The 56,103-nt window shown below is 61.7% G+C and carries 55 protein-coding genes and 1 tRNA gene (1 of these 56 only partly in view); 40 read left to right on the top strand and 16 right to left on the bottom strand.

Features of this window, described 5'->3' with window-relative positions; translation table 11 throughout:
- The 7 genes from DVDV_RS04530 to qrcD form a co-directional block, all read left to right on the top strand.
- Positions 1–177, top strand: the final stretch of a protein-coding gene (locus DVDV_RS04530; RefSeq protein ID WP_075353517.1) for a small ribosomal subunit Rsm22 family protein. Its footprint begins 1,254 nt before the window's first position; only the last 177 of its 1,431 coding nucleotides appear in the window; its start codon lies off the left edge, out of view; the stop codon is at positions 175–177.
- A gap of 213 nt (positions 178–390) precedes the next feature.
- Complete coding sequence (gene rfbC / locus DVDV_RS04525) at positions 391–948, top strand: dTDP-4-dehydrorhamnose 3,5-epimerase (protein WP_075353516.1); 558 nt, start codon at positions 391–393, stop codon at positions 946–948.
- 24 nt (positions 949–972) lie between these two features.
- On the top strand, positions 973–2,433 hold the full coding sequence (locus DVDV_RS04520; protein ID WP_075353515.1) for a mannose-1-phosphate guanylyltransferase/mannose-6-phosphate isomerase: 1,461 nt from the start codon (positions 973–975) through the stop codon (positions 2,431–2,433).
- Positions 2,434–2,641: 208 nt separating this feature from the next.
- Positions 2,642–3,211, top strand: a complete 570-nt coding sequence (gene qrcA, locus DVDV_RS04515) for a menaquinone reductase multiheme cytochrome c subunit QrcA (protein WP_075353514.1) — start codon at positions 2,642–2,644, stop codon at positions 3,209–3,211.
- Positions 3,212–3,221: 10 nt separating this feature from the next.
- Positions 3,222–5,372 (top strand): menaquinone reductase molybdopterin-binding-like subunit QrcB, encoded by a 2,151-nt coding sequence (gene qrcB / locus DVDV_RS04510; protein WP_075353513.1) that lies wholly within the window; start codon positions 3,222–3,224, stop codon positions 5,370–5,372.
- Positions 5,373–5,394: 22 nt separating this feature from the next.
- The gene (gene qrcC / locus DVDV_RS04505; protein WP_075353512.1) at positions 5,395–6,153 is read left to right on the top strand and encodes a menaquinone reductase iron-sulfur cluster-binding subunit QrcC; all 759 of its coding nucleotides are present in this window, start codon (positions 5,395–5,397) and stop codon (positions 6,151–6,153) included.
- A gap of 14 nt (positions 6,154–6,167) precedes the next feature.
- Positions 6,168–7,412 carry a menaquinone reductase integral membrane subunit QrcD gene (qrcD, locus tag DVDV_RS04500; protein ID WP_075353511.1) on the top strand — a complete coding sequence of 415 codons (1,245 nt, stop codon included), beginning with the start codon at positions 6,168–6,170 and terminating at the stop codon, positions 7,410–7,412.
- Between the two features lie 509 nt (positions 7,413–7,921).
- Here qrcD and mgtA read toward each other — a convergent pair.
- From mgtA to DVDV_RS04475, 5 genes are read right to left on the bottom strand one after another with little or no spacing between them, the layout of a single operon-like run.
- Positions 7,922–10,699 carry a magnesium-translocating P-type ATPase gene (mgtA, locus tag DVDV_RS04495; protein ID WP_075353510.1) on the bottom strand — a complete coding sequence of 926 codons (2,778 nt, stop codon included), beginning with the start codon at positions 10,697–10,699 and terminating at the stop codon, positions 7,922–7,924.
- Positions 10,700–10,753: 54 nt separating this feature from the next.
- The gene (locus DVDV_RS04490) at positions 10,754–11,836 is read right to left on the bottom strand and encodes an HprK-related kinase B (RefSeq protein ID WP_075353509.1); all 1,083 of its coding nucleotides are present in this window, start codon (positions 11,834–11,836) and stop codon (positions 10,754–10,756) included.
- Complete coding sequence (locus DVDV_RS04485) at positions 11,833–12,717, bottom strand: GAK system ATP-grasp enzyme (protein ID WP_075353508.1); 885 nt, start codon at positions 12,715–12,717, stop codon at positions 11,833–11,835. Before DVDV_RS04485 ends, DVDV_RS04490 begins: the two co-directional genes overlap by 4 nt.
- Positions 12,718–12,747: 30 nt before the next feature.
- Positions 12,748–14,379: a PhoU domain-containing protein gene (locus DVDV_RS04480; RefSeq protein WP_075353507.1), complete on the bottom strand. Its 1,632-nt coding sequence runs from the start codon at positions 14,377–14,379 to the stop codon at positions 12,748–12,750.
- Positions 14,372–14,647, bottom strand: coding sequence for an amphi-Trp domain-containing protein (locus tag DVDV_RS04475; RefSeq protein WP_075353506.1), 276 nt, complete (start codon positions 14,645–14,647; stop codon positions 14,372–14,374). The genes DVDV_RS04480 and DVDV_RS04475 overlap by 8 nt, the downstream gene beginning before the upstream one ends.
- Before the next feature lie 231 nt (positions 14,648–14,878).
- On the opposite strand from DVDV_RS04475, the gene DVDV_RS04470 reads away from it, so the two are divergent.
- The 3 genes from DVDV_RS04470 to hemW all read left to right on the top strand — a co-directional run bounded on the left by DVDV_RS04470 (position 14,879) and on the right by hemW (position 17,837).
- Entirely contained in the window at positions 14,879–15,061 is a 183-nt protein-coding gene (locus DVDV_RS04470; RefSeq protein ID WP_075353505.1) for a Nif11-like leader peptide family natural product precursor, read from the top strand.
- Between the two features lie 82 nt (positions 15,062–15,143).
- Complete coding sequence (locus DVDV_RS04465; protein WP_075353504.1) at positions 15,144–16,595, top strand: inorganic phosphate transporter; 1,452 nt, start codon at positions 15,144–15,146, stop codon at positions 16,593–16,595.
- Positions 16,596–16,709: 114 nt separating this feature from the next.
- Positions 16,710–17,837, top strand: a complete 1,128-nt coding sequence (gene hemW / locus DVDV_RS04460) for a radical SAM family heme chaperone HemW (RefSeq protein ID WP_075353503.1) — start codon at positions 16,710–16,712, stop codon at positions 17,835–17,837.
- Here the strand turns inward: hemW and DVDV_RS04455 are convergent.
- Positions 17,831–19,243, bottom strand: coding sequence for a peptidoglycan DD-metalloendopeptidase family protein (locus tag DVDV_RS04455; RefSeq protein ID WP_075353502.1), 1,413 nt, complete (start codon positions 19,241–19,243; stop codon positions 17,831–17,833). The genes hemW and DVDV_RS04455 overlap by 7 nt on opposite strands.
- A 739-nt stretch (positions 19,244–19,982) precedes the next feature.
- Between DVDV_RS04455 and DVDV_RS21810 the strand changes: the two genes are divergently transcribed.
- Positions 19,983–20,564, top strand: a complete 582-nt coding sequence (locus DVDV_RS21810) for a hypothetical protein (protein WP_139311526.1) — start codon at positions 19,983–19,985, stop codon at positions 20,562–20,564.
- A gap of 213 nt (positions 20,565–20,777) precedes the next feature.
- Here the strand turns inward: DVDV_RS21810 and DVDV_RS04445 are convergent, their stop codons facing one another.
- Entirely contained in the window at positions 20,778–21,845 is a 1,068-nt protein-coding gene (locus DVDV_RS04445) for a glycerophosphodiester phosphodiesterase (protein WP_075353501.1), read from the bottom strand.
- Between the two features lie 155 nt (positions 21,846–22,000).
- Here DVDV_RS04445 and DVDV_RS04440 point away from each other — a divergent pair, with 155 nt between their 5' ends.
- From DVDV_RS04440 to DVDV_RS04425, 4 genes are all read left to right on the top strand, one after another.
- Positions 22,001–23,191, top strand: a complete 1,191-nt coding sequence (locus DVDV_RS04440) for a putative sensor domain DACNV-containing protein (RefSeq protein WP_075353537.1) — start codon at positions 22,001–22,003, stop codon at positions 23,189–23,191.
- A 114-nt stretch (positions 23,192–23,305) separates the two neighbouring features.
- Entirely contained in the window at positions 23,306–23,683 is a 378-nt protein-coding gene (locus tag DVDV_RS04435) for a PilZ domain-containing protein (RefSeq protein WP_075353500.1), read from the top strand.
- Between the two features lie 2 nt (positions 23,684–23,685).
- Positions 23,686–24,315, top strand: coding sequence for a tetratricopeptide repeat protein (locus DVDV_RS04430; RefSeq protein ID WP_075353499.1), 630 nt, complete (start codon positions 23,686–23,688; stop codon positions 24,313–24,315).
- Between the two features lie 151 nt (positions 24,316–24,466).
- On the top strand, positions 24,467–24,823 hold the full coding sequence (locus DVDV_RS04425; protein WP_075353498.1) for a hypothetical protein: 357 nt from the start codon (positions 24,467–24,469) through the stop codon (positions 24,821–24,823).
- 174 nt (positions 24,824–24,997) lie between these two features.
- Here the strand turns inward: DVDV_RS04425 and nadB are convergent, their stop codons facing one another.
- The 7 genes from nadB to DVDV_RS04390 form a co-directional block, all read right to left on the bottom strand.
- On the bottom strand, positions 24,998–26,578 hold the full coding sequence (nadB, locus tag DVDV_RS04420) for an L-aspartate oxidase (RefSeq protein ID WP_075353497.1): 1,581 nt from the start codon (positions 26,576–26,578) through the stop codon (positions 24,998–25,000).
- A 74-nt stretch (positions 26,579–26,652) separates the two neighbouring features.
- Complete coding sequence (gene nadA / locus DVDV_RS04415; RefSeq protein WP_075353496.1) at positions 26,653–27,684, bottom strand: quinolinate synthase NadA; 1,032 nt, start codon at positions 27,682–27,684, stop codon at positions 26,653–26,655.
- A complete protein-coding gene (gene nadC / locus DVDV_RS04410; RefSeq protein ID WP_075353495.1) occupies positions 27,681–28,577 on the bottom strand; it encodes a carboxylating nicotinate-nucleotide diphosphorylase in 897 nt (298 codons plus the stop codon). The genes nadA and nadC overlap by 4 nt, the downstream gene beginning before the upstream one ends.
- 273 nt (positions 28,578–28,850) lie before the next feature.
- On the bottom strand, positions 28,851–30,077 hold the full coding sequence (locus DVDV_RS04405) for a replication-associated recombination protein A (protein WP_075353494.1): 1,227 nt from the start codon (positions 30,075–30,077) through the stop codon (positions 28,851–28,853).
- A gap of 180 nt (positions 30,078–30,257) precedes the next feature.
- Positions 30,258–30,974, bottom strand: a complete 717-nt coding sequence (locus DVDV_RS04400; protein ID WP_075353493.1) for a 16S rRNA (uracil(1498)-N(3))-methyltransferase — start codon at positions 30,972–30,974, stop codon at positions 30,258–30,260.
- Between the two features lie 103 nt (positions 30,975–31,077).
- Positions 31,078–32,166 carry a glycine cleavage system aminomethyltransferase GcvT gene (gcvT, locus tag DVDV_RS04395; RefSeq protein WP_075353536.1) on the bottom strand — a complete coding sequence of 363 codons (1,089 nt, stop codon included), beginning with the start codon at positions 32,164–32,166 and terminating at the stop codon, positions 31,078–31,080.
- 77 nt (positions 32,167–32,243) lie between these two features.
- Positions 32,244–34,001, bottom strand: a complete 1,758-nt coding sequence (locus DVDV_RS04390; protein ID WP_075353492.1) for a hypothetical protein — start codon at positions 33,999–34,001, stop codon at positions 32,244–32,246.
- Positions 34,002–34,346: 345 nt separating this feature from the next.
- On the opposite strand from DVDV_RS04390, the gene DVDV_RS04385 reads away from it, so the two are divergent.
- From DVDV_RS04385 to DVDV_RS04375, 3 genes are all read left to right on the top strand, one after another.
- The gene (locus DVDV_RS04385) at positions 34,347–35,315 is read left to right on the top strand and encodes a GAF domain-containing protein (protein WP_075353535.1); all 969 of its coding nucleotides are present in this window, start codon (positions 34,347–34,349) and stop codon (positions 35,313–35,315) included.
- Between the two features lie 88 nt (positions 35,316–35,403).
- Positions 35,404–36,429, top strand: a complete 1,026-nt coding sequence (locus tag DVDV_RS04380) for a rod shape-determining protein (RefSeq protein WP_075353491.1) — start codon at positions 35,404–35,406, stop codon at positions 36,427–36,429.
- A 20-nt stretch (positions 36,430–36,449) separates the two neighbouring features.
- Positions 36,450–37,232 (top strand): inositol monophosphatase family protein, encoded by a 783-nt coding sequence (locus DVDV_RS04375; RefSeq protein ID WP_075353490.1) that lies wholly within the window; start codon positions 36,450–36,452, stop codon positions 37,230–37,232.
- A 128-nt stretch (positions 37,233–37,360) separates the two neighbouring features.
- Here the strand turns inward: DVDV_RS04375 and DVDV_RS04370 are convergent, their stop codons facing one another.
- Positions 37,361–37,897 (bottom strand): NUDIX domain-containing protein, encoded by a 537-nt coding sequence (locus DVDV_RS04370; RefSeq protein ID WP_075353489.1) that lies wholly within the window; start codon positions 37,895–37,897, stop codon positions 37,361–37,363.
- Between the two features lie 47 nt (positions 37,898–37,944).
- Between DVDV_RS04370 and rimI the strand changes: the two genes are divergently transcribed.
- From rimI to DVDV_RS22110, 18 genes are all read left to right on the top strand, one after another.
- Positions 37,945–38,433: a ribosomal protein S18-alanine N-acetyltransferase gene (rimI, locus tag DVDV_RS04365; protein ID WP_075353488.1), complete on the top strand. Its 489-nt coding sequence runs from the start codon at positions 37,945–37,947 to the stop codon at positions 38,431–38,433.
- Positions 38,434–38,454: 21 nt separating this feature from the next.
- The gene (gene pgk, locus DVDV_RS04360; protein WP_075353487.1) at positions 38,455–39,657 is read left to right on the top strand and encodes a phosphoglycerate kinase; all 1,203 of its coding nucleotides are present in this window, start codon (positions 38,455–38,457) and stop codon (positions 39,655–39,657) included.
- Positions 39,654–40,409 carry a triose-phosphate isomerase gene (gene tpiA / locus DVDV_RS04355; protein ID WP_075353486.1) on the top strand — a complete coding sequence of 252 codons (756 nt, stop codon included), beginning with the start codon at positions 39,654–39,656 and terminating at the stop codon, positions 40,407–40,409. The genes pgk and tpiA overlap by 4 nt, the downstream gene beginning before the upstream one ends.
- A gap of 42 nt (positions 40,410–40,451) precedes the next feature.
- Complete coding sequence (secG, locus tag DVDV_RS04350; RefSeq protein WP_075353485.1) at positions 40,452–40,844, top strand: preprotein translocase subunit SecG; 393 nt, start codon at positions 40,452–40,454, stop codon at positions 40,842–40,844.
- A gap of 10 nt (positions 40,845–40,854) precedes the next feature.
- A tRNA-Leu gene (locus tag DVDV_RS04345) sits at positions 40,855–40,940 on the top strand.
- 214 nt (positions 40,941–41,154) lie between these two features.
- Positions 41,155–42,408 carry an integrase arm-type DNA-binding domain-containing protein gene (locus tag DVDV_RS04340; RefSeq protein WP_075353484.1) on the top strand — a complete coding sequence of 418 codons (1,254 nt, stop codon included), beginning with the start codon at positions 41,155–41,157 and terminating at the stop codon, positions 42,406–42,408.
- A gap of 114 nt (positions 42,409–42,522) precedes the next feature.
- Positions 42,523–42,732, top strand: coding sequence for a hypothetical protein (locus DVDV_RS04335; RefSeq protein WP_075353483.1), 210 nt, complete (start codon positions 42,523–42,525; stop codon positions 42,730–42,732).
- 4 nt (positions 42,733–42,736) lie between these two features.
- On the top strand, positions 42,737–43,297 hold the full coding sequence (locus DVDV_RS04330; protein WP_075353482.1) for a hypothetical protein: 561 nt from the start codon (positions 42,737–42,739) through the stop codon (positions 43,295–43,297).
- Complete coding sequence (locus DVDV_RS04325) at positions 43,290–43,490, top strand: hypothetical protein (RefSeq protein ID WP_075353481.1); 201 nt, start codon at positions 43,290–43,292, stop codon at positions 43,488–43,490. The genes DVDV_RS04330 and DVDV_RS04325 overlap by 8 nt, the downstream gene beginning before the upstream one ends.
- Positions 43,491–43,600: 110 nt before the next feature.
- Positions 43,601–44,491: a hypothetical protein gene (locus tag DVDV_RS22120; RefSeq protein ID WP_139311525.1), complete on the top strand. Its 891-nt coding sequence runs from the start codon at positions 43,601–43,603 to the stop codon at positions 44,489–44,491.
- A 296-nt stretch (positions 44,492–44,787) separates the two neighbouring features.
- Positions 44,788–44,997, top strand: coding sequence for an AlpA family phage regulatory protein (locus tag DVDV_RS23875; protein ID WP_083634625.1), 210 nt, complete (start codon positions 44,788–44,790; stop codon positions 44,995–44,997).
- Between the two features lie 3 nt (positions 44,998–45,000).
- A complete protein-coding gene (locus DVDV_RS04315; RefSeq protein WP_083634623.1) occupies positions 45,001–45,333 on the top strand; it encodes a helix-turn-helix domain-containing protein in 333 nt (110 codons plus the stop codon).
- Positions 45,334–45,373: 40 nt separating this feature from the next.
- Positions 45,374–47,227, top strand: a complete 1,854-nt coding sequence (locus DVDV_RS04310; protein WP_254845248.1) for an AAA family ATPase — start codon at positions 45,374–45,376, stop codon at positions 47,225–47,227.
- Positions 47,228–47,451: 224 nt separating this feature from the next.
- Positions 47,452–47,946: a hypothetical protein gene (locus DVDV_RS04305; protein ID WP_075353480.1), complete on the top strand. Its 495-nt coding sequence runs from the start codon at positions 47,452–47,454 to the stop codon at positions 47,944–47,946.
- Positions 47,943–48,362 carry a hypothetical protein gene (locus tag DVDV_RS04300; protein ID WP_075353479.1) on the top strand — a complete coding sequence of 140 codons (420 nt, stop codon included), beginning with the start codon at positions 47,943–47,945 and terminating at the stop codon, positions 48,360–48,362. The genes DVDV_RS04305 and DVDV_RS04300 overlap by 4 nt, the downstream gene beginning before the upstream one ends.
- A gap of 9 nt (positions 48,363–48,371) precedes the next feature.
- Positions 48,372–48,692 (top strand): hypothetical protein, encoded by a 321-nt coding sequence (locus tag DVDV_RS22115; RefSeq protein WP_139311524.1) that lies wholly within the window; start codon positions 48,372–48,374, stop codon positions 48,690–48,692.
- The gene (locus tag DVDV_RS04295; protein ID WP_217694119.1) at positions 48,685–49,302 is read left to right on the top strand and encodes a hypothetical protein; all 618 of its coding nucleotides are present in this window, start codon (positions 48,685–48,687) and stop codon (positions 49,300–49,302) included. The genes DVDV_RS22115 and DVDV_RS04295 overlap by 8 nt, the downstream gene beginning before the upstream one ends.
- A 143-nt stretch (positions 49,303–49,445) precedes the next feature.
- Positions 49,446–49,919 carry a hypothetical protein gene (locus DVDV_RS22110; protein ID WP_139311523.1) on the top strand — a complete coding sequence of 158 codons (474 nt, stop codon included), beginning with the start codon at positions 49,446–49,448 and terminating at the stop codon, positions 49,917–49,919.
- A gap of 1,387 nt (positions 49,920–51,306) precedes the next feature.
- On the opposite strand, the gene DVDV_RS04290 is transcribed toward DVDV_RS22110, so the two are convergent.
- A complete protein-coding gene (locus DVDV_RS04290) occupies positions 51,307–51,486 on the bottom strand; it encodes a hypothetical protein (protein WP_139311522.1) in 180 nt (59 codons plus the stop codon).
- A 176-nt stretch (positions 51,487–51,662) separates the two neighbouring features.
- On the opposite strand from DVDV_RS04290, the gene DVDV_RS04285 reads away from it, so the two are divergent.
- From DVDV_RS04285 to DVDV_RS04270, 4 genes are all read left to right on the top strand, one after another.
- Positions 51,663–52,724 carry a helix-turn-helix domain-containing protein gene (locus DVDV_RS04285; RefSeq protein WP_075353477.1) on the top strand — a complete coding sequence of 354 codons (1,062 nt, stop codon included), beginning with the start codon at positions 51,663–51,665 and terminating at the stop codon, positions 52,722–52,724.
- Between the two features lie 4 nt (positions 52,725–52,728).
- Entirely contained in the window at positions 52,729–53,238 is a 510-nt protein-coding gene (locus DVDV_RS04280) for a hypothetical protein (RefSeq protein ID WP_075353476.1), read from the top strand.
- A gap of 546 nt (positions 53,239–53,784) precedes the next feature.
- Positions 53,785–55,521, top strand: coding sequence for a site-specific integrase (locus DVDV_RS04275; protein ID WP_083634621.1), 1,737 nt, complete (start codon positions 53,785–53,787; stop codon positions 55,519–55,521).
- Between the two features lie 93 nt (positions 55,522–55,614).
- Positions 55,615–56,088: a KilA-N domain-containing protein gene (locus DVDV_RS04270; protein WP_075353474.1), complete on the top strand. Its 474-nt coding sequence runs from the start codon at positions 55,615–55,617 to the stop codon at positions 56,086–56,088.
- The last annotated feature ends 15 nt before the right edge of the window (positions 56,089–56,103 follow it).

The raw sequence follows: 56,103 nt of genomic DNA, 5'->3' as shown, positions 1-56,103 counted from the left end.
CTTCCGTCGGCCCGGCCCCGGGGGACCGGCAAACCCTCCCGGCCCGGCGGCGACGCTGCCGGCCGCGAGGCCGCCGGCGGGCGGTCCCGACCGGGAGGGGCCGGGACAAAAACGGCCGGTCCGGCCCGGAAAAAAGCGAAGAAAACAACGAAACGCCAGCCGCGCCGGACAGAATGACCGGGCCGGGCGGCGGCGTAGGCCCTTGAGTGGCAAATTGCATCCGGGTGGTGTCACGCAGTACCGGCCGGCAGCGACACACCGCTGTACTGTGAACGCTACAGAGGCCTGCCGCGATGACAGTTGTTGTCCAAGGGCGTGAAATACGATAGGGAGTGCGGCATCCGGCTGCACGGACGAACCAGTCAGCAATGAAGGAAAAGGAGGTCCCGCGTGGAGGTGTCGCAGACTGGCATCCCGGGGCTCGTCGTCGTCAAACCCAGAGTTTTCGGCGATCATCGGGGTTTTTTTCTGGAGACGTACAGCCGCGAGGCCTATGCCCGGGCTGGGTTGGACTATGATTTTGTTCAGGACAACCACGCCCGTTCCGGTCCCAAAGGGGTGCTGCGCGGGTTGCATTTCCAGTTGCCGCCGGCCACCCAGGCCAAGCTTGTCTGGGTAACGCGGGGCGCTGTCTTTGATGCGGTGGTTGACTTGCGGGTGGGCTCGCCGACGTACGGGAAGTGGTACGGCATTGAGTTGTCGGCGGACAATTTTTTGCGGCTCATGGTTCCCCGGGGCTTTGCTCACGGCTATGTCACCCTGACGGAAGATGCGGAATTCATGTACAAGGTGGATGCACCCTACACCCCGGCCCAGGATGCCGGCATTGCCTGGAACGATCCTGAAATCGGCGTGTCCTGGCCGGTAACGGACCCCATCCTGTCTGAAAAAGATGCTGTCCAACCCCGTCTGGCCGACGTCGGTTCTCCCTTCACCTATGCTCCCTGATCGCAGTCGGGACAAGGAGACGGCATGACCAGCACCGATTCCGTGGCGGCCGAGAGCAGCCGCCACGCCCTCATTCTGGCCGGGGGCTCCGGCACACGGCTGTGGCCGCTGTCGCGGACCTTGCTGCCCAAACAACTCTTGGCCCTTGGCGGCGACGAGACGTTGCTGCAGACCACGGTGCATCGGGTGGCCCGGGCCTTTGCCCCGACCCGGATCGCCGTGGTGACCAACGAGGAACATGTTTTCGAGGTGCGCGCCCAGTTGCGCGGCCTGCTTCCCGACGTGGCCGGGGCGGTCCTGGCCGAACCGGTGGGCAGAAACACCCTGCCGGCCATTTTGCTTGGCCTGGAGCGCATTGTCGCGACCGATCCCCAGGCCGTGGTCGGAGTGTTCCCGGCCGACCACCGCATTGACGATGCCGCTTCGTGGGTCCGGGCCATGGACCAGGCGACCGATCTGGCCCGCCAGGGCTGGTTCGTCACCTTCGGCATCCCGCCCCAGGCCCCGGAGACGGGCTACGGCTACATCCATCGGGGCGATGCGTTGGGAACCGGCAGCTACGCCGTGCTTGGCTTTACCGAGAAACCCGATCTGGCAACGGCCGAGAAGCTCCTGGCCAGCGGGCACTATTTCTGGAACAGCGGCATGTTCGTGTTTCGGGCCGATATGTTTCTCGAGGCGGTGGCCGCCCATGCCCCGGCCCTGTACGATTGGTGGCAGGCGCGGGGCGAACGGCCCCTGGCTGCGGGCTATGCCGGCATCCCGGATGTTTCCGTGGACTACGGCGTGGTGGAAAAGCTCGACCGCATCGCCATGGTCGAGGCGGGCTTTGACTGGGACGACCTGGGCAGCTGGGAGGCCCTATACCGCCTGGGCAAGCGTGACGCCAACGGCTGCGTGATCAAGGGCGACGTGCTGGCCCTGGATTGCTCGAATTCGCTCTTTTTTTCACAAGGGAGCACCCTGGCCGCGGCCGGGGTCAAAGACCTCATCGTCATCCAGACCCGCGACGCCACCCTGGTGTGCCCGGTGTCCGAAGCCCAGCGGGTCAAGGACGTGGTGGGGGCGCTCAAGTCCCAGGGCAGCAAGCTGGTGGAAGCCCACGTGACGGTGCGCCGTCCCTGGGGCAGTTATACCGTGCTTGAGGACGGGCCGGGGTTTAAAATCAAACGGATCGTGGTGCTGCCCGGGGCGCGCCTGTCGCTGCAGATGCACCACCATCGGGCCGAACACTGGGTTGTCGTGTCCGGCACGGCCCTGGTCCAGGTCGGCGAAAAAGAAATTCTTCTTTCCGACAACCAGTCCGTGGACATCCCGAAGACCAGCCTGCACCGGTTGTCCAACCCCGGAAAAGTGCCGGTTGAAATCATAGAAATCCAGTCCGGACCGTATCTTGAAGAAGACGATATCGTGCGTTTCGACGACATCTACGGACGCGAGGGCAAGGTGCCGGGAAAGAGTCAGCCAGGTGTCGGGGATTCGTGAAAATTTTCATAAGACCTTGACACGACAGTTGCAGCTTGGATAAAAAGCGCGGTGCGACAATCTGCGCCGGGGTGAGGGGACAAACCCCCGGAAGGACTCGCGACGTGGAGACACGTCTTTATATTATCCGTCTTTTCCACAGGGAAAAGCGGCCGCCGTGTGCCATTGCGCGCGGTGGACAACCAGCAACGGCATGGGCAGGGGAAGTATGGAGGAGAAGAGATCGAATTCGGCCGGCGGCGTGGGCGGCTTGGTGCTTTGCACCCTGATCGGCTTCGTCGGCGCCCTCGTGGTGGGATGGGTCATCTTTCCGAAGATGCTCTACAGCGAAAAGACACAACCCATTCGTTTCAGTCACACTGTCCACACACAGCTTGGCATTGACTGTGAGCAATGCCACCATCTGGGTCCGGACGGCCGATTCGCCGGCCTGCCCTCGACCGAGTCCTGTGCCGAATGCCATGGCGAAGAAACCGGCGATACCTCGGCCAATGGCAAGGAAATCGACAAGTTCATCAAGGATTATGTCAAGACTGGCGTTCAGGTCCCCTGGCTCGTGTACCAGTACCAGCCCGACAATGTGTTTTTCTCGCACGCCGCCCACCGTGGTTTCGAGTGCACCAAGTGCCATCTCGATGTGGCCAAGATGGACAATCCGCCGGCGTACTATGAGAACCGTTTGAGCGGCTACAGCAAAGACACGATGAAGATGTGGGAGTGCGAACGCTGCCATGCCTCTATGGGCACCAGCAACGCCTGCTACGTCTGTCATAAATAAGGGGGGAGAAATGGGACTTGATCGCAGAGCTTTCCTCGGGCTTGTGGCGGGTGGCACCGTGGGCATCATGTTCACCCCCGTTCCGTGGAAATTAATTGATGACGCTTCCATCTGGACGCAGAACTGGCCTTGGATTCCCAAGGTGCCCAAGGGCCAGATCGACTATGTGACCACGACCAGCAAGTTGTGCCCGGCCGGTGAGGGCCTTAAGATCATGCGCGTGGCCGGCAATCCCGTGAGCGCCGGCGGCAATCCGGACCATCCGTTGTCCCGCGGCGGCGTGTCCGCCCTGGCCCGGTCCGAAGTCTACATGCTCTACAGCCCGGCCCGCATCAAATCGCCGATGAAGCGCAACGGCAAGACCTTTGCCCCCATCACCTGGGAGCAGGCGCTTATCGAGATGGCTGAAAAGCTCGGTGCGGCCAAAGGCTCGGTAGCCAGCATCTCCGGCGATGCCACCGGCACCGTCAACGAGGTGCTCACCGCCCTCGTCGGCAAGCTCGGCAGCGCCGGTACCTTCATGATGCCCGGCGAAGCCACTTCGGCCGCCAAGGCGCTCAAACTGATGGGTGCCCAGGGCCAGGCCGGCTACGACTTCGAAAATGCCGACACCGTGCTCGTGCTCGGGGCCGACATCTTCGAGACCTGGGGCACGTCCACCAGAAATCGCAAGGCCTTCGGCGCGACCCGTCCCGCCGGGACCAAGCCCGCTTCCAATTACATCTACGTCGGACCCACCCGCAACAATACCGCGGCCGTGTGCGACCAGTGGATTCCCGCCTCCGCCGCCGACCTCGGCGTGGTGGCCCTGGGCATCGCCTGGCATCTGCTCAAGGCCGGTGCAACCAGCACCGCCCCGGGCTTTGACACCTTCAAGGCTGTGGTCAACGGCGGCTACGGTCCCGAAGACGTCAAGCGCGCCACTGGCATCGGCGGCGACGTCCTGGCCGGCATTGCCAAGACCCTGATGGCCTCCAAGGCCTCCCTGGTGGTCACCGGTTCCCCGTTTGGCCAGGGCATGGGCGCTGCGCCGGTTATCGCCGGCATGTCGCTCAATATGCTCCTTGGCCGCGTCAACAAGCCCGGCGGCGTCTTCATGCTGCCGGAACTGGCTTCGGTGGTTCCGGGCGCGCTGTCCCGTGCGGCCATGCTCGACGGCGACCTGCCGGCCTTCCTCAAGGGCGTCGAGTCCGGCAAGACCCCGGCTCCCAAGGCCCTGCTTGTCTACGATGCCAACCCGGCCTACGGCCTGCCCGAAGCGGCGACCATGGCCAAAGCCCTGGAAAAGATTCCGTTTAAGGTCAGCTTCTCCTCCTTCATGGACGAGACCGCGGCCCTTTGCGATCTGGTGCTGCCCAACTCGCTGCCCCTTGAGCGCTATGACGACGTGGTCACGCCCTACGGTTCCGGCTTTTGCCTCTACAGCCTGGTGCGGCCCATCCAGAAGCCCATCTACGACACCAAGACCTCGGCCGACGTCCTGTTGGCCCTGGCCCGCAAGCTGAGTATCGATCTCAAGTTCGATAATTTCCAGCAGGTGCTCAAGGAAAAAGTCGCCAGCCTGTCCAAGGCCAGCGGCGGTTTTGTGGCCAAGGATGTCATGCCCTGGCAGGTGGCTGCCGGCAAGCCCGCCCCGGCCCTGGTCGGCGGCGATCTCTGGAAGGCCCTGGAAGCCGGGTACGCCTGGACCATGGTCGGACAGGTGGCCCAGACCGGCATGGGGTTTGCCTCCGAAGTGGTGGCCAAGGCCGTCAAGGCCGGCAAGCCTGCGGCAGGCGCCACCCTGGCTCCCTACGCCCAGTTGCGCACCGGCACCCCGGCCACGGGTATTCCCTGCCAGGATCTGACCACCGTGCCTGATACCGAGTTGCTCGGCGAGACCACCCTGGTGCGCCTCAACAGCGAAACAGCCAAAACCCTCGGCCTCAAAAAAGGCCAGATGGTCAAGCTCTCCGCTGCCGGCGTCGACTGCCAGGCCAAGGTCCACATCTTCGAAAGCGTCATGACCGGCATGGTCTCGGCCCCCCTGGGCTTTGGCCACACAGCCTTTGACTACTTCAGCCAGGGCAAGGGAGCCAACTACCTCTCCCTCATGGCCGTGGCCGAGGAGCCGGGCTCCGGCATGTCCACGTGGATCGCTTCGGAAGTCAAAATCGCCTAACGCAAGGTAAAGGGAAGCCGTCATGTCCGGACAGAAAAAGGAATTCCCGATCACCTGGGGCATGGTGATCGACATTGACAAATGCACCGGCTGCGGGGCCTGCATGGCCTCTTGCCAGACGGAAAACAACGTCGAACCGCAACGCGAAGCCTCCAACAAGCTCCGGGCCACCTCGTGGATGACCGTCTATGAGCTGACCAACGACAAGGCCTACCCGGACCACGACATTGCCTATCTGCCCCGGCCCTGCCAGCAGTGCGGCAATCCGCCCTGTGTGTCCGTGTGCCCGGTCATTGCCACGGAGAAAAACGAGAACGGCGGGATCGTCAGCCAGGTCTACCCCCGTTGCATCGGATGCCGGTATTGTGTGGCCGCCTGCCCCTACCACGTCCGGTACTTCGGCTGGTTCGACCCGGTCTGGCCCGAAGGCATGGAAAAGACCCTGTCGCCCCTGACCTCGGTGCGGCCGCGCGGCGTTGTCGAAAAATGCTCGTTTTGCCACCACCGTTGGACCCTGGCCAAGGACGCTGCCCGCGCCGCCGGCAAGGATCCCGAGGACCTCGACGATGGGGCCTACGTCACCTCTTGCGTCCAGAATTGCCCTTCCGGGGCCCTCGCTTTCGGGGACCTGAAAAACCCCAAGCATAAGGTGCATGAGCTGATCAAAAGCCCCTACGCCTACCGCCTGCTCGAACGCCTGGGCACCGACACCCAGGTCTATTACATCAGCCGGCGGGAATGGGTGCGCAAGCTCGGCGACAACTACCTTAAAAGCGAGTAATCGGGGGGGATGCAATGAGCTTTACTGAAATCGAAAAAACCTGGTATCCCGAGGGTGTGGAGCGTTGCTCCATCGGGAAATTCATGAAGTGGCTGGCCGTTTTGGGCGTTGTCGCTGCCTACGGTTTCTTCGCCATGCTCGTGTGCTTTGCATACGGCCTGGGTGTCACCGGCCTTGACAACTACTTCGGGTTCGGCCTGTGGATCACCTTCGACCTCGCCGTCATTGCCCTGGGTGCCGGAGCCTTTTTTACCGGGCTTCTGCGCTACATCATCCGCATTGACGAACTCAAGAACATCATCAACCTGACCGTCATCAAGGGCTTCATCTGCTACTCCGGGGCCATGCTCATCCTGTCCCTGGACGTCGGCCAGCCCATCCGGTCATGGTTCGGCTACTGGCACCCCAACGTCCACTCGATGCTGACAGAAGTTATCTTCTGCATCACCTGCTACCTGCTGGTGCTCATCATCGAATACGTGCCGCTGATCCTTGAGCAGAAGCAGATCAACAAGATCCCGTTCCTGCACAACCTGGCCCACCAGATGCACGTGGTCATGCCGCTGTTTGCCGGTATCGGCGCATTCCTGTCGACCTTCCACCAGGGATCGCTCGGCGGCATGTACGGCGTCATGTTCGCCCGCCCGTATGCCTTCCGCGACGGGTTTTTCATCTGGCCCTGGACGTTCTTCCTGTTCGTCCTGTCGGCCATTGCCTCCGGCCCGTGCATGACGGTGCTGATCTGCGGCTTCATGGAAAAAGTGACCGGCCGCAAGCTCACCACCTACCGCATCAAGTCCCTCATGTGCAAAATCGGCGGCACCATGCTGCTGATCTACATGGTGTTTAAGTATCTCGACACCTGGGCCTGGATCAACGACATCCTGCCCCGGGCCGGCCTGACCTTTGACCAGATGTTCTACGGGCTGGTCTACGGCCGCTGGCTGTTCTTCACCGAACTGGTCCTGTGCCTGCTCGTGCCGGTGATCTTCCTGCTGACTCCCCTGCGCAAGAAGCCGTTCTTCATGTACTCGGGAGCCATCCTGGCCTGCGCCGGCGTGGTGATCAACCGTTACGTCTTCACCGTCCAGGCCCTGGCCCAGCCGGTGCTGCCGTTCACCAAGTGGGAGATCTACACTCCCAACTGGGCAGAGTGGGCCACCTCGCTGATGGTCATTGCCTACGGTTTCATCATCATGAGCCTGTCCTACCGCTACCTGCCGATCTTCCCCCAGGAAGTTGGCCTCAACAAGAAGTAGGACCCGTTTCCCCCCGAAACGACCAAGCCCGGCCGCGCAAGCGGCCGGGCTTTTTTATGGCCGAGGGTGGGCACGGGCCCGCATCCACCACGGTACAACATCCTGTGTCCGGGGCACACGCTGCGCCGCAACCCCGGCAACCGGCCCCGATGGTTCTGACTTGCCCACTATGCCGTCCGTCGTTGGCGGGAGGCACCCTTCTGTGGGCTGACGTTCCCTGGACCGGCGGTCCGGGGAGGAGCCGGGAGTTGGCCGCGAATGTTCTGGGGGAGAGGCTTGGTTTGCCACGTATCTGGAGGCTTGGGCCAGCGTCCTTGTCTTACAGAACGGTCTGGTCGGTCTGGGAGCACGCCTTGCACTGTCCTGCCACCCAGCCTCGCGGGAGAAGGCCTTACGGCTTGGGCTGCGGAAGCGTTGCAGGACACGCAAAAACGCCGGGAAAGCCCATCGGGCGGACTTCCCCGGCGTTTTGCCTGTCGCCAACTCGCGTCAGGCTTCGCGTGCGCGCTTTAGTTGGCGCAGGATGCGATGCGCCTGACCACCCAGGTTTTGACGATCTGGGCCAGGCACATGTAGCAGAAGATGACCAGGGCAATGAGGCCCCAGTAGCCCGACGGCGGGACCACCAGGCCGAAATAGCCGGCCAGAGGGGAAAACGGCAGCCACACGCCAACGGCGCAGATGGCCAGGGTGGTCAGGCCGAGCATGAAACTGGAACGGCTTTGCAGGAAGGGTATCTTGTCCGTGCGGATGACATGGACAATGAGCGTCTGGGACAGCAACGACTCGATGAACCAGCCGGTCTGAAACAAGGCCGCATTGTCCCAGGCTCCGAAGACATGGAGCAGGATAAAGAAGGTGACGTAGTCAAACAGCGAACTGACCGGGCCAAGATACAGGATGTAGCGCCGGATATCGTCGATGCGCCAGCGCCTGGGCTGCTTGACGATGTCGGTGTCCACGTTGTCGGTTGGGATGGCCGTCTGGGAGAAGTCGTACATGAGGTTGTTGACCAGAATCTGGATGGGCAGCATGGGCAGGAAGGGCAGGAAGGCACTGGCCCCGAGCACGCTGAACATGTTGCCGAAATTCGAGCTGGCTCCCATGCGGATGTACTTGGTGATGTTGAAAAAGATCTTGCGGCCTTCGGCCACGCCGTGCTCGAGGACGGCCAGGCTCTTTTCCAGCAGGATGATGTCGGCCGATTCCTTGGCCACGTCCACGGCCGAATCCACGGAAATGCCGATGTCGGCCGCCCGCAGGGCCGGGGCGTCGTTGATGCCGTCACCCATGAATCCCACCACATGGCCGCGCGCCCGCAGGGCCTTGACGATGGCTTCCTTTTGCATGGGGTCGAGCTTGGCGAACACGTGGCAGATTTCCACGGCCTCGGCCAGTTCGGCCTCGGACATGGCGGCCACGGCCTCGCCGGTGATCAGGTGGTCGCCGGCGTCGAACCGAACCTCGCGGCAGATTTTGGCGGTAATGACCGCGTTGTCGCCGGTGAGGATTTTGGGCTGGATGCCAAGGGCCAGCATGGCGGCCAGGGCGTCGGCCGCCGTATCCTTGGGCGGATCGAGGAAGGCGAGGTAGCCCATGAGGGTCAGGTTGCACTCGTCGGCCACGGCAAAGTCGTGGCGCGAACCATCCACTTCGGCAAAGGCCAGGGCCACCACCCGGAAGCCGTCGTCGTTGAGCTCGTGAACCAGCTCCTGCATGGTTTCGCGGTGCACGGCGTCAAGGGGCGAGATGACACCGTCGTGGAGGCAGTCGCAGCATTGGGCAAAGACCTCTTCGGCTGCGCCCTTGCAGATAAGGATCGCCTTGCCGGTGTGGGTATCCCTGACAATGACGCTCAAGCGGCGGCGCATGAAATCGAAGGGGATTTCGTCAAGCAGTTCATAGCGGGAAGGGTCGATGTGGGTTCCGACCCCGTCGCCGGAACAGATGACCGCCAGGTCCAGGGCGTTTCGCAGGCCGGTTTGCAGCGTACTGTTGACGTAGGCGTATTCCAGGACCGAATTGTCCTCCTCGCCGGTGACGTCGAGGTATTTTTCCAGGATGATCTTGTCCTGGGTGAGGGTTCCGGTCTTGTCCGTACACAGGATGTCGATGGCCCCGAAGTTCTGGATGGCGTCCAAGCGTTTGACGATGACCTTGTGTTTGGCCATGGCCAAAGCGCCCTTGGACAGGCACACCGTCACCACCATGGGCAGCATTTCCGGGGTGAGCCCCACAGCCACGGCCAGGGCGAACATGAACGCGCCCATCCAGTCGCCGGTGGTGAAGCCATTTATGACAAACACAAAGGGCACCATGACGATCATGAAGCGCAGCATGAGCATGGTGAACTTTTTGATGCCCTTGTCGAAATCCGTCTCGGCCCGCTTTTCCGAGAGCTTGGCCGCAATCCCGCCGAAATAGGTCCGCGTGCCGGTGGCCATGACCAGGGCTGTGGCCGAGCCTGAGACCACGTTGGTGCCCATGAAGCACATGGCCAGATCGCCCAGGCCCGTCTCCCCTTCGGCCGGGGGCTGCCCCGGGGCGCGGGCGACTTTTTCCACCGGCAGGGCTTCGCCGGTCAGCATGGCCTGGTTGACGTGGAGATCCTTGGCCCGTACGAGCTGGACATCGGCCGGGACCATGTCGCCGGCCGCCAGCAGGACCATGTCGCCGGGAACCACCTCGGTCATGGGGATTTCCAGCTGCCCGCCGTCGCGCAGCACCGTGGCCGTGGTGTGGACCATCTTTTTAAGCTGCTCGGCAGCGGTGTCGGCCTTGGCCTCCTGGATGACTTTGAGGGTCACGCCGAGCACGGCCATGCCGATGATGACCACGGCCGAGCGCACGTCGTCCGTGGCGTAGGAGATGCCGCCCAGGACAAAGAGCAGGATCACCAGGGGATTTTTCAGGGCATCGACGATGCGGCTGGCCAGGGTGACGCGCTTGGACGTTCCGGCCTGGTTAAGCCCGTACTGGCGAAGGCGCTCCCGGGCCTCGGCAGTGGTCAGGCCGGCCACGGCCGGTTTGGCCAGGGGGACCGGTTCGGACAGACGGGCTCCGGTGCGCTCCACCTCGGCCCAAAGCGTATGCAGATGGGCAAACGCCTCGTAGGGAGCAACCTTGTTCTTGGCTGCCAAGGTGGCAAATACATTGGCTTTCTGGGCGAAATGTTCGAGGTGCTTGAGAAATTCCTCCTCCGGAGCGAGGGCAGCAGCCTCATGTTCCAGGGAGGCGGCCGGATGCCGGGCAGCCTTGAGGGCTGCCTGTTGCGTCGGATCGGTCATGGCTACTCCGTCACGTACGGACTTTTGGTCCAGGGCATCCGGCCAGCGCAGCCTCTAACGGCGCACAGACTCCAGAAACGTCAGGCATTCCCGGGCCGCCTTGTGGAAATCCACGCCGCCGTCGATTTCCAGGACCGGCAGATCGCCAAGCAACTCGAGGTAGGCGTTCTGGCTGGCCATGGACGGCTCGGACGGGTCTTCGAATTCGTAAAAAAGGCCCACGTCCTTCATAAAGGCCGGCATGAGGTCGCGGCGCTGGTTCAGATCGACCCGGGAAGCCGTAAGCGGCGAGGCGTCTCGCTTCCAGCGCAGGATGACCAGCCCGGCCATGGGGCAGGCCAGCTTGAACCGGCCCGGGCCGAAGCATTCGTCGATAAAGGCATCGTACTTGTGTTCGAGATCCCACAATTCGGCCTGGGGCAGGGCGGCAAAGCGGGCCCTGTCCCCGGCGTTCATGACCGAGGCCAGATTGGGGTTGTTGAGCACCGTGCCGGGGTTGACCCGGGGCATCTTGGCCACCCCGGCCATGGTCAGGGAGCTTGCCTCACGAGATACCATCACCCGGTCGTTGCTGATGAAATCCGTGCCGTGGCGCATGATTTCAAGGGCGAGCGTGGATTTTCCGGCTCCGGAAAACCCGGCAATGGCCAGCCCTGCGCCGGCCTGGGCAATGCCGGCGGCGTGGAAGAGCAGGGCGCCATGCTTCAGCCGCCATTCGATGAAGCGGTTGTTGATGAAGTTGACGATCTGGTTGTCGTTTTCGATGCACGGCCCGACAGCGTAGTTTTTGCCCTGGCCAAACAGAAACACCAATCCGGTGGTGAGTTTTCGCACCACGCGTCCGTCAGGCAGGTCGACGGAGGCTTCCTTGAGCTTGGTCTTGCCGGGTTCCCGGGCATGAACACTGAGCGGCAGGTCGAAGTCCGGCGGCCCGGCCTCGATGGCCGTGACCTCGATGGTGGTGGTCCCGCCGCTGCCGAGGAAGTCGCGGTAGTAGTGGCCAAGCTTGTCGGTCAGGGCCTGGGAATTGGTGGCGAGGGCGACCGTGACGTCGGCAAAGGTCACTTCCAGGCGGTGGGCAAGAGGGGCCTCGGCAAGAATCGGGGCCATGAGTCCGGCAATGGTGGGACTGCTCATCGGATGTTCTCCAGGACGTAATCGGCATAGACGGCGGCAGCGTCAATGCCGCAGGCATCGAGCAGGCCGCGGAAGCCGCCAAAGGCCGAGACTTCGTAGATGGCTGCGCCGGAGGGCGTTTCCACGACATCGACGCAGGTAAAGGCCATGCCCGGAAAGAGGCTTTGGGCCTTGTGGGCCAGATCGATGATTTCCGTGGACGGGGTATGGGGCACGTAGCGTCCGCCGGTACGGGTGGTGGTGTCCCAGGAGTTGCCGCTGCCTTGCCGGGCGTAGGTGGCCAGATATTCGCCGCCGAGAAACGACACGCCCAGATCCAGATGCCCGCCGGCATGGGAGACCATCTTCTGGATGTACATGACCCGGTTGCCGGCCGCCTGATAGTCGGCAATCTCCTCATGGGCTTCCGGGCCGTCCTCGATGACGGTCATGCCCCGGGCCTTGGAGCTGTAGAGCGGCTTGAACACGGCCCGGCCGAAGCGGGCCACCACGGCGGCGGCCTCGTCGACATCCTCGGTGATTTCCGTCGGCGGCATGGGGATGCCGCCCCGGCGAAGGACGGCCGTGCCGCTTAAGCGGTCAATCAGGCGAAACATGCTGTCGGGATCGGAAAAGACCGGCAGCCCGCCGGAACGCAGGAACCGCAGGATCTCCATGCGGTCCAGGGCGTCGGGGGTGTAGGATGGGGCGATTTTCTTGACGATCAGCCCATCGAGGCTGGTCAGGTCCGTGCCCTGGTAAAAGGCCTTGCCCGTTTCCAGATCGAGGCGCACCTCGGCCATGTCGATGCACAGGCGATACCCTGTGCGGGATTCCAGGGCGTCCAGGAGCCGTAAGGTGGACCAGCCGCCGGGAATGCCCACCACGCCTATCTTTTTCATTTAATCCTCCATGGTGCGTTGCGCGGATGTCTAGTAGCAAAGCGCGGACAGCGGCAGCCGGAAGGCGGCCGGATCGCCGGTATGGCCGACCACGCGTTCGAGCAGAAAGATGCCGCGATGAAACATCAGTTTGGAAAAGCGTTCGCTCAGTTCAAAGCGCGTTGACGTGATAAGCGACCGCCCAAGGCCAAGGGCCAGACGGATGTCAAAGGTCGTATCGCCGTTTTCTGCGGCATAGGCCGCGGCAAAGCGGTAGAATTCCAGGATGACGCTGCTCAGAACCCGCCGCCGGGCCTTGTCGAAGACCGGCAGGCGGAAGTTGGAGACCATGTAGACCGACACGTCCTGGACCAGATCGGTTTCGGTCGAGCGGTGCAGGTCGATGTAGTGGATGCGGTCTTCGGTCTGGTCGTAAAGGATATTGTTGGTGTTGTAGTCGCCGTGAATAAGCACCGAGTAGGGCGCGGCCAGGGGTTTCTCGGCAGCCGCTGCCGCGGTGAGCAGCTCATCCAGAGACGGCAGCACAAACGAGCCGATGGTCCGGCGCTTGAGGCGAAAGCCGGGATGGACGGTGAGCACCTCGGGCAGGCGGGCGCGCAGTTGCCTGATGGAGCCGGCAGCCACCGGGGTCGCGGTCAGGGTTTTGTCCCACAGGGCCTTGGCCGTGCGGCACTGGGCGGCCAGGGCCCGGCCCAGGAGATCGAGGTCGCTTGACAGGGCCAGGTCCTGGATGGTCTGGCCGGGCAGCAGTTCGATCAGCATGGAGCTGGTTTTTTTGCCTTCGCGAAAGGCTTCCAGCCGCGGGGCAAGGCCGGGCATGAGGGCTTCCCAGCGGGCGAAGTTGTCCGCTTCCTGGCGCAGCTTGGCGCTGTCGCCGTCCTTGAAGATCACTTCCTTGTGGCAGTCGTCCTCGCCGCCGCGTTCCAGCACCCGGCCGATGCGGCAGCCCGAGCGCGTCCCCCAGATGGACTCGAATTCCAGGTCGGACAGCGGGTTTTCGTGGCCGGACTCGGCCAGGATGTCGCTTAGGGCCGTGAACTGGCGGATTTTGAACTTGTCGCCGGTGATGCCGAAGATGGCGGCCTCGCCGACATTTAACAGGGCGTCGCCCATGCGTTCCAGATAGCGGAAGATAAAAAGCGTGGTCAGCAGATCGCCGGTGCCGAACCCCGAGCGCAGTTCGTCGCGGATGCGGTCGAACTCCTGCTTGTACAGACGGTCGAGGTGCAGCTCGCAGCGGCAGATTTTAAGGGCCGTCGCCATGTCCCGTTCAAGCACGGCCTTGGGCATCCAGGCCAGGGCGTTGCGTATTTCCTGGAAAAACGGCTTGTAGGCATAGCGTTTGACGCATTCCGGGTCGTCGTAGTGGCGGGTCTGACGCACCACGTTGACGGCATGGTCGCCCACCCGTTCAAGGTTGCTGCCGATGATGTGAAAGGCCCGGATACGGGCGACTTCCGGGGCACTGGGCCGGGTCTCGCCGTGCAGCGTGGCAAAACAGGCATTCTCGATGACGCTTTTCAAGTTGTCGATATAGTCGTCGCGGGCCTCGATTTTGGCGATGGCCTTTTCGTCGCGATGCTCCAAAACGGCAATCGTGCCCTCGATCTGGCGTTCGATCTCGACAAGCAGGAATTTGAAGTTGCGTTCGATCTCATGCATCGCCGTCGTCCCGGGCCGTGATGAGCAGGGGGGCATTGCATTCCTGCTCGCGTTCCTTCCAGCGAAAGGTCAGCTTGAGCTTGCGGTCCTCACCCTTGAGCTTGCCCTCGACAGTGACCGCCACCAGTCCCTTGGGGGCCAGAGTCAGCACGTCCTCGCCCTGGGTCAGGGTGATCTCACCGGTCGCAAAGCCGTCACGCACCGCCTCGAGATAGGCGGCAATGGTGTCGGGCTGCTGCAATCCGTCATATTTGAAAAGCTTGTTCACGCGCGTCCTCCTTGGATGGCCCCGGCGCAATACCCGGGGCCGCGACAAAGCCTCTACCATTCGATTATGAAGAAGAGGTTAAGCTCGGGCAGCTATTTTTGACATCGTTTGGCAAACTCGTCCAGGCGCGGCCGGCATCACCGGTTTGTCATCCGGCATTGACGCAAACTTCACGGACAGCGCCTGTACCGAGCCGGGACAATGGGCTAGGCTCGTTTCATGGAGGGCCGTATGAGCCAGGATGCCATTGATCGTTTTCTGTCGTGGTTGCAGGCAGACAAAGACCGCCTGCTTTTGGTCGGCGGGATGCCGGTAGATGAACTGGTGGCCCATGCCGCTGCCCAGGGATTCGTTTTCACTGTCGAGGAACTCAAGGCCAGACAGGCTTTGGTGCATCTTGTCGAAGGAACGTAGCTTTTACTTTTATTTCTATGACGTCATTGAAGTGTTCTGTATTTGTGATGCAGCTTTTTTCATGAAGGAAACGTGATAGAGCATGTTTGAAATATTCTCCAGTGTTGACAACCATACACTGCTGCTTCTGGTGGTGTCGCTGGGTATCGCCCTGACCTTTGAATTCGTCAATGGCTTTCATGATACGGCCAATGCCGTGGCCACGGTTATTTACACGAAATCCTTAAGCGCCCGCACGGCCGTGGTCTTGTCCGGCATCTGCAATTTCTTCGGGGTGTCGCTTGGCGGCATCGCCGTGGCCTATGCCATCGTCCATCTGCTGCCGGTTGACCTGCTTGTGTCGGTCAACACCAACCTTGGGCTGGCCATGGTCTTTTCCCTGCTCGTTTCGGCCATCCTATGGAATTTCGGCACCTGGTACCTGGGGCTGCCGGCCTCAAGCTCCCATACGCTGATCGGGTCCATCCTCGGGGTCGGGGTGGCCAATGCCGTGCGCGAGGGGCTGCCGGCCGGGGCCGGCGTCAACTGGCACAAGGCTTTCGAGGTCGGGCTGTCGCTGTTTATTTCCCCGGTCATCGGCTTTGTCCTGGCCGGCGGGCTGCTGCTTGTTTTGCAGCGGATGCTTAAAAATCCGGCCCTGCACCAGCCGCCGGTGGGCGACGCGCCGCCGCCGCCGGGGATGCGGGCGGCGCTGATTGTGTCCGGCCTTGGCGTCAGTCTGGCCCATGGCTCCAACGACGGCCAGAAGGGCGTGGGCCTGGTCATGCTCATTTTGATCGGCATTCTGCCCGGGGTCTATGCCCTGGATGTGGACACCCCGGCTGCGGAAATTGCCGCCGTGCGCCAGGCTGCGGCCAGATTCACCGATTATTTCGACGCCCATCGCCTGGAGATCGAAAAGGCCTACCGCGCGGGCGACATCCAGGAGATGCCCCAGAAGGCTTCGGCCGTGTCCTGCGATGTGCGCGGGGCCGTGGCTGCCTCGGAAGCCATCCAGCAGCGTCTGGCCCTGTACGATTCCATTGCGGCCGTACCGCCGGCCGAGCGCTGGAATCTGCGCACCGACATCCTGTGCCTCGATGACGCAGCCCGCATCATGGAAGGGTTGCCCGATGGCAGCACCGGCCAGCTCAATATCGGGGAGCTGCGCCGGACCTTGCGCCGGCCCACGGAATACGCCCCGGACTGGGTGATCATGGCCGTGTCCCTGGCCCTTGGCATCGGCACCATGGTCGGCTGGAAGCGTATCGTGGTCACCATCGGCGAAAAAATCGGCAAGACCCGGCTGAGCTACGCCCAGGGAGCCTCGGCCCAGATCGTGGCCATGGTCACCATCGGTCTGGCCGACGGCCTGGGGTTGCCGGTGTCCACCACCCACGTCCTGTCCTCCGGCGTGGCCGGCACCATGGCTGCCCATAAAAGCGGACTCCAGATGCGCACCCTGCGGTCCATCGCCATGGCCTGGGTGTTCACCCTGCCGGCGGCCATGTTGCTTGGGGCCGGGCTCTTCTTCCTCTTCTCCCGGCTGGCCTGAGGCAGGGCGGCCCAGCCCGAGCGCCGCAGCCCCGGACTTGCCGGAGGCGGCGTTTGGGCCTAAAGACCGTTGTCGGCCAGCCGGCCGGCAACCGTGTAACCGCGCGACCACCCCATGCTGCTTTATATCCACGTGCCCTTTTGCCGGAGCAAATGCCGGTACTGCGCTTTCGTCTCCAGGCCCCTCGACATGGCCGAGATGGAGGTCTATGCCACGGCCCTGCCCCTGGAGATCCGGGCTTTCGGCAAGAAACTCGGCCGGCCCAAGGTCGAGACGGTCTATTTCGGCGGCGGCACCCCGAGCCTGCTGCCAGCCTGGGCCTTGAGCCGCATCATCCCGGAGCTCGTCAAGCATTTCGACCTGCACCCGGCCGTGGAGTGGACCTTTGAGGTCAATCCCGATTCCGCCCTGGACCTGGGCTATCTGCGCGCCCTGATCGGCTACGGGGTCAACCGCCTGAGCCTTGGCGTGCAGAGCTTTGCCGACCCCGACCTGCAGTTTCTCGGCCGTCCGCACAACGCCAAGGCCGCCATGGCCGCGTTTGGCGCAGCCCGGCAGGCGGGCTTTGCCAATATCAGCCTGGATTTCATCTGGGGCCTGCCCGGGCAGCGCGAAGCCACCTGGCTTGAAAACCTCAAGACAGCGGTGCGCCTGCGTCCGGAACACCTGTCCTGCTACGGCCTGACCATCGAGCCGGACACGCCGCTGGCCGCCCTGGCCGAGGCCGGGGAACTCGCCCTTCCCCCGGAAATCGAGCAGGGCCGCATGTACGTGCATGGGGCCGAGTATCTGGAGGAGCAGGGCTACCTGCAATACGAGATTTCGAGCTACGCCCGCATGGGCTTTCAAAGCCGCCACAACAGCGGCTATTGGGAAGGCCGGGACTATCTTGGGCTTGGGCCGGGGGCGGTGTCGACAATCGGCGGCGTGCGCCATGAAAATCCCCGCGACGTGCGGGAGTGGGCTGCCCTGGCCAGGGCCGGGCGGTGCGGAGCCGGGGGCGTGGCCCTGACCCGCGAGGAACGGGTGCGCGAATTTGTCATGCTCTCGCTGCGAACGGCCAAGGGCCTGCGCCTTTCGCTGTACCGGCGGTTGACCGGGCTTGATTTTCTCAAGGACAACGAGGGGCTCATCACAGCCCTGCGCCAAAACGAGCTGATCCGCATCAGCGCCGGCCATCTGCGGCTGACCAAGAACGGCTTTCTGGTCAGCAATCTCATCCTCGAACGTCTGCGCTATTGATTCCTGGCCGGGGCGGCCGGGGGCAGGTTGTCGGCCAGGGCGGTCGGCGGCTTGTGCCCGTCAAGAACGGCGGCCAGGATCAGGATATCCTCACGCAACTCCGCCAACCGGGCGGGCGGCAGGGCCTCGGCCATGGCCTCGTTGTCGGCCAGGGTGTTGACCGGCCGGCCATTGGCATACATCCGAAAATCCAGATGCGGTCCTGTGGCGTAGCCGGTTGCGCCGACATAGCCGATGACCTGTCCCTGGACCACCCTGGTCCCGGGGGCGAGGCCTTTGGCGAAGCGGCTTAAATGGTTGTAGCGGGTGACGTAGGTCTTGCCGTGGCGCACGGTGACGTAGTTGCCGGCGGCGTGATTGCGGCCGCGTTCAATGACCTCGCCGTCGCCAACGGTCCAGACCGGAGTGCCGGTCGGAGCGGCGTAGTCCACGCCGTAGTGCGCTTTTCGCACCTTGAGGATGGGGTGCAGCCGGGAGCCGGTGAAGCCTGAGGTGACGCGCAGAAACGACAGCGGCGCCCGCAAAAACGCCTTGCGAAGGGGCTGGCCCCCGGCATCGTAATAGTCGAGCTTTCCCGTGTCGCCAAGGAGGCCAAAGCCCTCCAGAGTGCGCCCGTCGCCCACGTAGCGGGCGGCCAGCACCCGGCCGAGGCCGGCCAGCTGGTTTTCCACATACCGCTCTTCCACCACGGCTTCAAACGTGTCCCCGGGCTGGAGATCCCGGCTGCAATCGAGGTCCGAGGCAAAGATGTCGGCCAGGGCCAGGGCCGTTGCCAGATCGCCGCCGGCCTCGGCCACGGCCTCGGAGAGCGAGGAGCGGATCGTGGCCCGCAAAAGCTTCGGGCGCACCTCGCACTGGCGGGTCTCCACCCGGGCGGCCAGTTCGCCGTCGGTCTCGTCGATGACCAGCAGTTCGCTGGGGCTGATGTCGTATTCAAAAGAGACGAGTTCCCGGTCGCGCAGGGTGAGCCGGTAGGACTGGCCCGAGCGCAGTTCGGAAAAGGAAAAATCCTCGGGGTCCTCCAGGGTGGCCAGTTTGTCGGCGGTGAGATGCTCGCCGAGGATGGCGGCCAGGGTCTGGCCGGGGAGGATCTGGCCGGAGACGGTTTCGCCCGGTGGCAACGGGCTGTTCGTGTCCTGTCCGTTGTGCGGCCTCTGGGTGGAAGTGTCGGCCATGCGGGCAAACAGGTTGGCCGGAGTGAATTGTTCGGCCGGCAGGGTCGGAGCCAGGGCCAGGGGGTCTGGCGGCCCCACAAGGACGGCCTGGGAAGGGACGCGCGGGAGCAGGGTCAGGACGGCCGCGGCTGCGGCGGCCAGCACGAGCAGGACCAGGGCGGCCCGCCAGGGACGGCGTCTGGGTTTGAAAAAAAGCGGACGGCCTGGGTTTCGCAGCGGCGGATAGGGCATGAACGGTCCTTCCGGGTCGTTGGCGTTGACGGTTGGGCTTGCGGTGTGGCCGGCCGGTGCGTGTAATCCGGCCAAGTCTGCCGGCAGCTTCGGGACAGGCTTAGGCGGCTTTTACAACCTGCGGCGGGCGTGGTGGTAAACAGGAAATGAAAAAAATTCATGTAGCGAAACGGAAGTATGAAAAACACTGCCGCTACATTGTTTATTTGGTCAGGGTAGCATTTTTATAGAATGGGTCAAGCCTGTCTCGACGCATGCTTTTTGCGGTGTAAACGGCCTGACGCCTTCTGCATTTTGTGAATAGTGAGTGGATAAATCATATTGCGTGTTTGTATTGTATTGTTTTCTGTTGACCGTATCGAACGTAAAATCAGTGACATTTTTGAGAAGGATACTGTTGTTTGTTTCTTGTTTCTGCGAGACTCTCCCGGCGACAACGCAGCGGCGTGCTGGCGGACTGTTCTGCCGGCAACGCGCCCCGGTCCCTTGGAGAGCGCCCATGGCAGCCCCCCGCCCCCCTGAAAATCCTGCCGGCCAGCCCGGCCTGTCCGGTTCACACCGTCTGTCCAATCCCTCTGGCCCGCCCGGTGCGCTCGGTTCGTTTGCCCTGCCCGGCCCGGCCGGCCCACTTGGGCCGCATTGCTCGTCTGGCCCGGCCGGTCCGCCTGTCCGGCCCGGCTGCCTTGGTTCGCCCGGTGCAAACATCCGCCTCGGACCGGCCCCGGTCCCATTTGCCCCTGTGCGCCCCGACGCGCTGCCCCGGTCGGGACGGCCTCTGGCCCGTCTCATCCTGGTGCTGGCTGCCGGCCTGCTGGTGCTGGCCGCCTGCTCCGGGCCGGCCGAGCTGCCGGGCCGGTATTTCGGGCTGGCCTTTGGCGACGGCCCCTCGGCCGATCTGGTGCGCCAAGCCGTGCCGTTGCCGGACGCCGTGTCCGAAACGCTGACCTATTTCATCGCTCCAGGCCGGCGGGAGACCCTTTGGGACGTGGTCCTGGCCGAACCGGTCCTGGCCTTTTACCAGGGCCGGTTTTTCTCCCTGAATGCCGCTGTGGAGGATGGGGCCGGTGCTTCGGGGTTGGATGCACGGCTGACCAGGGACTTCGGGCCGCCGCATTGCCGGGAGAGTGCCGGGCAAAAGACCTGCCTGTGGCAGGCCGGTGCGGTCGAGATGGTTTTGGAAGGCCGCCTGGGCGGTGCGGCCCGGCTGATGGTACGCCATGGGCCGACTGCGGCCGCCGTGGCTGCGGCCCTGCCCCGGGAGGCCGGCAACGGGCCGGGCGAGGGTTCCCCCGGCCCTGCCGAGGCTGGCGACGTCCGCTGATTGGCCCGGCCACCCGGGGAGCCGCAGCAACGGTGGTTCCCGTCAAGCCCAAGCACCAACGGCCACGATCCCCTCGCCTCTTTTCCTGCGCAACGGCCACTCACCGGCTCGGCAACGCCCCCAGTCAAAGCCAACTCCCCCCAGGAGGGGATTCCAAAGGGACTCAGTCCCTTTGGCCGCCGGAGGCTATCTTTGTTCACGGCTGTCGGCGAGTTACTTGTTGCCGCTTAAGAACACTTCGCGGGCAGCCACGGCAGTATCCGGGAAATCGGAGAAGACTCCGTCCACGCCGAGTTTGAAAAACTGCACGTATTCCTGGATGGGATCGCCGGCATAGTCCGGGGCCAGATACCGGGGGTCATTGCGGAAGGTGTAGGGGTGGACGGTCAGTCCGGCGGCATGGGCGTCGGCCACAACCGTATTGGGGGCATTAAGGCTCTTGTCCGGGTTTTCCTTGATGATAAGCCGCTTCCAGGGACCGATGCCCTGGGCGAAGCCGGCGATTTCGGCCAGAGCCTCGGGTGCGAGCAGGTCGGCGAAGGTCCGTTTGTCGCCGGACACGATGAAATCATAGGGCCGCATGTCTGGTTCGTCGTAGAGAAAGACCAGACGGACCTTGGTCATCTGGCGCAGGTCCTTGAGATTCTGGATTTCGAAGGACTGGATGAACACCGGCGAGTCGGCCTTGTCGTAGCCGTTTGCGTTGAGGATTTCCACCAGCCGGCCTTCCAGGGGCAGGCCGATGCCGCGAAAGTAGGTGGGGTGCTTGGTCTCGGGATAGATGCCGACGATACGGCCGGTCTCGGTCTCCTTGCGTTTGACCAGGGCGATGATTTCTTCGAAGGTGGGGATGGCGAATTGGCCGTCATAGCTGTGATCGCGGAAATCAAGCCGTTCCTTGGCCCGCAGGGTCTTGATCTCGGCCAGGGTGAAGTCTTCGGTGAAAAAGCCCTCGATTTCCGTGCCGTCAATGGTCTTTTTGGCCTTGCGCTCCGGGAATTTGGCGGCCACGTCGGTGGTGCCGGAAATGTCGTTTTCGTGGCGGGCGACAAGGGCGCCGTCCTTGGTGGCGACCAGATCCGGCTCGATAAAATCAGCGCCCAGGTCGATGGCCAGTTCATAGGAGGCCAGGGTGTGTTCGGGCCGATGGCCGCAGGCTCCCCGGTGGCCGATGACGAGGGGGGCGGCGGGCCGGGCCTGGGCCAGGGCCTCTCCGGCCAAGCCGCCAAGGACGGCCAGGGCCAGGACGGCGGCAGCGAAGTATGACAGTGTGGCGGGCATGGCAGACTCCTTTCAGGGCAGGTGGGTATGGTGCCGGGAACATGCCCCACGTCCCCGGCCCCACCATATCCGGTTGGCGACATTTGGGCGACGATTGTCAGGACGCTGCCCCGGCCGGGTTTGACAGCTGCCGGCAGCGGCCCTACAAGGCCCAAATGCAGGCATCCACAGTCCCCCCGCAAGAGCCGGGGCACGCCGGTCCCCATGATCTGGCGGCCCGACTTTCGCCCAATCCCACCATGCTTTCCGAGTCGGGTCTGGCCGTGCTGGTCGAGACCGCCTATCGGGCCAGCCTCAAGCGGGAGGAGGGGCGCTACCCGTCGTTTCAGCTTTTTTCCCCCCTGGCCGGCGGCCCGGAACCGGTGCTCGACCTGCGGTTTTCCCCGCCCCAGCCGTATTGCCTGAGTACCCTGCACCGCTTAAGCCCCGGCATCCCTCCCGGCCCCTACGCCTTTGTGGTCAAGGAAGGGCCGGATGGGCTGCGCACCGAGGGCGTGGCCCGGGTGGAATATTCCGGCTTTGGCGCGCTGCGCGGCCGTATCGACTACCATGGCGGCACCCTGTTTCCGGGCCTTTCCCTGCATGTTTCCGCCCCGGCCCGGCTGCGGGCGGTGCTGTTGTCCAGGGACGGTCCGGCGGTCTATCTGGAACTGCGGGAAGGCCAGCTCAAAACCTGCCACGACAACGCCTTTTCACCGGTCTTTTTGCCCCTTTGCCGCCAGGCGGCCACGATCCTGTCCCACGGCGAGGACGATGCCGGGGCGCTGCCGAGCCTGGTCAAGGCCACCCTGGCCCGGGTCTTTTCCCTGGCCGTGGCTGCCGGGCATGGCGGCATGTTCGTCTTTTTGCCGCCCGGTCCCCATGGGGCCTGCGGAACGGACGGGCTGCTCTCCCCGGGAGTGGGGGTTGCCTGGCCCAACCTCGGCCGGGTGGCCCAGAATCTGGCCGCGGCCGGGGGCAATCAGGCCGTGCACCTGGAACAGTGGGATACGGCCACCCGGGTGACGGCCCATGCCTCCTGCGTGGACGGTGCGGTCATCCTGGATGCGGCCCTATCCGTGCTCGGATTTCGGGTGGAACTGCTGGCCCGCGACGAGGACGCCCTGCCGGTATGCGTGGCGCTCTCGCCCGAGGCCTCCGAACCGACGGTCACGGGCGTGGTGGACATGGCCGCTTTCGGCACGCGCCATCGCTCGGCAGCCCGATTCTGCGCCCGGTTGCCGGGCGCGGTGGCCGTGGTGGTGTCCCAGGACGGCGAGATGCGGGAATTTGTCCGACTCCCCGACGGCCGGGTCGGGGTGTGCGGTCCGCTGGTGCCCATGTCCGTTTCCGCCCCTGTAGCCTGACGGACTTTTTGCCGCTTTATAAATGTCCGGGAAGCGGCTATACGCAGACTGTTTGGGCAGGTATCGAGGAAGATGCCGGACGCAAGACGCGGTCTGGTGAAGCGAGGAATTGGCATGGGAGCGGAAAAACGTCGTCGCAGCCGGGTATGCGCCCAGTTCGACGCCTATGTGTACATCGACGGTGAAAAGATACCGGTCAGCACCCAGAATATCAGTCTCAAGGGGGCGTTTTTCTGCCCCGAGCCGCGGTTGGCCGCCGGCCGGGACTGCACCCTGGTGTTCGGGTTGGCCAAGGACATCAAGGTGCGCCTTAAGGCCACCATTGTCCGTTCCAGCGACGAAGGCGTGGCCATTGATTTTGACAGCATGGACGAGAGCGCCTTTTTCCATTTGCGCAACATGGTGCGCTATTCCTCCCAGGACGCCGATCGCATCGACAAGGAATTGCAGGTGCCGGCCTTTGATCTGGACCCTGAGGGGGGCGCGTCTTGAGGATGTTTCGCTGTCTGGCCCGGACTGTGGGGGGGCTTGCCGTCCTGGCGACCCTGTGCGGCATTGCCGGTCCCGGCCACGCGGCCGCTGGCGGCCTCGATCAGGCCAAGGCCGCTCTGACGGCCCTGTCTGCCCAGGATTACCAGAATGCCGTGACCCAGTTGACCGAGGCCATGGATTCCAACGAGCTGCCCGGCGAACAGGCCCACCTGTTTCTGGCTGCCCGGGGCTATGCCAAGGCCGCGCTTGGCGACTACAACGCAGCCATCGAGGACTATTCCAAGGCCCTGGAAAAAGACACCGGCTATGTCGCGGCCCTGTTCAACCGGGGCAATGCCTATTTCGCCCTGCGCCATTACGACCTGGCCATCGGCGACTATTCCAAGGCGCTTGAGATCGATGTGAAAGACGCCCGGGTGCTTAACAATCGCGGAGCCGCCTGGTTTAAAAAAGGCAACCTGCAAAGCTCCATGGCCAACTATTCCATGGCCATCGAAGCGGCCCCCGACGACCCCGACCTGTTTCTCAATCGCGGCAAGGTCTACGAGGCCCTGGGCGAGGCGGACAAGGCCCGGGAGGATTTCCTACAGGTGAAAAAGCTCGACCCCTCGGCCAAAACCCCTCTCGACTGATTCTCCCGTTCAGGCTGCATCCCAAGAGGGCAGGCAGCGGAGCTCTCCAGGGGAAACGGTGCGTCCCGGTCCGGAAGAACCTTCTTGACTGGGGCGCTTGTGCGTGCTTTGGTGTGAAGGTGGGAAAAACAGTTCCAGGAGGAGGTCTCCTATGCGTTACGGAAAATTATGGATTTGCGCCCTCGCGTTTGGTTCGTTGCTGACCTGCTCCTTGTGGGTGGGTTCGTCGGCCGAGGCTGCCGGCGAGAGCTGGCAGGTGGCCCAGTTCCCGCAAGGCGGCCAGCAGCAGGGCGGCCAGCAACAAGGTGGGCAGCGTCAGGGCCAGCAGCAGGGCGGCCAGCCGCAACAGCAGCAGGGCGGAATGCCCCAGGGCCAGCAGGGCGGCAACAATTCCTGCGTCCAGAGCTACCAGCGCTGCGTCATGATGTGTGCCGGCGTTGGCAACTGCGTCAACAACTGCAATATCGGCTATTCCGTGTGCCAGCAGCAACAGGGCGGCGGCAGCTGACCAGCTGCTGTATCCTCTGACAAAGGGCCGCGAAAGCGGCCCTTTGTTTTTTTGTGGCCTTACCGGCGGCTCGCTTGTATTTTCAAAAAAACAGGTCTTCTTTTTGAGCATAGAAAGAAGAGGTCGAGTCTGCGGCTTTTGGGGCAGGCATCCTGGAGAGAGGCAAACACGACGCTAGTCCACCCGATAGTGGCAGCCAAGCGACCGCCGGTTTTGCATGGCCCCGATGGTAATGGTGTAGGCAGCCTGACAGCCATGGAAGAGATCCACAATGGCCTTGCTGAGAGGCGTTTCGCGGTAGAAGTCGTGGATGTGCTTGTTGAGTTCGCGCAGGTCCTCAAAAGCCCGCTTGAGCCGCGAACTCGACCGGTTGATGCCCACGTAGTTCCACATGGTATTGCGGATGGTGGCCCAGTCCTGGGCTATTAGGGCCGGGTCCTCGTTGCGGTTCGATCCGGGGCTGACCCAGTCCGGGATACTGTCGAGGAGCCGTCGGCCGATGGCCGCCTTGGACCCGGCCCGCTTGCCGATGTCCTGGCCGGCGCTCCAGCCCCAGACCAGACATTCGAGCAGCGAGGTGCTGGCCAGACGGTTGGCCCCGTGAAGGCCGGTGCAGGCGCATTCGCCGGCGGCGTAGAGGCGTTCGAGGGTGGTGCGGCCGGTATTGTCGGTCAACACGCCGCCGCAGAAATAGTGGGCGGCCGGCACGACCGGAATGGGCTGCTTGGTGACGTCGATGCCAAGCTGCAGGCAGCCGGTGTAGACGGTCGGAAAGTGTTTCTCCAGGTCTTTGACGTAGTTGGCAACGTCGAGATAGACGCAGTCCTGGTCGGTCTTGAGCATCTCGGCCAGGATGGCCCGGGTGACGATGTCGCGCGGGGCCAAATCGGCCCGGGGATCGTAGCGCTGCATGAAGGGTTCGCCGGTGGCGTTGACCAGCCGCGCCCCTTCGCCGCGAAGGGCCTCGGTGACCAGCAAACGGCGCTCGGCCCGGTGAAACAGCGTGGTCGGGTGGAACTGGACGTATTCCACGTTCATGACCTTGGCAAAGGCGCGTGAGGCCATGGCCAGGGCCGAACCAATGGAGGAGCGGGTGTTGGAGGTGTGCAGGAACAGCCGGCCGCAACCGCCCGTGGCCAGCACGGTGAAATCGGCCAGGATGGTTTCCACCTGTCCCGACACTTCGTTTAAGACGTAGGCCCCCAGGCATTGGCCCAGCAACTGGTATTTGAATTCCAGGAGCGTGGCATGGTGGTTGGAGGTCAGTAGATCGACGGCCGTGCGGCGGGTGAGTATTTTGATATTGGGATTGGCTTTGACCGCGGCCATGAGCCCTTCCATGATGGCCCGGCCGGTGCGGTCGGCCATATGGAGGATGCGGGCCACGCTGTGGCCGCCTTCCTTGCCGAGGTGGTAGTCGGCGCTGTCGCCTTTGTGGTCAAAGGGCAGGCCCAGCCGGTCGATAAGCACTTCCTTGACCGTCTGCGGGCCGCGCCGGGCCAGATATTTGACCGCCCGGACGGAATTGTGCCGCCAGCCGCAGGTCAGGATGTCGCGCTCCAGCAGTTGGGGCGAGTCGTCCGGGCCGCGATAGACGATGCCGCCCTGGGCCAGGGCGCTGTTGCCGTCATCGAGGTCTTCGCCCGAGGTCAGAACGATCACTTCAAGACCGGCGTCGGCCATGGACAGGGCGGCGGTCAGACCGGCCAGCCCGGAACCGATGACCAGGGCATTGGCGTGCATACGGTAGACCATGATCTTCTCCCTCCTTGTCGCCGGCCACGGCCTCCGGGCGTCGCAGCGCAAGCGAAATGGCCCGGCCGCAGCGGTCAGGCGGAAACTTCGAGCATCCGCACCACGGCGGCGGTGGCCGGGGCGCGCACGTCTTCAGGCACGGTCACCGGCTCGGCCGTGTCCAGGGCCTCCAGGGCGGCCAGCAGATTGGCCTCGGTGCCCTTGGCCATATTGGAACAGGCGCTTTGGCACAGCGGCCGGATGGTCTTTTGGCCCTGGTACTGATTGGCCAGCCGGTTGACCAGATTGATCTCCGTGCCGATGACGATATCCGCCCCGGCCGGGGCCTCGGCCACGTACTTGATGATAAACGAGGTGGACCCGGCAGCATCGGCTGCGGCCACGGTCTCGGGTGAACACTCGGGATGGACCACCACCCGCACGCCCGGGGACTTGGCCCGAAGGGCCGCGATGTCGGCTGCCTTGAACCGGGCGTGGATGACGCACTGGCCAGGCCAGAAGAGCACTTCGGCCTTGCCGGCGGCCTCCAGGTCAAGGCGCGTGCCGCCGGCCCGGATATCCAGGATATGGCGGGCGGCGTCGGGAACGCCAAGGGTGTTGCAGGTATTTTGGCCGAGCATCTTGTCCGGCAGGAAAAGGACGCCGCGGCCCTGGTCGATGGCCCAGCGCAGCATCTTAGGGGCGTTGGCCGAAGTGCACACCGCCCCGCCGCAGGCGCCGACCACGGCTTTTATGGCTGCCGAGGAATTGACGTAGGTCAGCGGCAACACGTCGCGGCCGGCTTCCCGCAGTCGGGCCAGAACCGTGGACAGGAGCGGGGCCGGGGCCATTTCGGACATCACGCAGGCGGCCTCGCGCACCGGGATATGGATGCGCTGGCCCGGTGCGGCCAACATGGCCGCCGTCTCGGCCATGAAAAACACGCCGCAAAACATGATGTCCCTGGCGTCGAGGGCGGCAATCTTGCGCGACAGTTCCAGGGAGTCGCCCAGGATGTCGGCATGGCCGACCACGTCGTCGCACTGGTAGTGATGGGCCAGGATGGCCAGATTGCTGCCGCGCTCTTGCCGTATCGCCGTGATTTTTTGCGAAAAAGAAGGATTCATGGGGCCACCGTCTCCTTGAGCAACAGGCTGAAGTCGGCGCTTTTGGCGGAATGGGTGATGCGGCCCACAGATACGAAATCCGGGCCAAGCGCGCCTATGCCGGCCAATGCGTCCAGGTCCACGCCCCCGCTGACTTCCGTTTCGATGCCCGCCGGCACCAGGGCCAGGGCCTGGCGCATGGTTTCCCGGTCCATGTTGTCGAGCATGAGGCGCTTGGGCGACTCGGCAACAGCCTGGGCTACTTCGGCCAGGGTGCGGCATTCGATTTCAACGGGCGGCATGGTTTCCATACGGCCATGGTATGCTTTGCGCAAGGCGGCCATGGCTTGCGGAATGCCGCCGGCCCGGTCGATGTGGTTGTCCTTGAACATGAGCATCTCGGCCAGATCGATGCGGTGGTTGACGCCGCCGCCGCACAGGACCGCGTATTTTTCCGGATAGCGCAGGCCCGGCAGGGTTTTTCGGGTGTCGAGCAGCCGGGTTTTGCTGCCGGCCAGGGCGGCTACAGCCGTGGCCGTCTTGGTGGCGATGCCCGAGAGGTGGCACAGGAAATTGAGGATGACGCGTTCGGCCTTAAGGAGGGTGATGGCCGGGCCGACCAGGCTGGCCACCACCATGCGGTCGGGGATGCGATCGCCGTCGGCGGCAAAAAACGTGATGTCGCAGTCGGTTGTCTGTCCCATACGCTCGATGACAAGCGGGGCGATGGGCAGTCCGGCCGCCACGATGCCCTCTTCCTTGGCCACGATGGAGGCGGTGAGCCTATCGGTCGGGGCGAAAACGGCCATGGAAGTCAGGTCCGGGCCATCCTCTTCCAGGGCCAGATCAATGGCCCGGATGAGAAAGTCCCGGGCTTTGCCGGTAAAGAAGCGCTCGAAACGTGGATCGGGCATGGACCACCGTCTCCGTCTGGTAGGGGCCGGGCGGCGGGGGCCGCTGCCTTGGCCGGGTGGGGGAAGGGCCGGCGTCGCGCTTGTGCGCTGTCGGCCTTTCCGGGAGCGTTGGCCGGTTGTTGAACCGTGCCGCCGCGAAAACAATAGATTTTTTTTGGCAATCGGGACAAGCGCGGGCAGTGGCGACTTTTGACCTGTCAGGGGGCCTTTTGTGTCCCAGATGTTCCCTTTGTGGGGAAATGGGCCGATTCGGGAGGCCTATCCGGGCAGCGATCAGGACTGGCGTCGCCGCAACCGGGCCAGCCTGGCGGCCAGCCGGGGTTCCATCCCCTGGTCCTTGGCCGTGTAGAACTGGCGGCCGGCCAGTTCCTCGGGCAGATAATCCTGCTCCACCCAGGCGTCGGGGTAGGCGTGGGGATACTTGTACCCTTTGCCGAAGCCCCATTCCTTCTGCATCCGGGTGGAGGGGTTGCGCAGATGCAGCGGCACGGGCTTGACCCCGGACAGCATGATTGCTTTCTTGGCGGCCAGATAGGCGGCATAAGTGGTGTTGCTCTTGGGAGCGAGCGCCAGATAGACGACGGTCTGGGCCAGGGGAATAAAGCCCTCGGGCATGCCGATGCGTTCCACGGCCTCGGCCGCCGAGACGGCCAGGGGCAGGGCCATGGGATCGGCCAGGCCGATGTCCTCCGAGGCCGAGATCATCAGCCGGCGGCAGCAAAAACGCGGGTCCTCGCCGGATTCCAGCATACAGGCCAGATAGTAAAGGGCCGCGTCCGGGTCGCTGCCCCGGATGGATTTGATCATGGCCGAGGCCAGCTCATAGTGGGAATCGCCGTCCCGGTCGCCCCGGGCCATGGCTTCGGGCAGGTGTTTGCGCAATTCGTCCGGGGCGCGCTTGTCTTCGGGCAGGGCGGCGGTGAATTCCACCAGATTTAAAAGCGTGCGCCCGTCCCCGGACGACAGCATGGCAATGGATTCCAGGCTCTCCCGGGGCAGTTCCATGCCGGCTTCCCTGGCCCCGCGTTCGGCCAGGACCATGAGTTGCGGGTGGGTCAGCGGCCCCAGGCGCAGGACATGGAGCCGGGACAGGAGTTGGCGGGTGATGGAAAAGGACGGGTTTTCCGTGGTGGTGGCCAAAAGCACGATCTCGCCGGTTTCCAGGATGGGCAGGAAAAAATCCTGCTGCGCCTTGGAAAATCGGTGCAGTTCGTCAAGGATGAGGATTTCCTTGCCTTTTATGAGTTCGCGCAGGGCGGCCAGCCCGGCTTCCGGGGCGCTCACCCGCACATAGGGCCGTCCCTTGGTCCGGGCCAGGATCAGCGCCAGGGTGGATTTGCCGCAGCCCGGCGGGCCAAAGAGCAGCAGGCTCGGCAGCCGCGGGCCGGCCAGCATGGTGTTGAGGCGCGAGATAACGTGGGCCTGGCCCACGAACTCGTCGAGCGTGGCCGGCCGGATGCGCTCGGCCAGGGGGCGTTTTTCGTTTCCGAGCAAATCCATGCGACGTTCCTTGGGGGTAGGGAGGGGAAGCCTCCAGCGGCCAAAGGGTTTGCTGGCCCTTTGGAATCCCTCTCTGGTTCAATGTGCGGGGCTTGGTCCCGTAAGGATTGCCCTCATTTCGGTTCGAAGCGAAGACCGGGGTAATTTAAAAAGAAAGAGTGTGCGGCCAACACCCGATCCTCAACAGTCAGCGGCCAGTCCCAGGACCAGCACGGCCAGGGCGGCGGTTTCCCAACGCAGCACGCGGCTTCCGAGCGTCACCGGCGCAAAGCCGGCATCGGTAAAAAGGCGGGCCTCGGTATCGGTGAGGCCGCCTTCGGGACCGATCACGCACACCGTGTCGCCGGGTTCGGCCAGATCGGCCGGGGTCAGCGCCCGGCCGACTGCCGGGTCTTCCCAGAGCAGAAAACCCCGGTCATGGGCCGTGGCCGCCAGCCCGGCAGCTCCCCCCGGAACCAGGGAGATCGTCGGCAGCCGGGCCGCGCCGCACTGCTTGGCTGCGGCAATGAGGGTGGCGGTCCAGGCCTCCTTGGGGGCGTCCGGCATTGTGCCCTGGGAGTGTTCGGCCTGCCAGAAGAGGATGCCGGCGGCACCGAGTTCCACGGCCTTTTCCAGGAAAAAATCGCGCCGGGCCGAGCGGGAAAACCCGGCGGCCAGATGCAGGCGGCGCGCTGGCAGGGGGGTGGCGTCAAGGGAAATCGGTTCGAGATCCACCCGGCTGCGGGAGAGGGCCGTGATGGTGAAAAGCCCGTCGCGTCCCTGTCCGTCAAAGGCGCGCACCACCTCGCCGGGCCGCTTTCGCAGCACCTTGGCGCAGTGGTTGGCCTCGCCGCCGGTCAGGGCAAAGGGCGGGGCAAAGGCCTCTGGCGGGAGGAAAAAAGCGTCGGGTCGGCCCATGATCGGTCCTTGGTCTGGTGTGGCGGTTGGGGGTGTGCCCCGGGAGCAGGAAAAAAGCCGGGAGGACGTGCCATCCCCCCGGCCTTTGATCGCTGCGCGGCGTTTAGCCGGCCACGGGCTTTCTGGCCGTGCCGTTTTTGTAGAAGGGCAGGGCGCGTTTGCTGGCCGGCAGCTCGGTGCGGGCGGCTTTGACCACAAAGTCCTTGGCCTCGGCTGCGGCGGCGTCAACATAGGCCAGGGCCACGGCATGGCCCAGGCTCGGGGCGAAGGACGCGCTGGTGACCACGCCGACGGTCTTGCCGGAACGGTCCAGCACCACGTCGCCATGCCGGGCGCTGCGCCGGCCGGGAATCTCCAGGCCGATCAGCTTCTGGCGAAGGCCGGCCGCCTTGCCCTTGCCGACGTACTCGGCCGGAGAAGTCAGCAGCCAGCCGTAGCCGGCCTCGGCCGGGGTGTGTTCCTCGTCGAGGTCCTGGCCGTAGAGGGGATAGCCCATTTCCAGGCGGATGGTGTCGCGCGCGCCAAGGCCGGCCGGGGCCACGCGCGGATCGGCGGCCAGGGCCTCCCACAGGGCCACGGCCTGTCCGGCCGGCAGGAACAGTTCATAGCCAAGCTCGCCGGTGTAACCGGTGCGGCTGACCATGAGCTTTGCCCCCTGGAATTCGGTCCAGATGAAGTTGAAATATTTGAGTCCGGCAAAATCGCCCGGCACCCGGTCGCGCAACACCTCAAAGGCGAGCGGTCCCTGCAGGTCGATTTTTGCGGTCTGGGGCGAGACGTCCCTGAAATCCGTCCCGGCCGGCAGGCGGCTTTTGATCGTCTCGAAATCAATGGCGATGCGCGAACCGTTGACCACCAGCATGTACTCGTCCACGCCCAGGCAATAGATGATGAGGTCGTCGATGACCCCGCCGGCCTCGTTTAACAGGAAGCCGTAGCGGCATTTGCCCGGGGCCAGGGTGGCCAGATCGTGGGTCACGGCCGTGCCCAGCGCCTCGGCTGCGCCGGCGCCGGCCAAAAGGAACTCGCCCATATGGCAGATGTCGAAAATGGCGGCCTTGGTCCGGGTCTGCTCGTGCTCGGCCAGGATGGAGGCGTATTGCACCGGCATGTCGAAGCCGGCGAAGGGAACCATCTTGGCTCCGTGGCTGCGGTTCCAATCGGTAAGGGGAGTGGGGGTGGGGTTTTCCACGGTCACATGCTCCGGGTAGTCGGAAGGGTGCTTCCGATGTCAGGGGTGGTACGGCGGCGATGCGCCCGGCCGTCGGGTCAGCTTTGCGCCACCAGCGGCAGGACGATGCCCTGTTCCTTTTTGGCCTTGCGGATGGACCGGAACTCGTCGAGCAGGGCCACGAGCCGGCTGTAGGTTTTTTTCACGGACAGACCGTAGGGGGACAGGTCCAGATCCTTTTTGCGGATGTAATGGCGAAGCAGATAGCTGTCGTTTAGAATCATGTCGCCAAGGGACAGGACGCGTTCCACCAGGGCGTCAAAGTAGTTGACGATCTCGAATTTGAGGTCGTTTAAAATCTCGGTAAAAAGCGTCAGCATCCGAAGGTAGGACAGCCGTTCGCCCTTGTAGTTGCGATCCTGCAGGTCTTCGAGCAGCTTCACCTTGCGGGCCTGCTGGATGTAACTGTATTTGCTCCAGACTTCCTGATAGATGTCGCGCATGTTGCTGAAGTCGTCGTAGTGGTCGGCGGAGAGCAGATAGTTGTCGAGCACCTTGACGACATTGGAGTAGAACTCGTCGGAATAACCGATGATGCGGCGCTGGTGCTTGGACAGCCAGGCGTAGAGGAATTTGAGCTTTTTCTCGTGGGTGTCGGTGTTTTCCACGATCTCGTTGCGCTTGTAGACGATACGGCCGGAATATTCGCCGCGCACGATGTCGTTTAAGCGCAGAAACAGGCTGTAGGTGTCCTTGACCAGATTGAGCCGGTAAAAACTCTTGCCCGTGACCGGGTGGATGACTTCCTGGGAGGCCACCGACAAGGCCCGGTCCTGGCGCACGTTGTTGGGATCGAACTTGTGTTGGCGGTAGACCACCCGGGTAATGACCACCCGTCGCTCGGGATCGACGAAGTACCCGCCTTCGCGAAGCGCCTTGAGGGCTTCGGTATGGGTCTTGTCCACGGCCACCAGGGCGATTTTTTCCACGCGCGGATAAAAGCGCGCTTCGGGATGGGAGTAGAGCGTGGTGATGGTGCGGTCGGTCTGGCCGAGCACGCGCACCAGGAAGCGTTCGCCCATGCGAAACAGCCGCCGGGCAAAAAGGGCCGAGGAGGTGCGCCGCTCGGATACGATGGGGAAGCCGTAGAGTTCCATCAGGAACTGGTAGACAAAGCCCCGGTGGCGTTCGTAGCGGCGGTCGTCGCCCACGGCGAATTTCTTGATATTGAGGCCGAACCGCTTGAGTTCGGTGTCGAGATAGGATGGGAACGAGCAGTAGACGCCGGAAAGGTAGAAGTCGTTCTGGCTGTCCATGGACAGCACATGGGCCCGGTCCATTTGGAGGATGGTGGGCAAAAGCGCGGCGTAGTTTTCCAGGCTCGTGACGTCGGTCTCGGAAAACTCATGCCGGAAGGCATCCTGGCTGGACTTGGCCAGACGGGCGCAAAACGTGCGCATGTTCTGGCCGAATATGGAGGTTTCCAGAGGGCACTGGTCGCGGTAGGTCTCATCGGTGTAGTCGAGCAGGCAGTGCAGGATGTCGTACTGGAAAATTTCCTGGAAGTACTTGAGCGGCCTGGCCACGGCCACCATGGAAAACCCGGGGAGTTCCTTGTATTCGTAAGCGTCGGCCTCAAAGGACGGCAACAGTTCGCGGAAATCCACCAGCGGGTAGTTGGCGTGTTCGAAATAGGGCTTGAGCAGGCACTGTTTGATATGGACCCAGTCGAGGAAACGGCGCAGATCGGGCAGGGTCTGGACGCGCAGAATCTCGCCTTCCCGGGGGCGGTGTTCGCCCTGGAGGAATGCGGCTTCGGGAACCTGGGAAAAAGCGGTCGTCCAGTCAAACGTCATGGCCGCTCCATGGGCGGGTTGCGGGTCGCGGGCCGGGCGGCAACTTCCACTGCCAAAAATCACTCTATAGCCTAATATCAATTTATGATAAAGCCCTCCCGGGCTCTTCCCGCCCACCGGTCCTTTTCGTCTGCCGGGCCGGTTTGACGGCAGAGGCCTTGCCTCGTAAGATGGGCCGCAGTTTCAAAGCCGTCATCGATACAGGGAGAAGACCATGGATCACGCCTGTCCGACAGGCCTCCTTCACAGGGAGCGCGTCGTCCCGCCCCCGGTCCGTGTGGCCGTGCCCGGCGGTCGGCAAAGCCTGGCAAACGACGCCACCTTGGGCCGGACATGCTGACCCAGATGCCCGATACCCCTTTTTACGAACAGTTGCTGGCCATTGTCGGCAATGTTTTCGATGCTTATTCAGCGGTGCTTTTCCTGCCCGAGGCCGACTCCGAGGTCTGCCGGGCAGCGGCGGCCTTCAGCCTCGGCGACGCGCTCAACCGCGAAGCCGCCATTGCTCCGGGCCAGGGGCTGGTCGGCTGGATCATCCGGGAGAACAAGCCGCTTCTCATCAGCAATTTCGACCAGCACCGCGGCGTCCTCGGCTATTACCGGGGCGGCGAGGAAGAGCGCATCCGGGCCTTCATGGGCTATCCCGTGGCGGCAACCGGCGGGGCGCTTTGCCTGGACAGCCGCAAGACCTACACCTTCGGGGAAAAGGACCTCAAAATCCTGTCCCAGTTTGCCGAACTGGCCGGAAACCATCTGGCCCGGTCCCGGGAAGTGGCCCAAAGCCTGGTCGAACACGGCTTTTATCAGGCCCAGCGCCGCATCGCCACCCTGCACAAGACCTTTCCCAAGTGGGCGGCCTTCCGCTCCGGCCTGCTGACGCTTTTGTCCGAAGCCACCGGCTTTCGCCATGCCATCCTGACCGTGCGCGACGAATCGGGTCGATCGTATTTTCTGGAAGGGGCCAACGAAAGCCCCTTTAACGGCGGCCGGGAGGCGCCGACGCGATTTTCCGTCGGCCAGGGGCTGGTTGGCTGGGTGTTTAAAAACCAGACCCCGGTCTACACCGGGGAGAAGGACGAAGCCAGCCGGCTGCCGCTTTTCGGGCTCGATGTGCCCACCATCGATTGCAAAAGTGTCATCTGCCTGCCCATTCATTTTTCCAAAAAGACCCGGGGTGTGCTCACCCTGGCCGACCCCAGGCCGCTTCCCATCAGCGAGGAACTCAAGGCCTTTGTCGGCATGGTGTCGGAAAGCCTGGCCCTTTTTCTGGAAAACCTGCATCTGCGCACCCGTCTCGGCAGCCCTTCGGCGTAGACTTTTTCACTGCAGCCATCTACCATGGCCCAATTGTCGGGAACTGGGCCATGGTCCTTGGGTATCGAACGCCAACGCGGGTGTGGGCATGTTTTTCAAGAACTTTTTTCGTTTCCTCGGAAAAGACCTGGCCATGGATCTCGGTACGGCTAATACCTTGCTGTACACCTCGGCCGACGGCATCGTCCTGGCCGAGCCGTCGGTGGTGGCCATCGACACCCGCAGCGGTGAACTGATAGCCGTCGGCACCGAAGCCAAGGAATACCTTGGCCGCACCCCGGAACGCATCCGGGCGATTCGGCCCATGAAAGATGGCGTCATCGCCGATTTCGACGTCACCCGGGCCATGATCGCCTTTTTCGTCCGCAAGGTCCTGGCCGGCTTCCGCTTTGCCAAACCCAAGATGGTCATCTGCGTGCCCACCGGCATCACCCAGGTGGAAAAGCGCGCGGTTATCGAGTCGGCCCAGATGGCCGGGGCGCGCGACGTCAAGCTCGTGGAGGAACCCATGGCTGCGGCCATCGGGGCCGGGCTGCCCATCGACCGGCCTTCGGGCAACATGGTGGTGGACATCGGCGGCGGCACCACTGAAGTGGCCGTCATCTCCCTTTCGGCCATTGCCTATGCCGAATCCGTGCGGGTGGCCGGGGATGAGCTCAACGAAACCATCCAGCGCTTTGTCCAGGATGAATTTCAGGTGCTCATCGGCGAGAACATGGCCGAAGAGATCAAGATCCGCATCGGCTCGGCCATGCCCCTGCCCGAACCGCGCACCATGGAGGTTGCCGGCAAGTCGCTCATCGACGGCACGCCGACCACCGTCACCGTCACCGACACCCATGTGCGCGAGGCCATCCGCGAACCCGTCAACATCATTGTCAGCGCCGTCAGGAAGGCCCTGGAAAAGACGCCGCCCGAGCTGGTGGCCGACATTGCCCGAAACGGCCTGCTGCTGGCCGGCGGCGGGGCGCTTTTGGCCGGCCTTGACGAGCGCATAAGCCAGGACACCAACCTGTCCGTGCTCCTTGACGACGATCCGCTGACCACGGTCGTGCGCGGCACCGGCCGGGCCATGAGCGACCGGGTGCGCTTCAAGGATGTCTTTATCAACTGACCGGTCCGGCCGGGGGAATCATGGCGCAGGCGACACAGGAGCTTTTGGACCGGACCCGGGCCGCCGTCGAACTGGCCGGAGAGCGCATCCGGGCCGATTTCGGTTCGCCTCGGGAAGTGCGCCATAAAGGCCGCATCGATCTGGTCACGGCCACGGATCTGGCCGTGGAAGACCTGCTCAAGGAGTCGCTTGGCCGCATCCTGCCCGAAGCAGCCTTTCTGGCCGAAGAAACTGCCGCCAAAACCGTCCTGTCCGGCCTAACCTGGATCATCGACCCTCTCGACGGCACCACCAATTTCGCCCACGGTTTTCCCTTTGTCTGCACGTCGGTTGCCCTCTACGACGGCCAGACCCCGCTTGTCGGCTGCGTCAACGCCCCGATGCTTGGCCAGTGCTTCACGGCCGGACAGGGCCTTGGGGCCTTTTTAAATGACGTGCCCATCCATGTTTCCAACACGGACAGCCCCGAAGCCGCCCTGGTGGCCACGGGGTTTCCCTACGCCATTGTCGAAAATCTCGATGAGATCATGGCTGATGTCCGGGTGATGCTGGCCGCAACCCAGGGCATTCGCCGTCCCGGATCGGCCGCCCTGGATTTGGCCTATGTGGCGGCCGGGCGCTTTGATGCCTTTTACGAACTGGCGCTCAATCCCTGGGATGTGGCCGCCGGGGTGTTGCTGGTGGCCGAAGCCGGCGGCCGGGTGGGAAGCTATCGGCCGGCCGGACCCTATGCCCTGGGGGATTTTCGCATCCTGGCCAGCAACGGCGTCCTGCATGAGGCTCTGCTGGCCCTGCTGGACTGATTTTCCCCGCCAGCCGTTTCTTCGCTCTTCCCACCGTCGCAGCCACGCCTTCCCCCTTTTCCCCTTTGTAGGGGGCCGGGGGATCATCCCCCCGGACGCCGGAGGCATTTTTTCTCTTTCCCCTCCCGTTACAAAGCATGTGGGAACAACGTCTGTTTCTCATAGAAATGCACAACGGCCGGGGTGAGCCAATCGCGGTAGTCCCGCACCAGGGCGGCCAGTTCAGCTGCATCCACGAACATGCCGCCGGCCACCTCATCGGGATTGGGGCGGGGTTGTTCGCTTGTGCGTCCGGCGCTGTAGAGCGTGACGAATTCATAGGCCGTCTCCCGGCTGGCCGGGGCGGCGTCGAGCAGGGTCAGGGAGGGCGCGGCCAGCCCCAATTCCTCGGCCAGTTCCCGGACGGCAGCCTCGGTGCGGGCTTCGCCGGCCCGGACATGGCCGGTGGCCGAGAGGTCGAACCGTCCCGGGTAGAGGCTTTTATTGTGCCCGCGTTTTTGCAGATAGAGCCGCCCGTCGGGATCAAAGACCAGCACCATGACCGAGCGATGGAAAAGCCCTTGGCGATGGGCCTCGGTCAGGGGCATGACCATGAGCGGCCGGTCGTTGTGGTCAACGACATCCACGAGCTCGACCTGCGGCGCTGTCTGGGTCTTTTTCACCATATGCCGCCACCTCCTGCAAGCGGCCATACTGCCAGGGGATACAGGAAATGCAACCGCTGCCGCCTCTTTCCGATCCGGTGCGCCTTGGCCCGGCCGACGCCGGCCTGTTGGCCGGACTCGAAGCCATGACTTTTCCCGATGCCTGGGACGAGGCCGCCTTTGCCGCCGCCTTTGCCCGCCCGGTTTTTGCCGCCTTCGGCATCCGCCGGGAGGGGGGGCTGGCCGCCTACGCCACCTTCCATTTTCTGGGCGAGGAATTCGAAGTCATAAATATTGCGACCGATCCCGGGCTGCGTGGGAGGGGGCTGGCTTCACGCCTTTTCGGCCATGTCTTGCAACATACCGATAAAGCGGGCATGAATCAGGGGTATCTGGAAGTGCGCGCCGGCAATGTCCCGGCCAAAAAATTGTATCTTCGCCACGGCTTTGCCGTGGTTGGCGTGCGAAAACGCTATTATGCCGACACCGGGGAGGACGCCCTGGTCATGGTCCGGACAGCCGGACAGGAGCAGGCCGTCAGTTCGCCAACCCTGTAACGAAAGCGCCAAGGAGCACCCATGGCCCTTACCCGCATCGATACGATCGACATCGCCGGCAAAAAACTGCTGATCCGCGTGGATTACAACGTGCCGCTTCAGGGCGACGTCATCACCGACGATCTGCGCATCCGGGCGAGCCTGCCGACCATTGAATACGCCCTGTCCAAGGGCTGCTCACTCATTTTGTGTTCCCACCTCGGCAAGGCCAAGGGCGTTCCCGATCCCAAGTACTCTCTGGCTCCGACTGCCAAGCGCCTTTCGGAACTGCTTGAGCGCGAGGTGCGCATGGCCCCGGATTGTCTGGGTGAGGCCACCCGGGCCATGGCTGCTGCGCTCAAACCCGGCGAGATCCTCATGCTTGAGAATCTGCGCTTTCATCCCGGGGAGACTGCCGGCGACATGGACTTTGCCAAGGAAGTCATGTCCATGGCCGAGATCTATGTCTGCGACGCCTTTGGCACGGCCCACCGGCCCCATGCCTCCATGGTGGCCTTTGCCCAGGTCGCTTCCAAATGTTGCGCCGGCTTCCTGCTCATGAAGGAATGGCAGTTTCTGGGCGAGGCCGTGGAATCTCCCACCCGTCCCTTTGTGGCCGTTTCCGGCGGGGCCAAGGTGTCGTCCAAGCTCGGGGTGCTTAAAAACCTCCTGTCCAAAGTCGATGCCATGTGCATTGGCGGGGCCATGGCCAACACGTTTCTTGCGGCCATGGGCTATGGCATCGGCAAGTCGCTGGTTGAACCGGAACTTTTTGGTGCGGCCCTGGAGATCATGGATGAGGCAAAAAAACGCGGCGTGGGCTTTTACCTGCCTGTGGACTTCATTATTTCCAAGGATGCCGGCAAACCCATCAGCGAAATGCAGCCGGCCGGACAGGTGCCCTTTGCCGCCATTCCCGAGGACGCCGTGGTCCTGGACATCGGCCCAGTAACAGCCGGCCTGTTCGCCCTGGTCATGGATCCGGCCAAGACCGTGGTCTGGAACGGCCCTATGGGCGCGTTTGAAAATCCCGCCTTTGCCCAGGGGTCCTATACCGTGGCCCACATTGTGGCCGGGGTGCGGGGCCTCTCCATCGTTGGCGGCGGCGACACCGACGTGGTGGTGCATCAGGCCGGGCTGGCGGATAAGATGGCCTTTATTTCCACCGGCGGCGGCGCGTCCCTGGAATTTCTGGAAGGCAAGGAACTGCCCGCCTTCAAAGCCCTCAAGGAGTGCCAGTCATGAAAAAGCTGATGGCTGCCAACTGGAAGATGTACAAGCTTCGGGACGAGGCGGCGGCAACGGCTTCCGATCTGGTCGCGCGGTTGTCCGGCAAGCTTCCGGCCGACCGCGAGGTGCTGGTGATTCCGCCTTTCACGGCGCTTTGCGGTGTGGGCGGGGCCCTTGCCCAGGCCACGGGCTTTGCGCTCGGGGCGCAGAACTTCTATCCGTCGAAGCAGGGGGCCTTTACCGGCGAGATCGCGCCGGAGATGCTCACCGACGCCGGCTGCCGTTACGCCCTGGCCGGACACTCCGAACGCCGCCATATCCTTGGCGAGGACGACGCCATGGTCGGGCGCAAGGTGGCCTTTGGGCTGGCCTCGGGGCTGTCGATGATCCTGTGCGTCGGGGAGAAGGTCGAGGAACGCCAGGCCGGGGAGCTTGAGGCGGTGCTGGCCCGCCAGCTCACGGCCGGGCTGGCCGATGTTTCGGCCGATGTCGCACCCGAGGCCCTGGCTGTGGCCTATGAGCCGGTCTGGGCCATTGGCACGGGCCTTACGGCCGGTGCCGAGGAAGTGGCTGGGGCGCACGCAGTGGTGCGGGCGTTTCTGGTCCGGCGTTTCGGGGCGGGGGGAGAGAAAATCCGCATCCTGTATGGCGGCAGCGTGAAGCCTGGCAACGCCGGTCAGATTTTAGGGATTGACAATGTCGACGGAGTGCTGGTAGGTGGCGCAAGCCTTGACGCTGAGAGCTTTGCGGCGATTGTGACAGCTTAAAGAACTCGCGGCCATGTCCGTGAAAATAACGGGAAAAAACAGTTGACAACTCTCATCATTACTGTACATGTACTCGCCTGCGTGGCGGTCATCATCCTGGTCCTGCTTCAATCTGGCAAGGAAGGCATGGGGGTGATCTTCGGCGGCGGCAGCCAATCCGTCTTCGGCAGCACAGGTGCTGGCGGGTTGCTGGTCAAGCTGACGGCGCTTTTTGGAGCGATCTTTCTTATCACTTCGCTTGCCTTTAACGTCTATTCCGGCTCGCACCGGCGTCAGGCCAAATCGGTCATGATGGATGCGAGCGGTGTGCCGGTTCAGATTCCGGCGACTCCGGATGGCGCTGGCAAGGATGCGGAACCCAAGAAGGGCGTTACCTTCGAAGAGGTTCCGGCACCGGGAGCGAACGCTCCGGCCGGTGGGGCAGCGAAGCAGTAAGTTCATATTTGCCGAAGTGGTGGAACTGGTAGACACGCCATCTTGAGGGGGTGGTGGGCTATGCTCGTGGGGGTTCGAGTCCCCCCTTCGGCACCATATCACAGTCCAGGACGGTCCAATAAAGGCCGAAAACACCTGGAAACATTAACTAAGCCGGGCTAGAGATAGTCCGGCTTAGTCTTTTTACGTCCGTTGACATCCACTCTTTATGGGGTATTTGTCGGGGTACGCGAGCCGATGCGGAGATCGTTGGGGTACTTTGCCTCAATCCCGCATGGCGACATCACATTTCGATGTGAGGAAGTACCCCATGCCGAAAAAGACGATACCCCTAACGGACGTTGCCATCCGAAACGCCAAGGCCGCCGACAAGCCGGTGAAGATGTTCGACGGGGCCGGGCTGTTTCTCCAAGTTACCCCAACCGGCGGCAAGCTCTGGCGGTTCAAGTACCTCTTCGACGGCAAGGAAAAGCTGCTAGCGCTGGGCAAGTGGCCCGACGTGGGCTTGAAGATGGCCCGGCAGCGACGTGATGAAGCTCGCGCTCTGGTTGCCCAAGGTGTGGACCCGTCCGAAAAGCGCAAGCAGGACAGGACCGACGCCGAGGCCCAGGCCGCCGAAGACACGAATACCTTTGAGGTGGTCGCCAGGGATTGGCACGCCAAACAGGTGAAAGTGTGGAGCGAGGGGCACGCCGCCAAAGTCCTGGGGCGCATCGAACAGCATCTTTTCCCTGCCTTCGGCAGCATCCCTATTTCCACGCTACGCGCTCCCGCCATTCTGCCCACGCTTCGGGAGATCGAGGCCAAGGGCAATCACGAGACAGCCAAGCGCCTGCGGCAATACTGCGAGGCGGTTTTTACCTTCGCCATTTCCACGGGCATTGCCGAAAGAAACGTCGGCGCTGATCTACGTGGGGCGCTTGCTCCCTGTCGAGCTACAAACCGGCCAGCCATCATTGACCCCAAGGGTGTGGCGCAACTGCTGCGGGCCATAGACGGCTATCAGGGAAGCCCCGTCACGGTGGCGGCCTTGCGGCTGGCCCCGCTGGTATTTGTGCGCCCTGGTGAACTGCGGCAAGCGGAGTGGTCGGAGATCGACCTCGACGCAGCCGATGGCCCCCGCTGGTCCATTCCTGCCGAGAAGATGAAGATGCGCCGGGATCATGTCGTGCCGCTGTCGAAGCAGGCGGTGGAGATCATCACGGACTTGCACTCTTTGACCGGCCATGACCGCTATCTCTTCCCCTGCAACCGTACCAACGGCCGCTGCATGTCCAACATGGCGATGAATGCCGCCCTTCGGCGCATGGGCTATGAACAAGGGGAAATGTGCGCTCACGGCTTCCGAGCCATGGCTTCCACGCTTTTGAACGAGCTTTCGTGGTCCAGTGACCTTATCGAGCGGCAGCTTGCCCACGCCGAGCGCAATTCCATCAGAGCCGCCTACAACCGGGCCGAATATTTGCCCGAGCGCCGGAAAATGATGCAGGCATATTCCGACTATCTGGACCAGCTAAAGGCCGGCGCAAAGATTACGCCGCTTCACGCGACCGCCGGAGAATGACCACCACCATGGAGGAACCCGCCTGAAAGGGGCGGACCTTATAATGCGGCCCCGGTCGGTGGTACCAGCACCGGCCGAGGCCTATCACAACCGACCTGAAGAGGAGGTACGGCCATGACTGAGACGGCCTTACAGCATGGACAGAGGACCAGCAAGCGGCCCCGCTGCGCCATCTGCCGATGGAAGTTTGACAACGCCTGCCACAAGCGGGCACCTTTGATCGTCGCGGGACAGGTGGCCGGCGGAAACGGCCATGTCGGCATCTGGCCCGAAGTGCCGGCGGATAGCTGGTGCGGCGACTTTGCTTTCAAGGTGGAGGTATAGCGCCATGGATAGCAAGACCCACGAACTCAAGGACGCGTTGCTCGGCAGCCTCCAGACCGTAACCGACGCATTGAAAGGTGCCAAGGCCAAACTTGACGATGTGCAGACAGACGATGATGCGCGCCTTGCCGGGGAGGGAATCTTTGAATCTTTGACCAAGAGCCTGTTCAATGTGTCCTTGCTGGTCCATGCCAAAGATGAGGACGCCAAGAAATCTACCCCGCCTGTCGAGGAGCCGGGCTTACCTCACAAGGATAAGACGTACTTCGACCATGTGAGCGGGATTGCGGAGGAGGCCCTTTTGCCCCTCTGGTCACTCAAGGATATGCTTCTCGACATGGACATAATTGGAGATGCAAATCCGCTGATAGACCCTGTGCGCTTGGGGTCCATCATCGAATCTCTGTTGAAGCAGGCCGAAAGCCAGATCGACGCTGTGGACGATGCTTTTGAAAAGCACGTGGGGCGAGTCCGATTCGTTCGCGCCCAGGCAACCTACCCCGGGGCCTCAACCGGCACCATCTTGGCCGTGAAGTGGGAGCCGAAGGAGGCCGCCCATGTGTAGCTCCAACGCGAGAACGCTTGAAGACCATCTCTACCGCATTTCCTCGAAGATCATTTTCTTGAAGGACTATCTGCAAAGCACGGAAGCCCTGCCCGGTTTGGTGGATGTGGTGGAAGACTTGGCGGCCGAAGCTGAGACGGCCATCAACCTGTGTGAAGCCATGGGCGAAGCTGCCGAGGCTCCCCAGCCGTAGCCGGCGACCGCATAGACATTTCCCCGCCCTAGGGTAGCTCCCAAAAAGCCGGAACCCTACCGGCCTGGGCGGGGATTTCACTATAGGGATGAGCCGAGGGGGCTTGGAAGATGGAAGAAAAAGAAATTTCATTTGCCAACTATTATTTTTATTGGAAACAACAATATTCGTTGAGAAACAGAGACTATATAGCCAAAGTCGCCAGAGAAAAAGAATTCTTCGATATGTACAAAGAGAACTGGATGGATTTTTATAAGTTAAGAAGGCAAATCGATTTAAATATATATGGCCTTGGTGGAACAAAAAGAATTCTAGCAGGTGGCCAACAAACGTTGGACGGCCTTCGACGAATCCTAGGAAAGGATAAGTGTGATTTATTTTTAAAAACTGGTAAAGATGTAATAGTTCGTGACGAATTAAAATACAAATTTGACTTGAAATCTACAAAGTCACCGGAAGAAATGCTTGACGATATATTGACAAATGGAAAAATTGACAAACAACACCTAAACGTTTCGGATAATGTTCCGGACAGGTATGAATCGATATCCCATGAGGCGAACGAGGTGTGTTCACCAATTTCCAAGGCTAATGGGCTTAGGGATGCTGTCGTCACTATCGACACAAGCTTCGATATAGACATAATCACAAAAGAAATAACTTTAGTGTATTGGGAACGAAGAGTAACAATATTAATGTACGAAGCAATGGAAAAGGCAAAGCTAAATAATGATCACGACAATGATGCTTATAAAAAATACCTTTCAAGCGATTTTGAGCAAGTTTCAGCAATATGGAACCAATCCTTCTATGATGTTGCATGCTACAAAATCAACAAAAACTACAAAGATAAAGAAAAAAGGGGTTTTTCTGTTGACGATACACCAAGGGCAATAGGCATTTGGCTGTGGGACTATATTGAAAATACATATGGAGAGAAAAACCACCACAAGCCTATGCCGAAGCTATTAGAGTATTTAAAGATAAGTTTGACTATGTAAAGTTAGGCTATCAAGAAACCGAGAAAGGGACCTATCGAAATTGGTATCATCGGACAGCGGCTTGCATAGAGGCCTGTGACGTATTGAGCATAAAAGGTGACGGTCGAAAAAAGAAGACCAATGACTAGTCAGTTGGTAATCGTTTCTGACCCTCTTCCTCTTGGTCAGCGATACCAATGTATCGTGATCTAGTGTACTAACACCCCTTCGGCATTTTCTGGTTTCTACTGGTCATCCCGCCCACGGCCCGCAAGTCTCGCCGCGAGGGTGGTTCACTCCCAACCGGAGTATGCCAGTTGCAAATCGAGTATCAGAAACCCGAGCGTCTTCTCCGTCTCCCGCAGGTCTTAGACCGCATCCCCTACAAGCGTAGCCGTTTCCTCGACCTCGTGCGCCAAGGCGTGTTCCCCGCGCCTGTCCGCCTTCCTGGTGGACGTGCTGTGGCGTGGCCGGAAAGCGTAGTTGATGAACTGGTGGATCGGCTGGCGACCGGCAAGGGGGCGTAGGTCATGGAGAACGGAAAAGCCCCAACCGAAGCCAGCCAGGGCGTGGAAAAAGGGATTGTCTGCGACGACAAGCCCATCCTGCACAGCCCTACCGAAAATGGCAACGACAATTCCGCATCTGCCCAGCGGTCCCGGCTGCTGGCCGCCCTCATCAAAGGCCCCGTCTCCACCCTCAAAGCCCGTAGAGAATATGACATCCTTCACCCGGCCGCCCGCGTGCAGGAGCTACGCAATCGCGGCCACCTGATTGATACCGTCTGGACCGACGACGTTACGGCAGAAGGCAACGTGCATCGCGTCGCACTTTATCTCTATCGCGGAAAGGCGGGAGCATAGCATGGACGCTGCCCCTCATTCCCCCCGAATGGAGACGCCGATGCCGCCGCTTATCATATCCGTGCAAAAAGCCGTGGAATCCCTGACCGCCGCCATGGAGGGCAACGGCGTCATTCCCGGCGAGGTTGTCCTCGACGGCCGAATTCATCGCTGTGGTACGGCTGACAAACCGCATGGCCTTAATGGCTGGTACATCGCACACGGTGATGATCCGGTGTCCGCTGCCTACGGCGACTGGCGAACCAGCGAGAGCTTCAAGTTCTGCGCCAAGGGCGACCGCGAGTTGACGACCGAGGAACGCGCCCGCCTCAAGGCCCGGTATGCCGCCGAGAAAAAGCGCCGCCAGGAAGATGAAGCCAAGCGCCAGGGCGAGGCCCGTGTCGAAGCAAAGCGCATCCTGGCCGCGACCATGCCGGCCCCCAGCGACCACGGATATCTGGTCCGCAAGGGCGTTGCCCCGGTGGGGGACATCCGCATTGCCGACGACGGGCGGCTGGTGGTTCCGGTCCTCGACGCCAAGGGCGCGGTTATGTCGCTCCAATTCATCGGCTTGGAGGGCGATAAGCTCTTTCTCGCGGGCGGAAAGCTCAAAGGTGGGTATTCCCCCATCCTCGCCGCCAATGGAGAGAAAAAGGGCCGCCTTTACGTCTGCGAGGGTTACGCGACCGGGGCGACGATCCACGCCGCGACCGGGGCGGCCGTGCTGGTGGCGTTCAACTGCGGCAACCTCTTGGCCGTGGCGGAAATGGCCCGAGCGCAATACCCGGATCGGGAAATCATCATCTGCGCCGACGACGACGCCAAGACCGCCGGCAACCCCGGCCTGTCGAAAGCGACCGAGGCGGCCGTCGCGGTCAAAGCGCTATTGGCCGTTCCCAGGTTCACGGACCCGACCGGCGGGACTGACTTCAACGACATGGCCCAGGCGTCGGGCCTGGAGGCGGTCAAGGCGGCACTGGAGGCGGCCGAAGCCCCGGGGGCGACCGACGCAAAGACCGACAAGCCGGGGCTGGTAATCTTCGACATCCGCGATTTCCTGGCCTTGGACATAAAGCCCCGCGAGTACGTCATATCGCCGGTCATCCCGTGCCAGGGGCTTGTCATGCTCTATGCCATGCGTGGCATCGGCAAGACGCACTTCGCGTTGCATCTGTCCTACGCGGTTGCAACGGGGCAAATGGTCTTCCGTTGGCAAGCGGTCACTCCACGGCGCGTCCTGTACCTGGACGGGGAAATGCCGGCGAACGCGATGCAGGAACGGCTGGCCGGAATCGTCGCCAGCTATGCAAAGGAACCGCTGCCGGGATTCATGCAGATTATCACGCCGGACACGCAACCGCTGGCAATGCCAAACCTCGCCACGCCGGAAGGACAGGCGGCCCTGGCTCCCTGCCTGGAGGGGGTGGAGCTGCTTGTCGTGGATAATCTCGCCACGCTCTGCCGCGCCGGCCGGGAGAACGAGGCCGAGGGCTGGCTCCCGGTTCAGGAGTGGATTCTCGCACTCCGTCGCCGGGGCATATCGGTACTGCTGGTTCACCATGCCAACAAGAGCGGCGGGCAACGCGGTACGTCCAGCCGGGAGGACGTTCTCGATACCGTCATCAGTTTGCGCCGGCCCCAGGACTACCGGCCCGAGGAAGGAGCGCGTTTCGAGGTCCACCTCGAAAAAGCCCGGGGCATCATCGGAGACGACGCCAAGCCATTTGAGGCCAAGCTCATGCAAGATGGCGATGCCATGGCCTGGGCCTGCCGCGACATCGAGGACGTGCAGCTTGAAACGGTGCGTCAACTCCATGCCGAAAAAATGTCCATCCGGGACATTGCCGAGGAAACCGGCATCCCGAAAAGCACGGTCCAGCGGATGGTCAAAAAGCTGGGTGGGGGTGTGTCATGAGCACGCCCGAAATCGCTTTGACCCAAGGTGTCCCACTGTCCCAGCTACTAGGGCGTGGGACAGTGGGACAGTCAAAGAATAATGGGACACCCACTGGGACAGCACGTGGGACAGTCTCTTTAAAGTCCTTGGCAAACAGGGTGTTACAACGGTCAAAAGTGGGACAGTGCTTGGGACAGTCCGTGGGACAGTGCCCGAAAAAGTGTCCCACGGGGGTGGAGGGCGTGGGACAGCAAAACGGGGCTGTCCCGCTCCCTGTCCCGGCCGATTTTTCGACCGGCTTGGAGTGGATCGTCTGGCCTGCCGATGATGCCGCCCCCGACTTCGACGCAAGGTGGGCCGCCTTCGACTTGGCCGACGTGTGCCGCCTCTACGGCGTGTGCGTGGTCCGTGTCGGCAAGCGCGTCCTCGCCATCTATCCCCCGGCGCTGGAACCGGAGTTGGTGGCCTATACCGGATCACTCTTGGCCGAAGCCCAGGACTACCTTTCCGCCAACATGGACCGCTTGCCAATCCTGACCCAGGCCCAGGCCGTGGAAATCGTCTTGGACATCATGCGGGCGCACAAGAGGCTTCGGTTTTGCCGAGGCGACGGTGGGAGCCGGTGGCCGGTTTATCCCCGGGAATGGAGCGCCGGGCAACGGGCGACGGTTCAAACTCTTTGGTTTGCGGCCGGCGATGCCCTGGACAGAGACGAATTTAGGGAGATCGACCAATGACAAGTTTCCCCTGTCCCGCCTGCGGCGGCGACGCCGTTCTCTGCATCTGTGACGCTCTGCCGGAAGAAGACCAACACCGCTTGGTCGATGCCCTGCAATACGAGTTCCGCGACGTAGATCACGCCGTCGATGTGGCTATCAAAAACAGCGAGGCCCGCAATCTGCTCCATGTGGCGGCCTTTGAGTACGTGCTCGAAAATGGATCTGACGACGTGCGCGAGGCCATCCGGTCGGCCTTCCAAAAGACCTTTGGCGTCAAGGCCGATGCCTACGGCCCGAATGGCGAAAGGTATTTCTCCATCGAGACGGTGGCCCAGGTTTTGGGCCTATCCGTGGAAGAGGCACAAGAAAAGGCCCTACGCTGGTTGGGACCGGATGCTTTGAACCAACGCGACGACATCAGCATGGTGCAGTGAGGGGGAGCAATGAGCATATGCCATGCCTGCGGGCAAGAAAAAAAGACGGCTGATAGCTGCGGCGGTAAGATCATCTTCGTGGGCGGCCTGCCATTCGACCGGATCACATTCGGCCATGAGCATGGGGACCGCTGGCAAGAGTTTGACCGCTGCCCCGAGTGCGGCGTCGCACGTGGCGGCCTGCATCATCCTGGCTGCGACCTCGAACAATGTCCAAGGTGCGGCCGGCAGTACATCACATGCGATTGCGTGGGCGGCAGCGACGACGTGACCAATTCCGTGGCTGCGGCCTTGCACCATGCTGGTGAAGAAGGTGGCCGCCATGAATAAGCGTCTCCCCCTCATCCCGACCGATCCCGAAGCCGCCGTCGAGGCTCAGGCCATTGCCGAACTGGAAGCCCTCGACCGCAAGTTGCAGCGCAAGAAATCGCAAGACCGGGCTACTGTGCCTGATAATGCAGGGCGAAAGCAGACAGGCCGCCCCGTCGCCTTCATCGGCATTGACCCCGGAGCTACCGGCTGCGCTGCCTTGGTCCATGATGCCGGCCACGAGTTGATGGACTGGCCCGGCGACCCTGCGCTTGTTGTCCCCAGGCTGGCCGACTGGCTTGCCCGGTTCGACGTGCGCCTCGCTGCACTGGAGAAGGTCCACGCCATGCCCGGTCAAGGCACCGTCTCCATGTTCAGCTTCGGCCAGAACGTCGGCACATGGCACGGCATCCTTGCTGCCCTCGCCATCCCCTACGTATCGCCTCGCCCCCAGGACTGGCAACGTGGTCTGGTGGACAAGAAGGCAGGCAAGGACACGAAGGCCGCATCGCTGGCAACAGCAAGGCGGTTGTTCCCCGACGCTGCCCTCGGCCGGAAGAAGGATCACGGCCGTGCGGATGCTTTGCTTCTGGCATGGTGGGCGAGACGCCAGGGAATCGGAAGCGGGTAGCCCCCCCCCGTGGGGTCCAATAAGTTTGGACAGGGGAGCAAGGGATAACCCCCCGGCTATGCCCCCCATGAAGCGCATGGGTCCCCTGTGCTGTAGTACCTGCTCCAAGAATTTTTTCTGATTTCCACATGGAGGAAGTCACCATGCCCAAGAAATCAACGCCAGCCGTTCCTGGTTACGACGGCCCCCGGAAGACCGCCTTGGAATCCATCCGCATGTTCTGCGTTCAGTGCATGGGCGGTAGCCCTTCGCTGGTGCCGGAATGCCCGTCCTCGGATTGCGCCTTTTACGCCTACAGATCAGGAGTCATCGCGGACGGCGCATCCCGGCGGCTGTTGCGGGTCATCAAGGACTATTGCGCAGCCTGCGCCCCCGAAGGCGACGTGCCCCGCTGCACTGCTGGCAAATGCTATTTGTCCTTGCCCCCGTGCCCGGTCTGGCCCTTCCGCCGGGGTGTGTCGCCGTACTACTCGGCCAAGACCCGGGAACAGCGACGGGCGCGGGCTATTTCTCTGTTCGGTAGCGCCACACAGGAGGCCGATAGTGCCCCAGGATTTAGCGAAACCATCCCGACCCATACTTCGGCCCAGCCGGTCGGAACCGGCGAGGCGTTGTGAAAGAAAATTGCCCCTCGACCACGCGCTTGTCCTCGCTGCAAAAAAGCATCCTGGCCTTAGCCCTGAAAATGGGCGGCAGTGTCAGACGCCGGGATATTCTCATGCTTGTGTATGGATTTCCCCGGACCCGGGAGTGCTTGCGGAACTACTTCTCCCCGGGGGATGTGGGACCGAAATACAAGGCCGCAACCGTCGCTCTGTCAAACTCCATCACAAGGTTGGAGGCGCGAGGGCTGGTGGTACGAAAGCCATATACCGGGGTGCATCTGACGCCGGCCGGAAGGAAAGTTGCCAAGGCGCTGGGTAGTGCCACGGTTAGTAAACGGACATGTACGCGCGCGGGCGCGTGCGCGTAAGAAATGAACCGACAACATGACACAGTGACTTGATGTGTCATCCAGTTGGCCCGAAAAATACGGACAAATACGGCTATCAACCTGCGGCGAAGATTCCGTCGAGGTCCAGGCAAGAACAGGTGTATTAAACAAATACGATATACAGGCGGCCTGTCTCCGGTTGGAGGTGGGCCGCTTCCTGGTTCTGTAAGTGGTTCGGGTGCAGCAGATGCACGGGTATGGTCTTCGCCCAGGTGGTCACGAAAACTCACGTTGGCGGGTGTGGCCTGATTCAGAAAAGTTCAGTCGCCGGCCATGGTGTCGGACCTCACAAAAACTCACATTGCCGCCCACGGTGTCGGACCTGAAAAAACCTGAAGTCGGCCGCATGTGGGCAGGCCGGCTACTTGGGAAAACTTGTGTCCGGCGCTGGCGTCGTATTGATAAATATTGAGATAGCCACGCCCGCTTTCGCCTCCCCCGAGGTCAGACCGCGGGTAAGCAATAGTCAGAAAAAGCCGATCTGCCGATGGTGCGGGAACCTCTTAAAACCTGTTGTCTGGTTCGCAGTTCACGCCCTGGTTCGCAGAAATTCCTTCGCGAGAGAGTGCGCACCGCGAAAAGCAAACCGCGCAAGCCCATGCCCTTGGAAGCCAGGAAGGACGAGGCTTCCCGTCGTCGGGTGTGCGATGTTGCGCGGTTTTGTGCGCGGCATTCCCCTCGCGCGCGAGTGCGCACCTCCCGGGACAAGTTGCCAGGGGGGTTGCCAGTGATCTTTCACGCGAGGGGTGGCAACCGGCTGGTGGTTACCAGGATGGTTACCAGGATTCCCCCGCGCGAGAAGTGGATATTCCCGCTGCCGCCTTCGGTCTTGGAGAGCATATTTTTTGTCTTGTCCCATCGCTGTCCCACTGTCCCAACCCTATAGCGTGGGACAGTGGGACAAAGCCCGCAAACCAAGCACTGGCGCGGGTTAAACCTGTCCCACGGGGATAGGACGCGTGGGACAAGATTTCAGGACTTTTTCGACCGGGAAAAAGGGGTGGTCTGGGTCAACCCGTCCGTAAGGCCACATACTCCAAGACCAGTTCCCGCATGTGGTAAAATGACGGCGCGTCCAGCCCTCGCTGGTGAAGCTCCCGGGCTTGGTCAAGAAGGCCAGCCTTTCGCAATGCGGCGACGGCTGCGAGGTGGAACTCGTACATGTCCCAGCCGGGGAGAATGGTAAGCATCGGTTTCGCCATGTCGGGCTGGTAGCAGGCCGAGGCCGGGCTTGTCATCCTGGCCGGGCTGCCGGGGCTGGTAATATCGCCTCATGGGGAGTTTGAAGATGCCCTGGGACTGAAATCCTTTGTTTACATTTTCCCCATTTCAGGAGTATTTTGTAAAGCAGACAGTAGGGGGACGCATGAATGCTGAGAGACTAAAACTAGCCCGAAAACGTGTAGGGCTGTCATTACGGGCTCTGGCGGATAAGACTGGTGGTATCGTTTCTGCTCAAGGAATTGGACACTACGAGTCCGGCAGAAGCCGACCCGGCTCCCAAATCCTAATTGCTCTTTCCAAAGCTCTAGACGTTGCCCCCTCCTTCCTGATGTCGGCATCAGGCATTCGTCTCGGCCGTCTTGATTTTCGAAAAAAGTCGATCACTAAAGCGAGCGAACGCGCTGCGGTCCAAGCGGAAATCCTTGATGTTCTAGAGCGGTACCTGATCATTGAGGAGATCGTGGGTGCTCCGGAGACTGCGTGGAAATTGCCCGAAGGATTCCCTCTCCGGGTTGAGACCCTGGAGGACGCTGAGCACGCGGCTGAAGAGTTGCGCGTGGCTTGGGATTTGGGCCACGATCCTATCCCAGACATGGTCGAACTCATGGAGGAGCATGGTATCAAGGTTGTGATCCGCGATCTTCCTGATTCTGTCGATGGCATTACCTGCGAGGTAGAACGGCAAGGTTATTCGCCTGTAAGGGCAGTTGCATGTAATAAGTCCAAGGGGATTGAGCGTCGCCGTTTAACTCTTGCTCACGAGTTAGGGCATGCTGTCCTCGACATTGCTGGGGACATTAAAGAAGAAAAGGCCTGTCAGCGATTTGCAGGTGCATTCTTGGCACCTGCGGTAGCTGTTCGTCGAGAGTTTGGGGAAGATCGCAGCTGCTTGGCACTCGCAGAGTTGATGCTTGTAAAACGGCTCCTCGGGATAAGTGCATCGGCATTAGTTTATCGTCTCAAGGACTTAAAAATCATCCCTGGACACGAATACGAAAGGTTTAGCATGAGTCCGCAGGGTCGTTCATGGCGCAAAATTGAACCGGAGCCGCTTGCCTGTGAGGACTGTAACGAAAAGCCCAACAGATTTCTTCGTCTGGTCTTGCGCGCCCTCGCTGAAGAGATGATTTCACTTTCAAAAGCTTCTGAGCTGCTTGGTATGTCGGTACAAGATGTTCGTCTCAAACTGGTTGGTACCGAATAAAACAATGCTTATACTTGTCAGTGACACTTCAATCCTCATAGAGTTTGACGCACATAACATCCTTAAACATCTTTTTAAATTGCCACATGAGATCGTAATTCCTGACCTATTGTATGAAAATGAGTTAATTACATTGGCGTCATGCAGCAAAGACAATCTGTTGGACTGGGGGCTTCGAGTTGAAAGCTTGGATGCCGACGAGATGGCGATTGCGGAATTTTTCCAGATGAAAGCCAAAGGATTGAGTGGTCCAGATTGTGTAGCCCTTGCCCTGGCGGCAAAGCGTGAATGGCATCTTCTGTCCGGTGATGGGTTGATGAGGAAATTTGCAGAACGGGAAAAAATACCGTGCAATGGAACCCTTTGGTTACTGGACCGGATGCTGGAGGAATCGATCCTCACACAGGAGGAGTACCGCCTTACTCTTTTGGCCCTCCTCAATGACCCCGTCTGCCGCCTCCCCTCCCATCTGATAGAGGCCAAGCTTTCCTCAGAAGCGCCCCGAGGTTTATAATCCTGGCCGTGCTGCCGAGGCCCTTAGCGATGCTGTAGCCCCCCAGGTGGTCGGCATGGGGCAAAGGTCATGGCTGGGGCTGGCGTCGATCCTGGGAAGGATATGGGGCTGTGGGCCGGGGTGGCTGGCGTCAGAACTTACACCAAACTTACACATAAAAAAGGGTGGCGCGGCTGACAATCGGCTGACACCTGAAAAAGCGCCGGAAGTGCTACGGGAGTGCTACACCTAAAAAAGGCCGGGCATCGACATGGTGGCCGGGTGCCAATTGCCGAAATATCGTCAACTCGTGGCGCGGGCCTGGATCGGGGCGACGGCGGCTTGCTCACCGTGTACGAAAATCAGACACGGTGGTGGCGATGGGTAGGGGAGGGGAAGCGGTCCAGGGAATTATTTTGGGGGTATATTTCGGGGTATGCAAAAAATATAATTTATCTTTCTCTGTAATTACTAAGCAATAGAGCTAAATTTCGAGTCCCCCCTTCGCACCATACATCTGGAAAAGGCTGGGATAACGTCCCGGCCTTTTTCTTTTTCTTTCTCGGGATGTTTCGTTCTTTTCACCGGCCAACCCGTCATTTGGGTGATTGGTACGAACTGCTGGTCCGAATCGCTGGTACGGACCAAGGGCAGGGTATTTCAGTGGCTGGTCGCGCTCCCTCGTATCTGGTGTCCCGTGCGGGCACCGTTCATTTCCGATTTTGTCTTCCTGCTGATCTTCGCCCACGTCTTGGGCGCACTGAACTGCGAATGTCTCTGGGGACTGGACGACTGCGAGAAGCGAGGGTTAAAGCCCTTGCCCTGGCTGTCGTCGTGTTTGCGTTCGTCAACGAATTGAGGGCTGGAAAAATGTCTGAGTTGAGCAGTGACGCCGTTTACGAGCTTGTTCATAAGGAACTGGTCCGCATCCTTGAGCAGGACAGACTTAACAGGATTCGAGACCCCTGGTCGTATAAATTCACCGTCGATCTCCCGAAGCCTGATGGTCCGTATGATGAGCTTGTGCCAATCGATGATCCAGACGAAGGGCAAATGATTCTGGACGGGCTTGTCAGAGAGAAGCGGTGGACGCACATGTCTAAGCCCGTTAGGGACTTGCTGGTAGAGAACAAGGCCGATGTTTCGCCCTGGGAACCAGAGTTCAGCGAGGCCTGCTACAATTACACCCAAGGGCTGGCTCTTGCCCTGGACGTCATTCGACGCAGGAGCGACGGGGATATTGAGTACAATATCGAACCATTTTCCAGCCCCGCCCCTGTCGTTCAACAGGTTGATGCCCCAGTCGTCTCTATTGATGGGCGCAAGTTGTCAGATGTTATCGCTTTGTATGTCCAGGAAAAGACTGTTTCGGATGCCTGGGGCGAACGGACGCGGTTGGAGTACCCGAGGAAAATAGCCACATTGACTGAATTGATGGGCGATGCCGAAATATCAGCGGTGAATCACGAGTTCGCCAGGACGTACAAGGAACGGCTATTGGCCCATGTCAGCAAAGGGAAGAACCTGTCTCCAAGGACGATAAACAACTTGATCCAGGCTGCATCTGGGTTGTTCGACTATGCCGAGCGGCATGGCTACGTTGATAAGAACGTGTTTCACCGGTTATCTATGCCAGAAAAGCGCAGCGCACGGGATGAGAGAGACATGTTTTCCAGTGATGACCTCGCCATCATGTTCGGTAAGGGCTATCCTGGGGACAGGATGAAGGAGCCATGGCCGTTTTGGATTCCATTGCTCGGACTCTATACGGGCGCTAGGATCGAAGAACTGTCACAACTACACGTTGATGACGTTAAGCGTATTGGCGGCTTGCTGGTCATCGACATCAATGACAACGCTGAGGATAAAAGGGTTAAGACGGCGACAAGCAAACGCATTGTCCCGGTTCACCCGTTTATTGATGAAGACCTGGGCTTCAGTCGTTACGTTGATGGAGTCAGGCGGTCAGGAGTTGTTAGAGTGTTTCCAGCATTGAATAGGGTCAATTTCAAGTATGGACATTCGGTGTCAACATGGTTCGGCAAGTACGTCAAGCGGGTTGGTATCGCTGGTGCGAAGTCGTTTCACAGCTTTCGTCACACGTTTACGACCAATCTGATACACAAAGAAGTTCCCGTCCAAGTTGTTGACTGGCTGACCGGACATGCGACACAAGGCGAGACGGCGGGACGATATACAAAGTTGCCGACTGATCCGGCTATGCTGATGCCGCATGTGCTCAAGCTGGATTTCGGCGTTGATCTCTCGTACTTGAAGGAGTCTCGGTTTGCAATAAAGGGATGACGTCCTACCTCCGCCTACGCCCACTGGAAGGCTGCTGTTGCCTATGCTCGGCGTCTGGGTCTTGAGGTCAGCGTTACTTTCAACCATCCGGCCGTGCTGAAGCCTGCCGCACCGATCTTCAACCTTCCGGCCATTCGTAAGCCGGTCCAAGTCCAGCCGGTTGAACAGGCCCCGTTCAAGACCCTGCCGGCGAAGTTCCTGATTGGCGACAAGCTGGTGGCCACGAATGCTGACGGGCTTATCAGTCTGACGGATTTGTGGAAGGCGGCGGGAGGTGAATTGAAGGATCGTCCCAAGAACTGGATTCGGAGCGCCGGCCCGAGGGATTTCATCAATCACCTTGCGGCCAAAAGTGGAGGGCCAAAAACGGCCCTCATCCACGTCAAGCACGGCGTCGGAACCTTCGCCCACTGGCAGATTGCCCTGGCCTATGCCAAGTGGCTCTCCCCTGAACTGCACATGCAGGTCAACGAAGTCTTCATGCGGTACAAGACCGGAGACGCGACCCTGGCCGAAGAGGTGATTGACAAGGTCGCTGCTATATACTTATTGAAACTATTCAATTAAACGATATAATGACGG

Source organism: Desulfovibrio sp. DV, assembly GCF_001936595.1.
Classification (GTDB): Bacteria; Desulfobacterota; Desulfovibrionia; order Desulfovibrionales; family Desulfovibrionaceae; genus Solidesulfovibrio.
This window is presented reverse-complemented; position numbering and strand designations above follow the sequence as displayed.

Excerpts from the sequence above, each read along its gene's own strand:
- DVDV_RS04385 (WP_075353535.1), top strand. The coding sequence starts at position 34,347 with ATGCCCGATACCCCTTTTTACGAACAGTTGCTGGCCATTGTCGGCAAT.
- DVDV_RS04335 (WP_075353483.1), top strand. The coding sequence starts at position 42,523 with ATGACTGAGACGGCCTTACAGCATGGACAGAGGACCAGCAAGCGGCCC.
- qrcA (WP_075353514.1), top strand. The coding sequence starts at position 2,642 with ATGGAGGAGAAGAGATCGAATTCGGCCGGCGGCGTGGGCGGCTTGGTG.
- DVDV_RS04330 (WP_075353482.1), top strand. The coding sequence starts at position 42,737 with ATGGATAGCAAGACCCACGAACTCAAGGACGCGTTGCTCGGCAGCCTC.
- DVDV_RS04435 (WP_075353500.1), top strand. The coding sequence starts at position 23,306 with ATGGGAGCGGAAAAACGTCGTCGCAGCCGGGTATGCGCCCAGTTCGAC.
- pgk (WP_075353487.1), top strand. The coding sequence starts at position 38,455 with ATGGCCCTTACCCGCATCGATACGATCGACATCGCCGGCAAAAAACTG.
- qrcB (WP_075353513.1), top strand. The coding sequence starts at position 3,222 with ATGGGACTTGATCGCAGAGCTTTCCTCGGGCTTGTGGCGGGTGGCACC.
- DVDV_RS04405 (WP_075353494.1), bottom strand. The coding sequence starts at position 30,077 with ATGGATTTGCTCGGAAACGAAAAACGCCCCCTGGCCGAGCGCATCCGG.
- DVDV_RS04485 (WP_075353508.1), bottom strand. The coding sequence starts at position 12,717 with ATGAAAAAGATAGGCGTGGTGGGCATTCCCGGCGGCTGGTCCACCTTA.
- DVDV_RS04315 (WP_083634623.1), top strand. The coding sequence starts at position 45,001 with ATGGAGAACGGAAAAGCCCCAACCGAAGCCAGCCAGGGCGTGGAAAAA.
- DVDV_RS04310 (WP_254845248.1), top strand. The coding sequence starts at position 45,374 with ATGCCGCCGCTTATCATATCCGTGCAAAAAGCCGTGGAATCCCTGACC.
- nadB (WP_075353497.1), bottom strand. The coding sequence starts at position 26,578 with ATGGTCTACCGTATGCACGCCAATGCCCTGGTCATCGGTTCCGGGCTG.
- DVDV_RS04445 (WP_075353501.1), bottom strand. The coding sequence starts at position 21,845 with ATGCCCGCCACACTGTCATACTTCGCTGCCGCCGTCCTGGCCCTGGCC.
- DVDV_RS22115 (WP_139311524.1), top strand. The coding sequence starts at position 48,372 with ATGAGCATATGCCATGCCTGCGGGCAAGAAAAAAAGACGGCTGATAGC.
- mgtA (WP_075353510.1), bottom strand. The coding sequence starts at position 10,699 with ATGACCGATCCGACGCAACAGGCAGCCCTCAAGGCTGCCCGGCATCCG.
- DVDV_RS04340 (WP_075353484.1), top strand. The coding sequence starts at position 41,155 with ATGCCGAAAAAGACGATACCCCTAACGGACGTTGCCATCCGAAACGCC.
- DVDV_RS04375 (WP_075353490.1), top strand. The coding sequence starts at position 36,450 with ATGGCGCAGGCGACACAGGAGCTTTTGGACCGGACCCGGGCCGCCGTC.
- DVDV_RS04325 (WP_075353481.1), top strand. The coding sequence starts at position 43,290 with ATGTGTAGCTCCAACGCGAGAACGCTTGAAGACCATCTCTACCGCATT.
- DVDV_RS04455 (WP_075353502.1), bottom strand. The coding sequence starts at position 19,243 with ATGCCCTATCCGCCGCTGCGAAACCCAGGCCGTCCGCTTTTTTTCAAA.
- DVDV_RS04400 (WP_075353493.1), bottom strand. The coding sequence starts at position 30,974 with ATGGGCCGACCCGACGCTTTTTTCCTCCCGCCAGAGGCCTTTGCCCCG.
- DVDV_RS04290 (WP_139311522.1), bottom strand. The coding sequence starts at position 51,486 with ATGCTTACCATTCTCCCCGGCTGGGACATGTACGAGTTCCACCTCGCA.
- DVDV_RS04370 (WP_075353489.1), bottom strand. The coding sequence starts at position 37,897 with ATGGTGAAAAAGACCCAGACAGCGCCGCAGGTCGAGCTCGTGGATGTC.
- DVDV_RS22110 (WP_139311523.1), top strand. The coding sequence starts at position 49,446 with ATGCCCAAGAAATCAACGCCAGCCGTTCCTGGTTACGACGGCCCCCGG.
- tpiA (WP_075353486.1), top strand. The coding sequence starts at position 39,654 with ATGAAAAAGCTGATGGCTGCCAACTGGAAGATGTACAAGCTTCGGGAC.
- DVDV_RS04465 (WP_075353504.1), top strand. The coding sequence starts at position 15,144 with ATGTTTGAAATATTCTCCAGTGTTGACAACCATACACTGCTGCTTCTG.
- DVDV_RS04440 (WP_075353537.1), top strand. The coding sequence starts at position 22,001 with ATGCAGGCATCCACAGTCCCCCCGCAAGAGCCGGGGCACGCCGGTCCC.
- DVDV_RS04295 (WP_217694119.1), top strand. The coding sequence starts at position 48,685 with ATGAATAAGCGTCTCCCCCTCATCCCGACCGATCCCGAAGCCGCCGTC.
- DVDV_RS04285 (WP_075353477.1), top strand. The coding sequence starts at position 51,663 with ATGAATGCTGAGAGACTAAAACTAGCCCGAAAACGTGTAGGGCTGTCA.
- qrcC (WP_075353512.1), top strand. The coding sequence starts at position 5,395 with ATGTCCGGACAGAAAAAGGAATTCCCGATCACCTGGGGCATGGTGATC.
- DVDV_RS04380 (WP_075353491.1), top strand. The coding sequence starts at position 35,404 with ATGTTTTTCAAGAACTTTTTTCGTTTCCTCGGAAAAGACCTGGCCATG.
- DVDV_RS04390 (WP_075353492.1), bottom strand. The coding sequence starts at position 34,001 with ATGACGTTTGACTGGACGACCGCTTTTTCCCAGGTTCCCGAAGCCGCA.
- DVDV_RS04275 (WP_083634621.1), top strand. The coding sequence starts at position 53,785 with ATGTTTCGTTCTTTTCACCGGCCAACCCGTCATTTGGGTGATTGGTAC.
- hemW (WP_075353503.1), top strand. The coding sequence starts at position 16,710 with ATGCTGCTTTATATCCACGTGCCCTTTTGCCGGAGCAAATGCCGGTAC.
- DVDV_RS22120 (WP_139311525.1), top strand. The coding sequence starts at position 43,601 with ATGGAAGAAAAAGAAATTTCATTTGCCAACTATTATTTTTATTGGAAA.
- DVDV_RS04470 (WP_075353505.1), top strand. The coding sequence starts at position 14,879 with ATGAGCCAGGATGCCATTGATCGTTTTCTGTCGTGGTTGCAGGCAGAC.
- DVDV_RS04430 (WP_075353499.1), top strand. The coding sequence starts at position 23,686 with ATGTTTCGCTGTCTGGCCCGGACTGTGGGGGGGCTTGCCGTCCTGGCG.
- DVDV_RS04300 (WP_075353479.1), top strand. The coding sequence starts at position 47,943 with ATGACAAGTTTCCCCTGTCCCGCCTGCGGCGGCGACGCCGTTCTCTGC.
- qrcD (WP_075353511.1), top strand. The coding sequence starts at position 6,168 with ATGAGCTTTACTGAAATCGAAAAAACCTGGTATCCCGAGGGTGTGGAG.
- nadC (WP_075353495.1), bottom strand. The coding sequence starts at position 28,577 with ATGCCCGATCCACGTTTCGAGCGCTTCTTTACCGGCAAAGCCCGGGAC.
- nadA (WP_075353496.1), bottom strand. The coding sequence starts at position 27,684 with ATGAATCCTTCTTTTTCGCAAAAAATCACGGCGATACGGCAAGAGCGC.
- DVDV_RS04490 (WP_075353509.1), bottom strand. The coding sequence starts at position 11,836 with ATGAGCAGTCCCACCATTGCCGGACTCATGGCCCCGATTCTTGCCGAG.
- DVDV_RS04425 (WP_075353498.1), top strand. The coding sequence starts at position 24,467 with ATGCGTTACGGAAAATTATGGATTTGCGCCCTCGCGTTTGGTTCGTTG.
- DVDV_RS04280 (WP_075353476.1), top strand. The coding sequence starts at position 52,729 with ATGCTTATACTTGTCAGTGACACTTCAATCCTCATAGAGTTTGACGCA.
- DVDV_RS04520 (WP_075353515.1), top strand. The coding sequence starts at position 973 with ATGACCAGCACCGATTCCGTGGCGGCCGAGAGCAGCCGCCACGCCCTC.
- rimI (WP_075353488.1), top strand. The coding sequence starts at position 37,945 with ATGCAACCGCTGCCGCCTCTTTCCGATCCGGTGCGCCTTGGCCCGGCC.
- DVDV_RS04480 (WP_075353507.1), bottom strand. The coding sequence starts at position 14,379 with ATGCATGAGATCGAACGCAACTTCAAATTCCTGCTTGTCGAGATCGAA.